At 72.6% G+C, this 55136-nt stretch carries 54 protein-coding genes and 1 pseudogene (2 of these 55 running past the window's edge); 19 read left to right on the forward strand and 36 right to left on the reverse strand.

What is annotated here, in order from left to right:
• From ABZX85_RS28900 to ABZX85_RS28915, 4 genes are all read right to left on the reverse strand, one after another.
• Positions 1-487, reverse strand: the 5' portion of a protein-coding gene (locus ABZX85_RS28900) for a serine/threonine-protein kinase (RefSeq protein ID WP_355874561.1). Its footprint begins 440 nt before the window's first position; only the first 487 of its 927 coding nucleotides appear in the window; the start codon lies at positions 485-487; the stop codon falls past the left edge of the window.
• Entirely contained in the window at positions 477-1010 is a 534-nt protein-coding gene (locus ABZX85_RS28905; RefSeq protein ID WP_355874744.1) for a hypothetical protein, read from the reverse strand. Before ABZX85_RS28905 ends, ABZX85_RS28900 begins: the two co-directional genes overlap by 11 nt.
• 88 nt (positions 1011-1098) lie before the next feature.
• Positions 1099-3375, reverse strand: coding sequence for an FHA domain-containing protein (locus ABZX85_RS28910; protein WP_355874564.1), 2277 nt, complete (start codon positions 3373-3375; stop codon positions 1099-1101).
• Between the two features lie 58 nt (positions 3376-3433).
• Positions 3434-3844, reverse strand: a complete 411-nt coding sequence (locus ABZX85_RS28915) for a hypothetical protein (RefSeq protein WP_355874566.1) — start codon at positions 3842-3844, stop codon at positions 3434-3436.
• Positions 3845-4144: 300 nt separating this feature from the next.
• Between ABZX85_RS28915 and ABZX85_RS28920 the strand changes: the two genes are divergently transcribed.
• A complete protein-coding gene (locus ABZX85_RS28920) occupies positions 4145-4531 on the forward strand; it encodes a nuclear transport factor 2 family protein (RefSeq protein WP_355874569.1) in 387 nt (128 codons plus the stop codon).
• Between the two features lie 57 nt (positions 4532-4588).
• Here ABZX85_RS28920 and mgrA read toward each other — a convergent pair whose 3' ends face one another.
• On the reverse strand, positions 4589-5584 hold the full coding sequence (mgrA, locus tag ABZX85_RS28925; protein WP_355874572.1) for an L-glyceraldehyde 3-phosphate reductase: 996 nt from the start codon (positions 5582-5584) through the stop codon (positions 4589-4591).
• Positions 5585-5700: 116 nt separating this feature from the next.
• Between mgrA and ABZX85_RS28930 the strand changes: the two genes are divergently transcribed.
• Both ABZX85_RS28930 and ABZX85_RS28935 read left to right on the forward strand, forming a co-directional pair.
• The gene (locus tag ABZX85_RS28930; protein WP_355874575.1) at positions 5701-6585 is read left to right on the forward strand and encodes a LysR substrate-binding domain-containing protein; all 885 of its coding nucleotides are present in this window, start codon (positions 5701-5703) and stop codon (positions 6583-6585) included.
• 25 nt (positions 6586-6610) lie between these two features.
• On the forward strand, positions 6611-7126 hold the full coding sequence (locus ABZX85_RS28935) for a DUF664 domain-containing protein (RefSeq protein WP_355874576.1): 516 nt from the start codon (positions 6611-6613) through the stop codon (positions 7124-7126).
• On the opposite strand, the gene ABZX85_RS28940 is transcribed toward ABZX85_RS28935, so the two are convergent.
• On the reverse strand, positions 7108-8187 hold the full coding sequence (locus ABZX85_RS28940) for an adenosine deaminase (protein WP_355874579.1): 1080 nt from the start codon (positions 8185-8187) through the stop codon (positions 7108-7110). The genes ABZX85_RS28935 and ABZX85_RS28940 overlap by 19 nt on opposite strands.
• A gap of 248 nt (positions 8188-8435) precedes the next feature.
• Positions 8436-8822: a VOC family protein gene (locus ABZX85_RS28945; RefSeq protein ID WP_355874582.1), complete on the reverse strand. Its 387-nt coding sequence runs from the start codon at positions 8820-8822 to the stop codon at positions 8436-8438.
• A 187-nt stretch (positions 8823-9009) separates the two neighbouring features.
• Between ABZX85_RS28945 and ABZX85_RS28950 the strand changes: the two genes are divergently transcribed.
• On the forward strand, positions 9010-9501 hold the full coding sequence (locus tag ABZX85_RS28950) for a pyridoxamine 5'-phosphate oxidase family protein (RefSeq protein WP_355874584.1): 492 nt from the start codon (positions 9010-9012) through the stop codon (positions 9499-9501).
• Here ABZX85_RS28950 and ABZX85_RS28955 read toward each other — a convergent pair.
• The 4 genes from ABZX85_RS28955 to ABZX85_RS28970 all read right to left on the reverse strand — a co-directional run bounded on the left by ABZX85_RS28955 (position 9468) and on the right by ABZX85_RS28970 (position 12821).
• Positions 9468-9974: a GNAT family protein gene (locus ABZX85_RS28955; protein WP_355874587.1), complete on the reverse strand. Its 507-nt coding sequence runs from the start codon at positions 9972-9974 to the stop codon at positions 9468-9470. The genes ABZX85_RS28950 and ABZX85_RS28955 overlap by 34 nt on opposite strands.
• 11 nt (positions 9975-9985) lie before the next feature.
• Complete coding sequence (locus ABZX85_RS28960) at positions 9986-10894, reverse strand: aldo/keto reductase (protein WP_355874590.1); 909 nt, start codon at positions 10892-10894, stop codon at positions 9986-9988.
• A gap of 34 nt (positions 10895-10928) precedes the next feature.
• On the reverse strand, positions 10929-12251 hold the full coding sequence (locus tag ABZX85_RS28965) for an aldehyde dehydrogenase family protein (RefSeq protein WP_355874593.1): 1323 nt from the start codon (positions 12249-12251) through the stop codon (positions 10929-10931).
• Between the two features lie 132 nt (positions 12252-12383).
• Complete coding sequence (locus ABZX85_RS28970) at positions 12384-12821, reverse strand: MarR family transcriptional regulator (RefSeq protein WP_355874595.1); 438 nt, start codon at positions 12819-12821, stop codon at positions 12384-12386.
• Positions 12822-12898: 77 nt separating this feature from the next.
• On the opposite strand from ABZX85_RS28970, the gene ABZX85_RS28975 reads away from it, so the two are divergent.
• Both ABZX85_RS28975 and ABZX85_RS28980 read left to right on the forward strand, forming a co-directional pair.
• Positions 12899-13966, forward strand: coding sequence for a substrate-binding domain-containing protein (locus tag ABZX85_RS28975; protein WP_355874598.1), 1068 nt, complete (start codon positions 12899-12901; stop codon positions 13964-13966).
• A 25-nt stretch (positions 13967-13991) separates the two neighbouring features.
• Positions 13992-14899, forward strand: a protein-coding gene (locus tag ABZX85_RS28980) for an IS5 family transposase (RefSeq protein ID WP_355874600.1) whose coding sequence is annotated in 2 segments (ribosomal slippage) — positions 13992-14343 and positions 14343-14899 — 909 coding nt in all. Because the reading frame shifts where the segments join, the coding sequence is not laid out codon by codon here.
• Here the strand turns inward: ABZX85_RS28980 and ABZX85_RS28985 are convergent.
• The 6 genes from ABZX85_RS28985 to ABZX85_RS29010 form a co-directional block, all read right to left on the reverse strand.
• Entirely contained in the window at positions 14896-16038 is a 1143-nt protein-coding gene (locus tag ABZX85_RS28985; RefSeq protein WP_355874603.1) for an LLM class flavin-dependent oxidoreductase, read from the reverse strand. The genes ABZX85_RS28980 and ABZX85_RS28985 overlap by 4 nt on opposite strands.
• 20 nt (positions 16039-16058) lie before the next feature.
• Positions 16059-17243, reverse strand: a complete 1185-nt coding sequence (locus ABZX85_RS28990; RefSeq protein ID WP_355874606.1) for an SfnB family sulfur acquisition oxidoreductase — start codon at positions 17241-17243, stop codon at positions 16059-16061.
• Positions 17243-17797, reverse strand: a complete 555-nt coding sequence (gene ssuE, locus ABZX85_RS28995; RefSeq protein WP_355874608.1) for an NADPH-dependent FMN reductase — start codon at positions 17795-17797, stop codon at positions 17243-17245. Before ssuE ends, ABZX85_RS28990 begins: the two co-directional genes overlap by 1 nt.
• 64 nt (positions 17798-17861) lie before the next feature.
• Positions 17862-19070, reverse strand: a complete 1209-nt coding sequence (locus ABZX85_RS29000) for an acyl-CoA dehydrogenase family protein (RefSeq protein WP_355874611.1) — start codon at positions 19068-19070, stop codon at positions 17862-17864.
• Between the two features lie 35 nt (positions 19071-19105).
• Entirely contained in the window at positions 19106-20194 is a 1089-nt protein-coding gene (sfnG, locus tag ABZX85_RS29005) for a dimethylsulfone monooxygenase SfnG (RefSeq protein WP_355874614.1), read from the reverse strand.
• Between the two features lie 114 nt (positions 20195-20308).
• Positions 20309-20392, reverse strand: coding sequence for a putative leader peptide (locus tag ABZX85_RS29010; protein WP_350284076.1), 84 nt, complete (start codon positions 20390-20392; stop codon positions 20309-20311).
• 138 nt (positions 20393-20530) lie between these two features.
• On the opposite strand from ABZX85_RS29010, the gene ABZX85_RS29015 reads away from it, so the two are divergent.
• Both ABZX85_RS29015 and ABZX85_RS29020 read left to right on the forward strand, forming a co-directional pair.
• Complete coding sequence (locus tag ABZX85_RS29015; RefSeq protein WP_355874617.1) at positions 20531-21445, forward strand: LysR family transcriptional regulator; 915 nt, start codon at positions 20531-20533, stop codon at positions 21443-21445.
• Between the two features lie 85 nt (positions 21446-21530).
• On the forward strand, positions 21531-21968 hold the full coding sequence (locus ABZX85_RS29020; RefSeq protein WP_355874620.1) for an SPW repeat protein: 438 nt from the start codon (positions 21531-21533) through the stop codon (positions 21966-21968).
• Between the two features lie 36 nt (positions 21969-22004).
• On the opposite strand, the gene ABZX85_RS29025 is transcribed toward ABZX85_RS29020, so the two are convergent.
• Together ABZX85_RS29025 and ABZX85_RS29030 are read right to left on the reverse strand one after the other, a co-directional pair.
• On the reverse strand, positions 22005-22445 hold the full coding sequence (locus ABZX85_RS29025; RefSeq protein WP_355874623.1) for an SRPBCC domain-containing protein: 441 nt from the start codon (positions 22443-22445) through the stop codon (positions 22005-22007).
• A gap of 100 nt (positions 22446-22545) precedes the next feature.
• Positions 22546-23487 (reverse strand): annotated as a pseudogene (locus tag ABZX85_RS29030) (hydrolase); the annotation flags it as partial.
• A 222-nt stretch (positions 23488-23709) separates the two neighbouring features.
• Between ABZX85_RS29030 and ABZX85_RS29035 the strand changes: the two are divergent.
• Complete coding sequence (locus ABZX85_RS29035; RefSeq protein ID WP_355874625.1) at positions 23710-23973, forward strand: GlsB/YeaQ/YmgE family stress response membrane protein; 264 nt, start codon at positions 23710-23712, stop codon at positions 23971-23973.
• A gap of 316 nt (positions 23974-24289) precedes the next feature.
• Here ABZX85_RS29035 and ABZX85_RS29040 read toward each other — a convergent pair whose 3' ends face one another.
• A complete protein-coding gene (locus ABZX85_RS29040; RefSeq protein ID WP_355874628.1) occupies positions 24290-25066 on the reverse strand; it encodes a GNAT family N-acetyltransferase in 777 nt (258 codons plus the stop codon).
• Positions 25067-25159: 93 nt separating this feature from the next.
• On the opposite strand from ABZX85_RS29040, the gene ABZX85_RS29045 reads away from it, so the two are divergent.
• Entirely contained in the window at positions 25160-25648 is a 489-nt protein-coding gene (locus ABZX85_RS29045) for a nucleoside deaminase (protein ID WP_355874631.1), read from the forward strand.
• Positions 25649-25694: 46 nt separating this feature from the next.
• On the opposite strand, the gene ABZX85_RS29050 is transcribed toward ABZX85_RS29045, so the two are convergent.
• Positions 25695-26384 carry a chaplin gene (locus ABZX85_RS29050; protein ID WP_355874634.1) on the reverse strand — a complete coding sequence of 230 codons (690 nt, stop codon included), beginning with the start codon at positions 26382-26384 and terminating at the stop codon, positions 25695-25697.
• A 275-nt stretch (positions 26385-26659) separates the two neighbouring features.
• Here ABZX85_RS29050 and ABZX85_RS29055 point away from each other — a divergent pair, with 275 nt between their 5' ends.
• The 3 genes from ABZX85_RS29055 (at position 26660) to ABZX85_RS29065 (ending at position 30893) form a co-directional block, all read left to right on the forward strand.
• Entirely contained in the window at positions 26660-28171 is a 1512-nt protein-coding gene (locus ABZX85_RS29055) for an alpha/beta hydrolase (RefSeq protein WP_355874636.1), read from the forward strand.
• Between the two features lie 76 nt (positions 28172-28247).
• The gene (locus tag ABZX85_RS29060; RefSeq protein ID WP_355874639.1) at positions 28248-29273 is read left to right on the forward strand and encodes a Gfo/Idh/MocA family oxidoreductase; all 1026 of its coding nucleotides are present in this window, start codon (positions 28248-28250) and stop codon (positions 29271-29273) included.
• Between the two features lie 267 nt (positions 29274-29540).
• Positions 29541-30893, forward strand: a complete 1353-nt coding sequence (locus tag ABZX85_RS29065; RefSeq protein ID WP_355874641.1) for a SpoIIE family protein phosphatase — start codon at positions 29541-29543, stop codon at positions 30891-30893.
• A 12-nt stretch (positions 30894-30905) separates the two neighbouring features.
• Here ABZX85_RS29065 and ABZX85_RS29070 read toward each other — a convergent pair whose 3' ends face one another.
• Entirely contained in the window at positions 30906-32399 is a 1494-nt protein-coding gene (locus ABZX85_RS29070) for a hypothetical protein (protein WP_355874644.1), read from the reverse strand.
• A gap of 234 nt (positions 32400-32633) precedes the next feature.
• Here ABZX85_RS29070 and ABZX85_RS29075 point away from each other — a divergent pair, with 234 nt between their 5' ends.
• Positions 32634-33758 (forward strand): aminoglycoside phosphotransferase family protein, encoded by a 1125-nt coding sequence (locus tag ABZX85_RS29075; protein WP_355874646.1) that lies wholly within the window; start codon positions 32634-32636, stop codon positions 33756-33758.
• Positions 33759-33963: 205 nt separating this feature from the next.
• Positions 33964-35895, forward strand: coding sequence for a peptidoglycan recognition family protein (locus tag ABZX85_RS29080; protein ID WP_355874648.1), 1932 nt, complete (start codon positions 33964-33966; stop codon positions 35893-35895).
• A gap of 17 nt (positions 35896-35912) precedes the next feature.
• Here the strand turns inward: ABZX85_RS29080 and ABZX85_RS29085 are convergent, their stop codons facing one another.
• The 6 genes from ABZX85_RS29085 to ABZX85_RS29110 form a co-directional block, all read right to left on the reverse strand.
• Complete coding sequence (locus ABZX85_RS29085; RefSeq protein ID WP_355874650.1) at positions 35913-36410, reverse strand: hypothetical protein; 498 nt, start codon at positions 36408-36410, stop codon at positions 35913-35915.
• 113 nt (positions 36411-36523) lie between these two features.
• A complete protein-coding gene (locus ABZX85_RS29090) occupies positions 36524-36766 on the reverse strand; it encodes a DUF397 domain-containing protein (RefSeq protein ID WP_355874652.1) in 243 nt (80 codons plus the stop codon).
• An 85-nt stretch (positions 36767-36851) separates the two neighbouring features.
• A complete protein-coding gene (locus ABZX85_RS29095) occupies positions 36852-38018 on the reverse strand; it encodes a thiolase domain-containing protein (protein WP_355874654.1) in 1167 nt (388 codons plus the stop codon).
• Entirely contained in the window at positions 38015-39064 is a 1050-nt protein-coding gene (locus ABZX85_RS29100) for a thiolase domain-containing protein (RefSeq protein WP_355874656.1), read from the reverse strand. Before ABZX85_RS29100 ends, ABZX85_RS29095 begins: the two co-directional genes overlap by 4 nt.
• Positions 39061-39993, reverse strand: a complete 933-nt coding sequence (locus ABZX85_RS29105; protein ID WP_355874658.1) for an OB-fold domain-containing protein — start codon at positions 39991-39993, stop codon at positions 39061-39063. Before ABZX85_RS29105 ends, ABZX85_RS29100 begins: the two co-directional genes overlap by 4 nt.
• 16 nt (positions 39994-40009) lie before the next feature.
• Complete coding sequence (locus tag ABZX85_RS29110) at positions 40010-40810, reverse strand: crotonase/enoyl-CoA hydratase family protein (protein ID WP_355874659.1); 801 nt, start codon at positions 40808-40810, stop codon at positions 40010-40012.
• Between the two features lie 170 nt (positions 40811-40980).
• On the opposite strand from ABZX85_RS29110, the gene ABZX85_RS29115 reads away from it, so the two are divergent.
• Positions 40981-42576 carry an acyl-CoA synthetase gene (locus tag ABZX85_RS29115; protein ID WP_355874661.1) on the forward strand — a complete coding sequence of 532 codons (1596 nt, stop codon included), beginning with the start codon at positions 40981-40983 and terminating at the stop codon, positions 42574-42576.
• Positions 42577-42597: 21 nt separating this feature from the next.
• On the opposite strand, the gene ABZX85_RS29120 is transcribed toward ABZX85_RS29115, so the two are convergent.
• Genes ABZX85_RS29120 through ABZX85_RS29130 form a run of 3 tightly spaced genes read right to left on the reverse strand, consistent with a single transcriptional unit; the run spans position 42598 to position 45687 of the window.
• Positions 42598-43278, reverse strand: a complete 681-nt coding sequence (locus ABZX85_RS29120; protein ID WP_355874663.1) for an alpha/beta hydrolase — start codon at positions 43276-43278, stop codon at positions 42598-42600.
• Positions 43279-43315: 37 nt separating this feature from the next.
• On the reverse strand, positions 43316-44146 hold the full coding sequence (locus tag ABZX85_RS29125; RefSeq protein ID WP_355874665.1) for an alpha/beta hydrolase: 831 nt from the start codon (positions 44144-44146) through the stop codon (positions 43316-43318).
• Positions 44147-44184: 38 nt separating this feature from the next.
• On the reverse strand, positions 44185-45687 hold the full coding sequence (locus ABZX85_RS29130) for an acyl-CoA synthetase (protein ID WP_355874667.1): 1503 nt from the start codon (positions 45685-45687) through the stop codon (positions 44185-44187).
• A 237-nt stretch (positions 45688-45924) separates the two neighbouring features.
• Here ABZX85_RS29130 and ABZX85_RS29135 point away from each other — a divergent pair, with 237 nt between their 5' ends.
• The gene (locus ABZX85_RS29135) at positions 45925-48309 is read left to right on the forward strand and encodes a penicillin acylase family protein (RefSeq protein WP_355874670.1); all 2385 of its coding nucleotides are present in this window, start codon (positions 45925-45927) and stop codon (positions 48307-48309) included.
• On the opposite strand, the gene ABZX85_RS29140 is transcribed toward ABZX85_RS29135, so the two are convergent.
• Genes ABZX85_RS29140 through ABZX85_RS29150 form a run of 3 tightly spaced genes read right to left on the reverse strand, consistent with a single transcriptional unit; the run spans position 48274 to position 52554 of the window.
• Positions 48274-49833 carry an acyl-CoA synthetase gene (locus ABZX85_RS29140; RefSeq protein WP_355874673.1) on the reverse strand — a complete coding sequence of 520 codons (1560 nt, stop codon included), beginning with the start codon at positions 49831-49833 and terminating at the stop codon, positions 48274-48276. The two genes, ABZX85_RS29135 and ABZX85_RS29140, sit on opposite strands and share 36 nt — an antisense overlap.
• Positions 49830-50939: a nitronate monooxygenase gene (locus ABZX85_RS29145; RefSeq protein WP_355874676.1), complete on the reverse strand. Its 1110-nt coding sequence runs from the start codon at positions 50937-50939 to the stop codon at positions 49830-49832. Before ABZX85_RS29145 ends, ABZX85_RS29140 begins: the two co-directional genes overlap by 4 nt.
• Positions 50940-50994: 55 nt before the next feature.
• Entirely contained in the window at positions 50995-52554 is a 1560-nt protein-coding gene (locus ABZX85_RS29150; RefSeq protein WP_355874679.1) for an NAD(P)/FAD-dependent oxidoreductase, read from the reverse strand.
• A 33-nt stretch (positions 52555-52587) separates the two neighbouring features.
• Here ABZX85_RS29150 and ABZX85_RS29155 point away from each other — a divergent pair, with 33 nt between their 5' ends.
• Both ABZX85_RS29155 and ABZX85_RS29160 read left to right on the forward strand, forming a co-directional pair.
• Complete coding sequence (locus ABZX85_RS29155) at positions 52588-52950, forward strand: hypothetical protein (RefSeq protein ID WP_355874681.1); 363 nt, start codon at positions 52588-52590, stop codon at positions 52948-52950.
• Between the two features lie 98 nt (positions 52951-53048).
• Complete coding sequence (locus tag ABZX85_RS29160) at positions 53049-53405, forward strand: DoxX family protein (protein WP_355874684.1); 357 nt, start codon at positions 53049-53051, stop codon at positions 53403-53405.
• Here the strand turns inward: ABZX85_RS29160 and ABZX85_RS29165 are convergent.
• Entirely contained in the window at positions 53382-54995 is a 1614-nt protein-coding gene (locus ABZX85_RS29165) for a class I adenylate-forming enzyme family protein (RefSeq protein ID WP_355874687.1), read from the reverse strand. The two genes, ABZX85_RS29160 and ABZX85_RS29165, sit on opposite strands and share 24 nt — an antisense overlap.
• 21 nt (positions 54996-55016) lie before the next feature.
• Positions 55017-55136 carry the final stretch of a 4-hydroxy-3-methylbut-2-enyl diphosphate reductase gene (ispH, locus tag ABZX85_RS29170; RefSeq protein ID WP_355874690.1) on the reverse strand. It continues 1854 nt past the right edge of the window, so only the last 120 of its 1974 coding nucleotides appear in the window; the start codon falls outside the window, past its right edge — the gene reads right to left on this strand; its stop codon occupies positions 55017-55019.

Consider the following 55136-nt stretch of genomic DNA (forward strand, 5'->3'; position numbering starts at 1 on the left):
TGAGCCCGAAGTCGGTGAGGTAGGCGTGTTCGGGGTGTTCGTCGTCGGGGCCCGGGGCGATCAGGACGTTGCCGGGTTTCACGTCCCGGTGGACGAGCCCGTGCGCGTGGGCCGCGTCGAGCGCGGAGGCGACCTGGGCGGCGATCCTGACGGCCGTCGCGAGCGGCAGCGGGCCCTCGCGGTCGAGGAGCCGGCGCAGGTCGCTGCCCTCGACGTAGCGCATGGCGATGTAGAGGACGCCGTCGGTCTCCCCCGCCGCGAAGACGGGCACGATGTGCGGGTGGTCCAGCGCCGCCGCGACCTTGGACTCGTGGGCGAAGCGCTGCCGGAAGGTGTCGTTGCGGGCGAGTTCGGGGGCGAGGATCTTGAGGGCGACCGTGCGGTCCAGGCGCAGGTCGCGGGCGCGGTAGACGACGGCCATCCCGCCGCGTCCGATCTCCCGCTCGATGCGGAACCCGCCGACGAGGCGCCCGGTGTCACCGCTCATCGGGTCTCACCACCCGGGTGGGCGCGTGTCCGGGCGGGGCCTGCTCGGGCGGGGTCTGTGGGGTCGAGGTCTGTGGGGTCGGGGTCTGCTGGGGCGGGCCCTCGGCGGTGTACGTGCTGAGCCGGGTGCCCCGCGCGTACACCCACCGGCCGCGCTCCGGGTCGTACAGCCACACCGACTCCCCGTCGACGACCACCCCGATCCGCAGGCCCCGGGTCCGGCGCCGGAACGACTCCCCGTCGAGTCCGCCGGCCAGTTCCCGGACGGCCGCCCGGTACTCGGCGAGGGCGTGTTCGGCGCGGGCCAGCAGCGGTCCGGCGTCGTCGGCGGGGGCCGGGTCCCCGGTGGGCAGGGGCGGGTCCTGGGGGACGGCGACGAGGTAGCGGGCGTCGACCCAGGCGCTCCAGCCGTTGGCGCACAGGACGTGTCCCCAGTCGCCGCGCGACTCGACGAGTTGGACCGGGAGGAGGGGGTCGAGCGGGAGGGTGGGGCGGGCGGGGTCGGGGGCCTGCCAGGCGGGCATGCCCTGGGGCGGGACCACGTGGGTGGGCCGGAAGACGCCCGGTTCGGGGCGGGAGGCGTTCACGGTCGGGCCGTCCACGGTCACCGCCCTACTTCCGCATGATCGCCGGCTCGTGCCGGCGCAGGAGGCGGGAGACGCCGAACAGGAAGAGCGCGGCGAGGACGACGAGCATGCCGACGTCGAGGAGCCAGACGCCCGCGCTGTGCTCGTAGAGCGGGTCGGCGGGGACGATCCGGCCGAGGTCGAGGGTCGAGGCCATCGCGGCGAGGGCCCAGCGAGAGGGCACGATCCAGGCGAGCTGCTCCAGCACGGGCACCCCGTTCAGCTCCAGGAGGGCGCCGCAGAACACGACTTGGACGATGGCGAGGAGCACCAGCAGCGGCATGGTCACCTCCTCCTTGCGGACCAGCGCGGAGACCAGCAGCCCGAGGGTCATCGCGGTGAACGAGAGGAGGGTGACGGCGAGGGTGATCTCGACCAGGGGATGCGTGAGGACGCCTTTCCCGCCGGGCGCCCCGAGGTCGACGCCGAGCAGCCCGACGAGCGTGAGGACGACGGCCTGGAGGACGGTGACCGTTCCCAGGACGACCACCTTGGACATCAGGTAGGCGCCCCTGGACAGTCCGACGGCCCGCTCGCGCCGGTAGATGCCGCGTTCCTTGACGAGTTCGCGGACGGCGTTGGCGGCGCCGGTGAGGACGCCTCCGACGCACAGGATGAGCAGCGCGTTCATCGCCGTCTTCTCGGTGAGCCGCCCGCCGGCGAGAGCGCGGGCCATGCCGCCCATGACGAACGGGAGGGCGATCATGACGGCGAGGAAGGTGCGGTCGGAGGAGAGGGCGGCGGTGTAACGGCGGCACAGGGTGGAGAGCTGGGCGGTCCGGCCGCGCGGCCGGGGCGGGGGCGGGACGCTGACGGGAGCCCCGCCGGGCAGCCGGGGCTGGGCGGAGGCGTCCTGGACGTAGCGGCGGTGCAGCGGGGAGAGCCGGTACTCCCCCGCCCAGTCCCGGTCCTGTTCGAGGTGTTCGAAGACCTCCGGCCACTGTTCGGCGCCGAAGTAGCCGAGGGCGTCCTCGGGCGGGCCGTAGTAGGCGGTCCGGCCGCCGGGGGCGAGGACGAGGAGGCGGTCGCAGACGTCGAGGCTGAGGACGGAGTGGGTGACGACGATGACGGTGCGGCCGTCGTCGGCGAGGCCGCGCAGCATGTGCATCACCGAGCGGTCCATGCCGGGGTCGAGGCCCGAGGTGGGTTCGTCGAGGAAGAGCAGGGAGGGTTTCGTGAGGAGTTCCAGGGCGACGCTGACGCGTTTGCGCTGGCCGCCGGAGAGGCTGTGCACGGGCTGGTCGGCGCGCTGGTCGAGGCCGAGTTCGTGGATCACCTCGGTGACGCGGGCCCGGCGTTCGGCCTTCGCGGTGTCCTCGGGGAAGCGGAGTTCGGCGGCGTAGGTGAGGGCGGCGCGGACGGTGAGCTGGGCGTGCAGGATGTCGTCCTGCGGGACGAGTCCGATGCGCTGGCGCAGTTCGGCGTAGTCCCGGTAGAGGTCGCGGCCGTCGTAGCCGACGGTGCCGTGGTCGGCGGGGCGCTGGCCGGTGAGGGCGCCCAGGAGCGTGGACTTCCCGGCGCCGCTCGGGCCGACGACCGCGAGGAGGCACCTCTCGCCGACGGGGAAGGAGACGTGGTCGAGGAGGACGCGGCCGTCGCCGAGGGTGACGGTGAGGTCCTGGACGTCGAGGGAGACCTCGCCGGTGTCGGTGTATTCCTGGAGCCTGCCGTCCGCCAGGCGGAACGCGGAGTGCCCGATGCCGACGACGTCGTCCGGTCCCACGGCGGCGCGGGCGACGGGGCCGCCGTTCAGGTACGTGCCGTTGTGGCTGCCCAGGTCGACGATCTCGTGCGTCCCGTCGGGCAGCGCCCGCAGCTCGGCGTGGTGCCGGGAGACGACGAGGTCGTCCAGCACCAGGTCGTTGTCGGCCGCGCGCCCGATCCGCACGGTCCGGGCGGGCAGCCGGTGCACGGCGGTGGGCCTGCGGAAGGCGGTGGTGCGGTGGACGGCGGTGAGGCGGGCGTGGGGGCCGTCGTCGGGGCCGCCGAAGCACAGGACGCTGCCGGGGCCGACGTCCTCGGCGTGGACCCGGTGGCCGTCGGTCCAGGTGCCGTTGGTGCTGTGCTCGTCCTCGACCCGCCAGTGGTCGCCGGCGGGGCGCAGGACCGCGTGGTGCCAGGAGACCCGGGAGTCGTCGAGGACGATGTCGCTGAGGGGGTCGCGGCCGACGTGGTAGGCGTGGGCCGGGGTCAGCACGGTGGAGCCCGTCTCGGTCTCCAGCACGAGGTCGGGTGCGGTCGGGACGACCGACGGCTCCGCCATGCCCGAATTCTAACGATTGACCCATCCGTGCGCCCGGCGAGGGCAGGCCGGGGAGCCGTCAGCCGACCGGCAGCACGAGCGCCGGGATCGTCCGCTGCATCCTCAGCGCGTCCACCGACTCCGCGAGGAGTTCGTACTCGGTGGTCTCGTCGCTCAGCGCGATCCGGACCAGCCGGCCGACCGCCAACTCGTCGGCCACCAGCTCCTGTTGGCCCATGTCGGCGCACCACGCGCGCAGCGCTCCGGGGACGTCGGGGACGGTGTGGGCCACGGGGACTAGGGCGCCCGGCGGGACCACTCCGCCCTCCGGCTGAGGATCTAAACGCTCGGCGATCCAGGAGGCCCGGTCGCGCAGCCACCACAGGGCCAGCGCGAGCGTGGGCGCGCGGTAGGTGCCGAGCGGTACGCCGATGCGCCGTCCGTCGCAGACTCCGTACGCGGTGACATGGCACAGGAATTCGTCGTGCACGTCCCTCTCCCCCGTCGCTAGGCTGCCGGGCGGGTCGCCTCGCTTCCTAAGCGGTACCTGAGAGTGAGCTACCCATGACGACGAGTATGTTCACTTCTAAAACACTGTCACCACGTCTTTCCAGCCAGTCTCCTGGCATATTCGGCGCCCGGCTTGGCCGGAATGCGCAGGGCGGCCGGGGCTCCCGTCATGACCTCGGAGGTAATCGACCCCGGGGAGCCGCGCGGGCACAGTAGGGCTCACCGGATCGCGATCCGGGTCCCGACCAGCCACGACGACCTCTCCGGGGGCTGATTTCCCATGTCCGCGCACACCGAGCGTCACGACATCGCCGTCACCCGTTACTTCGAGGCTTGGAACGCCCGTGACCCCGAGGCCCGTGCGAAGGCGGTCGCCGCGGCCTGGACGGAAGGGGGCGGCTACACGGACCCGCTCGCCGACGTCAGCGGCCACGCGGGCGTCACCGCGGTGATCGCCGCCGCGCACGAGCAGTTCCCGGGATTCGTCCTCCGGCCCACCGGAACGGCGGACGGACACCACCACACCGTCCGCTTCTCGTGGGAGCTGGTGAACGAAGCGGACGGTACGGCTCCCGTGGCCGGATCGGATGTCGTCACTCTCGCCGAGGACGGCCGAATCGTTGCCGTCCTCGGCTTCCTGGACCGGGTGCCGGACGGGGCGCTCTGACACCGTGCGTCAGCGCCGCCACCGCGCGAAGCGGCGGCGGCGCCACGGCCGTGCTCTTCAGCCGTTCACGATCTTGTCGATCCGGGCCAGCTCGGCGTCCTCGAACTCCAGGTTCGCGAGGGCGCCGACGCTGTCCTCGATCTGCTGGGCGCTGCTCGCGCCGACGAGGGCGGAGGTGACCCGGCCGCCGCGCAGCACCCAGGCCAGGGCGAGCTGGGCGAGGGTCTGGCCGCGCTCGGCGGCGACCTCGTCCAGCGCGCGGAGCTTGGCGACGAGGTCCTCGGTGAGGGCGTCGGAGTTCAGGAACGGGCTGTCGCTCGCCGCGCGGGAGCCCTCCGGGATGCCGTTCAGGTAGCGGGAGGACAGGACGCCCTGCTCCAGCGGGGAGAAGACGATCGAGCCGACCTGGAGCTCGTCGAGCGCGTCCAGCAGGCCGCCGGACTCCGGGCGCCGGTCCAGCATCGAGTAGCGGGGCTGGTGGATCAGCAGCGGGGTGCCCAGCTCGCCGAGGATGCGGGCGGCCTCGCGGGTCTGTTCGGCGGAGTAGTTGGAGACACCGACGTACAGCGCCTTGCCCTGCTGGACCGCGGAGTGCAGCGCGCCCATGGTCTCTTCGAGCGGGGTGTCGGGGTCGGGGCGGTGCGAGTAGAAGATGTCGACGTAGTCGAGGCCCATCCGCTTGAGGGACTGGTCCAGCGACGACAGCAGGTACTTCCGGGAGCCCCACTCGCCGTACGGGCCGGGCCACATCAGGTAGCCGGCCTTCGTCGAGATGATCATCTCGTCGCGGTAGGGGGCGAGGTCGCCCTTGAGGAACTCGCCGAACGCGGACTCGGCGGCGCCGGGCGGCGGGCCGTAGTTGTTGGCGAGGTCGAAGTGGGTGACGCCGAGGTCGAAGGCGCGGCGCAGGATCGCGCGCTGCGTCTCGACCGAGCGGTCCGGGCCGAAGTTGTGCCACAGGCCGAGCGACAGCGCCGGGAGCTTCAGGCCGCTGCGTCCGGAGCGGCGGTAGGGCATGTCCGCGTAGCGGTCGGGGTGTGCGGTGTAGGACAACGCGACTCCATCAGAGGGGTGAGGCACAGCTTTCGAGCGATGTCCACCTTCGTCGACCTGCGGACAGAGGTCCAACAGAAGAATCCGATGGAATTCAGCGACTACGCTTCTCAGTCATGGAACTGCGCCATCTCCAGCACTTCGTCGCGGTCGCCGAGGACCAGCACTTCACCCGGGCCGCCGAACGCCTCATGGTCTCCCAGTCCGGCCTGTCGGCGTCGATCAGGGCCCTGGAGCGGGAGCTGCGCGCCCCGCTGTTCGTGCGGACGACCCGCAGGGTGACGCTGACGGAGGCGGGCCGGGCGCTGCTGACGGAGGCGGAGCGCGTCCTCGCGCAGGTCCGCTCCGCGCACGAGGCGGTGGCCGCCGTCCAGGGCGTCCTGCGCGGCACCCTCGCGGTGGGCGCCGAACAGTGCATCGCGGGCGTCCACCCGCCGGGTCTGCTCGCCGCGTTCCGCCGTACGCATCCGGACGTCGAGGTGCGGTTGCGGCAGTTCGGGTCGACGGCGCTCGCGGAGGAGGTCGCGGCGGGGCGGCTGGACCTGGCGTTCGCCTACCGGACGCAGGACGACACGGATCAGCTGCGGTCGGTGTCGCTGGCGGTGGAGCCGATGTACGTGCTCTGTCATCCGGAGCACCGGCTCGCGGCGGCGGGGGCGGCGCTGAGCTGCGAGGACGTCGGCGAGGAGGTGTTCGTGGACTTCCATCCCGACTGGGGGCCGCGCCGGGCGACCGACGCCGCGTTCGCGCAGGCGGGGGTGCGGCGGACGGTCGCGCTGGAGGTCAACGACGTGCACAGCCTCCTCGACCTGATCGACGAGAACCTCGGGGTGGCCGTCGTCCCCCGGCACTTCCGGCACAAGCGGCCCGCGCTCGCCGCGCTGCCGCTGAAGGGGTCCGGGGAGCGGGGCTACGAGACGGTGGCACTGCTGCCGCCGGACGGGGCGGCGAGCCCGGCGGCGCGGGCCCTCATGGGGTTGCTCGAAACCGGGGGCGCCTGAGGCCCGGGCGGGGCATGGTGGTCGTATGCATGCGAAGGACATTCTCATCGACGGGTACGGCCGCATCCGGGAAGAGGTCCACGCGGCGGTCGCCGACCTCGACGCGGACGGCCTCAACCACCGGCCGACCCCCCAGGCCAACTCGGTGGCCTGGCTGATCTGGCATCTCACGCGCGTCCAGGACGACCATGTCGCCGACGCGTTCGGCCTGGAGCAGGTGTGGCACGCGCAGGGCTGGGAGAAGCTCTTCGGCCTCGACCTGCCCGTGCACGACACCGGCTACGGGCACGGCCCCGAGCAGGTCGGGAAGGTACGGGTGGCGGGGGCGAACCTGCTGACCGGCTACTACGACGCCGTCCACGAACAGACGCTGGAGGCGCTGGCCACGGTCGACGCGGAGGATCTGGAGCGGATCGTCGACATCCGCTGGGACCCGCCGGTCAGCCTCGGGGTGCGCCTGGTGAGCGTGCTCGCGGACGACCTGGAGCACGCCGGCCAGGCGGCCTATCTGCGCGGGATGATTCAGAGCGCGGAGGAGTAGCCCGGCAGGACGACGTCCTCGATCAGCCTGGTGCGCTCGTCGAACGGGACGAACGCGCTCTTGAGGGCGTTGACCGTCACGTCGCGCAGGTCGGCGGTGGTCCAGCCGGCCTGCTCGACGAGGAGGGACATCTCGCGCGTCATCGTCGTCCCCGACACGAGACGGTTGTCCGTGTTGAGGGTGACGCGGAAGCCGAGGCGCTTCAGCGCGGTGATCGGGTGTTCGGCGATGGAGGTCGCGGCGCCGGTCTGGAGGTTGGAGGTGGGGCACATCTCCAGGGCGATCCGCCGGTCGCGGACCCAGCCGGCGAGGCGGCCGAGCTTGCCCGCGCCGAGGTCGGGGATGTCGTCCGTGATCCGCACGCCGTGCCCGACGCGCTGCGCCCCGCAGGTCTGGAGGGCCTGGTGGATGCTGGTCAGGCCGTCCGCCTCGCCCGCGTGGATCGTGAACGGCACGTTCTCGCCGCGCAGGTGCGCGAACGCCTCGGCGTGGTCGGCGGCCGGGAAGCCCGCCTCGGCGCCGGCGATGTCGAAGCCGACGACCCCCGCGTCCCGGTAGGCGACGGCCAGGTCGGCGGCCTCGCGGACGCGGTCGAACATCCGCATGCCGCACAGCAGCGTGCCGACCCGCACGGGCGTCCCGGCGGCGGCGGCCTTCGCCATCCCGGCGGCCAGCCCCTCCTGGACGGTCTCGACGACCTCGCGCATGGTCAGCCCGCCGCGCGTGTTCAGCTCGGGCGCGTACCGCACCTCGGCGTAGACGACGCCGTCGGCGGCCAGGTCGAGGACGTACTCCTCGGCGACCCTCAGCAGGCCCTCGCGGGACTGCATGACGGCGAGGGTGTGGTCGAAGGTGGCGATGTAGCGGACCAGGTCACCGGAGTTCGCGGCCTCGAAAAACCAGGCGGCGAGGGCGTCGGGGTCGGTCGTGGGGAGGGTGTGGCCGACCTCCGCGGCCAGCTCCACGAGGGTCGCGGGGCGCAGGCCGCCGTCGAGGTGGTCGTGGAGGACGGCCTTGGGGAGGGTGCGGATCATGGCGGGGTCTACGCGCGTAGTGGTCATGGTGAGGGGTTCCCTTGGTCGGAGTCGGTGCGGGGGTGCCGTGGGCGGCGGCGATGCGGGCGGGCGCCGGGGGCCTTCGGCGGACGAGGGGTGGTGCGGGCGATCGGCGTCGGCGGCGCGCGCCGGGGCCGGTCGGTGGGTGGCGGTGTCGGCGGGTGGCCGTCTTGGCGGGTGAGCCTCGGTGGGTGAGCCTCGGCGGAAGGGCGAGGCCCTCCGTCACGGGCGCCCGCCGCGGCCCCCGTCCCCGCTCAGCCCTTCGGCTGGAGCAGGTCCCAGCGGTTTCCGTACAGGTCCTGGAAGACGGCCACCGATCCGTACGGTTCGTGGCGCGGGGCCTCCAGGAAGGTGACACCCGCCGCGCTCATCCGGGCGTGGTCGCGGGCGAAGTCGTCGGTGTGGAGGAAGAAGCCGACCCGGCCGCCGGTCTGGTCGCCCACCCGGGCGGACTGGGCGTCGTCCTTGGCGCGGGCCAGCAGCAGGGCCGTGCCGCCGTCGCCCGGTTCGACCACGACCCACCGCGAGCCGTCGGGGCGGGGCTCGTCCTCGGCGAGGCGGAAGCCGAGGGCGTCGGTGTAGAAGCGGATCGCCTCGTCGTAGTCGTCGACGACGAGGGTGACCAGGGCGATGCGGGACATCGGGGCCTTTCGGGAAGATCGACCGGGCTGGTTAGCGGATGAGGTTATACGTAAAACGCACCGGACGCCAATCCTCTTCCCGGGGTGCTCCGGAAGCCGTCGGTCCCGGGATCTAGGGCCCGGGACCGACCTGTGCCCCGCCCCGCGCCCGAGGCGGGCGCGCGCCCCGCCCGGATACGTTCCGGGCATGACGATCACCGAACCGGTCCGGGACTTCGAACGGCGCAGGCGGGACGTACTGGCCCGGCTGGAACGGGAGGCGGACATCTGGGTGGCGACGGCGGGGGCGGACGGGGTGCCGTGTCTCGTGGCCCTCTGGTTCGTGTGGCACGACGAGTGCCTGTGGCTGGCGACCCGCTTCACGAACCCGACCGGCCGCAACCTGCGCGACGGCGCCCGCGCCCGGCTGGCGCTCGGCGACACGCGGGACGTCGTGCTGCTGGACGGCGAGGTCGACTCGTACACCCGGGAGACCGTCCCGGAGGACGCCGCGCTGGCGTTCCTGGCGAAGACCGGGTGGGACCCGCGCGGGGACGCGGCGTCGTACGGGTACTTCCGGGTCCGGCCGCTGGAGGTGCAGGCGTGGTGCGAGCAGCGGGAGCTGCCGCGCCGGCATCTGATGCGGGACGGGGTGTGGCTGGCGGGTCAGGGGCGCGGGTCGTCGCGCAGCAGGCTGTAGCGGACGAGGTCGCGCCAGTGGCCGTCGCGGAAGGCGGCGCTGCGCAGGACGCCCTCGCGGGTGAACCCGAGCTTCTCCAGGGCGCGTTGTTCGGCGACGTTCTCGATGTCCGTGTCCGCTTCGACGCGTTGGGCGGTGCTGTGGGCGAACAGGTGGCGCACCAGGAGGCGTTGGGCCTCGGTGCCGATGCCGCGTCCGCAGGCGTCGGGGCGGAGCTGGATGCCGATGTTCCAGTGGTGGGCGGCGCGGGTGACGCCGGCCTTGTGCCAGGCGACGAAGCCGACGGGTTCCTCGTCGGCGGCCACGGTGAGGTGGCCGCCGTCGTCGGTGAGCATGCCGTTCTCGGCCCAGCGGCGCCGGAACCGCGCGGGGTCGGCCCAGCCGAACCACTGGAAGGGGCCGGTGAGTTCGGCGTCGACCAGGAACGCCTCCAGGACCGGGAGGTCGTCCTCGCGGACCGGTCGCAGCGTCACGGAGTCACCATTCACCCCGCCACTTTACGGTGGGCCTCCTGGAGTCGGGCCAGCTCGCCCTCGGTCAGCCGCAGGGCGCCCGCCGCGATGTTCTCGGCCAGGTGGGCGGGGTTGCCGGTGCCGGGGATGGCGAGGACGTGCTCGCCCTGGGCGAGGGTCCAGGCGAGCCGGATCTGCGCGGGGCTCACCTCGTGGGCGGCGGCGATGTCCCGTACGGCGTCGTCGTGGTCGGCGGTCGCGCCCTGGGGTCCGGCGTCGCCCGCGATGGCGAAGAACGGCACGAAGGCGATGCCGGACTCGCCGCACAGGCGCAGGACCTCGGCCGTGGCCTCGTCGCCGCCGCCGAGGCCGAAGCGGTTCTGGACGCTCACGACGGGGGCGATCTCGCGCGCCTCCGCCAGGTGCCGGGGTTCCACGTCCGAGACGCCGAGGTTGCGGATCAGGCCCGCGTCCCTCAACTCCGCGAGCGCGCCGAAGTGTTCGGCGATGGAATCCTGGCGCATCCGGCGCAGGTAGACGAGGTCGAGGTGGTCGCGGCCCAACTGCCGCAGGTTCTCCTCGACATGGGCGCGCAGGTCCTCGGGGCGGGCCGAAGTGCCCCATTCCCCCGCCCAGTCGCGGAACGGGCCGACCTTCACGGCGATGACCAGGTCGTCGGCGTACGGCGCGAGCGCGCTGTTGATGAGTTCGTTGGCCGAGCGCAGGGCGGAGAAGTAGAAGGCGGCCGTGTCGATGTGGTCGACGCCGAGGTCGACCGCCTCGCGCAGCACGGCGATCGAGCGGTCACGGTCGCTGGGGGTGCCGAGGTGGAAGGCGGCGCTGCCCGTCAGCCGCATCGCTCCGAAGCCGACGCGGTTGACGGTGAGGTCGCCGAGGGTCCAGGTGCCGGAGGCCGCCGCCGTGATCTTCGCTGTGGTCATCGGGGGAGTCTCGCACAGGGCCGGGCCGCGCGGTTCAGCCGAGCGGCTTGTCCAGGATCGCCTTGCGGTGGCTGAACGTCTCGATGGAGTAGCGGCCGTGGTAGCTGCCCATGCCGCTCTCGCCGACGCCGCCGAAGGGCAGGTCGGAGACGGTGAGGTGGGCGAGGGGGAGGCCGTAGCCGAGGCCGCCGGAGGAGGTCTCGGCGGCGATGCGGCCGCGGGTCTCGGCGGACTCGGAGAAGACGTACAGGGCGAGGGGCTTGTCGCGGTCGTTGATGAACGCGAGGGCCTCGTCGAGGCCGTCGACGGTGACGATCGGCAGGATCGGGCCGAAGATCTCCTCCCCCATGACGGGCGAGCCGGGGTCGACGTCGGCGAGGACGGTCGGCGCGATGTACTTGTCCGCCCGGTCGTGGGTGCCGCCGACGACCGTGCGGCCGGAGTCGAGGAGACCGGTGAGCCGGTCGAAGTGGCGTTCGTTGACGATCCGCCCGTACTCGCCGGACTGCTGGGGGTCGGCGCCGTACGTCTCCTCGACGGCGCTCGCGAGGAGGGGTTCCAGGGCGGCGGCGGTCGCCGGGTCGGTGAGGACGTAGTCGGGGGCGACGCAGGTCTGGCCGGCGTTGAGGAACTTGCCGCGCGCGAGGCGGCCGGCGACGGTCTTGAGGTCGGCGGTGGAGTCGACGAACGCCGGGGACTTGCCGCCGAGTTCGAGGGTGACCGGGGTGAGGTGCTCGGCGGCGGCGCGCAGGACGATCCGGCCGACGGCGCCGTTGCCGGTGTAGAAGATGTGGTCGAACTTCTCGGCGAGCAGCGCGGTGGTCTCGGGGATGCCGCCCTCGACGACGGCGACCGCGTCGGTGTCCAGGTACGCGGGCAGCAGGCGGGCCAGGGCCGCGGAGGTCGCGGGGGCGAGTTCGCTGGGCTTGACGACGACCGCGTTGCCGGCGGCGAGGGCGCCGACGAGCGGGGCCAGCAGGAGCTGGGCCGGGTAGTTCCAGGGGGCGATGACCAGGACGACGCCGAGCGGGTCGTACTGCGTGCGGGCGGTCGCGTCGGAGCCGAGGTGGGCGGGGACCGGGGCGGGTTCGGGGCGCAGCCAGTCGGCGAGGTGGTCGAGGGTGTGGTCGATCTCGCGGACGGTGAAGTCGATCTCGGTGCGGTAGGACTCGGTGCTGCTCTTGCCGAGGTCGGTGTGGAGGGCGGCGGCGAGGTCGTCGCCCTTCGCCGTGAGCATCTCGCGCAGGCGGCGCAGTTGCGTCGTACGCCACTCGACGGGCTTGGTGCGGCCGGTGCGGAAGGTGGCCCGGAGCCGGGTGACGACGTCGGCGGCCTGCTCGGGGGTGGCGGTGGTCACGGTGGTGCCTCGCTCGCGTAGAGGGACTGATGCTCGGGGAGCAGCTGATGCTCGTGGATCAGATGTATATAGCAACTATCGGTTCGCGTCCAGCATTCCCGGGCCGTACGACTACTTTGGGCCACGGCGCGATCACACGCGCGTGGTGCCGTCCACGGTCTCCGCGAGGCGTTCCAGGAGCGCCTTCAGCAGTTCCTCGTCGCCCTCGCCGAGGGCGGGCCAGTCCGCGCGGACGGCGCGGTCGACGCGGCGCGCGTACTCGCGCCCGCGCGGGGTGAGGTGGGCGAGGATGCGGCGCCGGTCGTGCGGGTCGACGCGGCGGTGGACGAGGTTCTGGTCGACGAGCTGGTCGACGAGTTTCGTGAGCGTCGGGGGCGGGAGGAAGGCGGCCTCGGCGATCGCCGACATGTGATGGCCCGAGTCGTCCGCGAGGAGGGACAGCACCCGCCAGGCGTCCAGCGAGCAGCCCTCCTCGTCCAGGGCGCTCTGGAGCCGGCGGGCGGCCAGCCGTTCGGCCCGGGTGAGCAGGCGTATCAGGTCGTTGGGGCGGCGGGCGGACGAGGTCGGCATCCTGCTCCTAGCTCCGAGGTGTGTACATCGTATGAGACGCACTGGAGTTCGCCGTACGGACCCGCGACCATGGCGCCATGTTCCCCGACGCCTCCGTATTCGGTGTGGCCCTCGTCTTCCCCTTGCAGGGGCCCGGCGGGATCTTCGGACCCGCCTGTGAGCTGTGCGCGGGGCTCGCCGCCGAGGAGGTCAACCGGGCGGGCGGGGTGCTCGGGCGGGAGCTGCGGCTGATCCCGGTCGACGGGGGCGCGGCGCCCCGCGAGGTCGCCGACCAGGTCGAGGCGCTGGTGGACTCCGGGGCCGTGCAGGGGGTCACCGGCTGGCACATCTCCTCCGTGCGCCAGGCCCTCGCGCCGCGCATCGCCCACCGGGTGCCGTACGTGTACACCGCGCTGTACGAGGGCGGCGAGGACCGCGCCGGGGTCTTCCTGACCAGCGAGACGCCGCGTGACCAGCTGTGTCCGGCGATGGTCCTGCTCGCCGGGGAGCGGCGGGTGCGGCGCTGGTTCGTCGTCGGCAACGACTACGTCTGGCCCCGGCGCACGGCCCGCGCGGCGCACACGTACGCCCGCGGGACCGGTTCACGGGTGATCGGCGAGGCGTATCTGCCCCTGGGCACCCACGACTTCGCGTCGGTCCTGCGCCGTATCGAGCGCTCCGACGCGGACGGCGTCCTGATGCTCCTCGTCGGCACCGACGCGGTCCGTTTCAACCGTGCCTTCGCCGCGTACGGCCTCGACGCGCGCTGTCTGCGCCTGAGCACCCTGATGGACGAGAACATGCTGCTGGCCAGCGGCCCCTCGGCCACCTCCGACCTGTACAGCACCGCCGGTTTCTTCACCTCCCTCGCCACCGCCGACACCCTCGACTTCCACGGCCGCTACGCCCACCGCTTCGGCCTGGACGCCCCCTCCCCCGGCAGTCTCGGCGAGTCCTGCTACGAGGGCGTCCTCCTCCTGGCCGCCCTGCTGCGCAACGCCGGCACCCACGACATGACCCGCATCGGCGCCACCGCCCCCACCGTCTCCTACGAAGGCGCCCGCGGCCTCCTCCGCCTCGAAGGCAGCCACGTCCGCCAGCGCATCTACCTCGCCCGCGCGGACGGCCTGGACTTCGACGTCCTCACGGAACTGGGGCCCCGCTAGGCCCTGTCTGATAATTGATCTTGTGGTGGGTCGTGGTGAGCTGACGGATGCGGCATGGGAGCGGATAGCGCCCCTGTTGCCTGGTGTTGACGGTCGTGGTCGGCCGTGGCGGGATCACCGGCAGGTGATCAACGGGGTGTTGTGGCGGTTGCGGACAGGCGCTCCGTGGCGTGACCTGCCGGAACGCTATGGGCCGTGGCAGACCGTTTATGAGCGGTTCGCCCGCTGGGAGGCGGACGGCACCTGGGCCCGCCTGCTCGGGCAGGTCCAGGTCCGCGACGACTGCGTCGGGGCGGTGGAGTGGACGGTGTCGGTCGACTCCACGATCAGCCGGGCTCATCAGCACGCCGCCGGTGCCCGCAAAAAGGGGCGGGACCGGGGGACGAACTGGAAGATCCGGCATGTGAGGCGGCTGGCCAGGCGCTGGGCCGGTCCCGCGGCGGGCTGACCACCAAGGTCCACCTTGTCTGCGACGGCCGGGGCCTGCCCCTGGCCGTCGTTGTCACGCCGGGCAACGTCAACGACTCCACCGTCTTCGACGCCGTTCTGGGAGCCGTCAGGGTGCCCCGGGCCGGTGCCGGACGCCCCCGCCGCAAGCCTGACGCGGTCATCGCGGACAAGGCGTACTCGTCCCGGGCGATCCGCCAGGCTCTGCGCAGGCGGGGCATCCAGGCGGTGATCCCGGAGCGGGCGGACAAGAAGGCCAACCGCTTGCGGCGAGGGAAGGCCGGCGGCAGACCACCGGCCTTCGATCGCGATCTCTACAAAGCCCGCAACGTGGTCGAGCGCTGCTTCGGCCGTCTGAAGCAGTTCCGCGCGATCGCCACTCGCTTCGACAAACTCGCCGCCCGTTACAAAGCCGGAATCCACCTCGCCGCACTCATCCTCTGGCTCCGCGAGCCCCTCCAAGATCCTTTGTCAGACACGGCCTAGCCGGCGAACGGCACCTGCGCCGAGGGGGCGGAGGTCTTGCCGGACGGGTGTTCCCAGACACCCTCCGCCGCCAGCAGCGGGAGGACGCCCTCCCCGAACCAGTACGCCTCCTCCAGGTGCGGGTAGCCGGAGAGGACGAACTCCTCGATGCCGATGGCCGCGTACTCCTTGATGAGGGCGGCCACCTCGGTGTGGGAACCGACCAGGGCGGTGCCGGCGCCGCCGCGGACCAGGCCGATGCCGGCCCAGAGGCCGGGGTGGATCTCCAGTCCGTCGCGGCTGCCGCCGTGCAGGGCGAGCATCCGCTGCTGGCCCTCGGACTCGCTGCGGGCCAGTCCCGACTGGACGGCGTCGACCGTCTCGGGGTCGAACCCTTCGAGCAGCCGGTCCGCCTCGGCCCAGGCCGCCTCGGAGGTGTCCCGGGTGATGACGTGCAGCCGGATGCCGAACCGCAGGGTCCGCCCGTGCTTCGCAGCGAGCCCCTTGATCCAGGCGATCTTCTCGGCGACCTGCGCCGGGGGCTCGCCCCAGGTCAGATACACGTCCACATACTTGGCGGCGATCTCCCCGGCGATCGGCGAGGAACCCCCGAAGTACACCTCCGGTACCGGGTCGGGCACCCGCGCGAGCTTCGCGTCCTCGACCCGCAGGTGCTCCCCCTTGAGGTCGACGGACTCCCCCGTCCACAGCGCCCGGACGACTTCGAGGAACTCGCCGGTGCGCCGGTAGCGGTCGTCCTTGTCGAGGAAGTCCCCGTACGCCCGCTGCTCGTGGCTCTCCCCGCCGGTGACGACGTTGAGCAGGAGCCGTCCGCCGGTCTGCCGCTGGAACGTGGACGCCATCTGCGCGGCGAGCGTCGGTGAGACGAAGCCGGGCCGGAAGGCGACGAGGAACTTCAGCCGCTCGGTGTGCTGGCTGACCATGGCGGTGGTGAGCCAGGCGTCCTCGCACCACGCGCCGGTGGGGGTGAGCGCGCCGACGAACCCCAGGTCCTCGGCGGCGCGGCCGATCTGGCTGAGGTAGGCGACCGTGGGCGGCCGGTCCCGGCCGGAGGCGGTCGCGGGGGTGCCGTGGCCGCCGCCGACGACATGGCGGCTGTCGCCGTTGGTGGGCAGGAACCAGTGGAAGGTGAGGGACATGCGGGGGTCTCCTAGGGCGTTCAGAGCAGGCCGTGGCGGGGCGGGCGGGTGCCGTTGAGCACGTGGCGGCCGATGTGCTGCACCTTCCACCGCGTCGGGTCGTGCAGCGTGTGGGTGCGGGCGTCGCGCCAGTGCCGGTGCAGGTTCAGGGAGTTGAGGGCCGAGCGGGTGCCGGAGACCTCGAAGAGGGCGCCGGCGACGTCGACGGCGGCCTGCGCGGCGGTGACCTTCGCGGCGGCGACGGCGATCGACGCCTCGGCGGCGGTGTCGTCGGTCAGCTCGGCGCGGGCCGCGTCGACCGCGCGGGCGGCCTCCTTCAACAGCGCCTCCGACGCCCGCACTTGGATGGCCAGCTCGCCGAACCGCTGGATGAGCAGCGGGTCTTCGGCGGCGGTCTCGAACCCGCTCTCGAACCAGGGCCGGCTCTTGGTCCGCACGAACGCGACGGCCTCGGCGAGCGCGCCGCCCGCGATCCCGACGTCGATGGCGGCGTGCAGCAACTGGGCGACGGCGCCGTGCAGTTGCGGGCCCTCGAAGGTGAGGTGATGCGCGAAGAGGCGGTCCGCCGGTACGGGGACGGCGTCGAGGTGGACGGTGCCGCTGGCGGTCGTGCGCTGGCCGAGGCCGTCCCAGTCGTCGTCGACGGTCAGGCCGGGGGCGTCGGCGGGGACGTAGGCGACGTGGAGCTTGTCGTCCTCGGTGCGGGCGAGGACCGGTATCCAGTGGGCGAAGAGGGCGCCGGTGGAGTAGTTCTTGGTGCCGGTGAGGAGGTAGGTGCCGTCGGGCTGCCGGTCGAGGCGGGTGCGGATGTCCTGGACGTGCCGGGTGCCGGCCTCGGACTGGGCGTTGCCGAGGCGGCGGCCGGCGAGGAGTTCGCCGTAGAAGAACTTCCGCTGCTGTTCGGTGCCCTGGCGGCGGATGACGTTGACGTAGACGAAGTGGCTCTGCGGGATCTGGGCGAGGCTGCCGTCGGCGGTGGCGAGGAGGCGGAAGATCTCGGCGAGGGTCGCCGCGTCGACGTCGGCGCCGCCGTGGTCGGCGGGGACGGTGACGGCGAGCAGGCCGGACGTCGAGAGGCGGTCCAGTTCGGCGCGGGGCAGGCGGCGTTCGCGGTCGCGGACCGAGGCGTCCGTGCGGAACTCGCCGACGAGGGCCCGCGCGACGGCGAGCGCCTCGGCGGCGTCGGCGATGACATGCGCGGTCATCAGCTCGCCGCCGCCAGGTAGGGGGTGCGGCCGAGGGCGGCCGAGAACTGGTCGACGACCTGGGCGAGGGCCTCGGCGGTACCGGGGGCGACGGTGACGGTGCCGTCGTCGTGGGCGGTGATGTCCTTGTCGAGGGTGAACCAGCCCTGCACGATGTGCGCGGCGCCCATCGAGTTGAGGACGGGGCGCAGCGCGTAGTCCAGGGCGAGGACGTGGGCGGTGGAGCCGCCGGTGGCGAGCGGCAGGACGGTCTTGCCGGTGAGCGCGTACTGAGGGAGCAGGTCGAGGAGGGCCTTGAGGACGCCGGAGTAGGACGCCTTGTAGACGGGGGTGCCGACGACGACGCCGTCCGCCTGCGCGAAGAGTTCGGTGGCCTCGACGATCGCCGGGTGCTTGAAGTCGGCGCCGAGCAACGCCTCGGCGGGGATGGTGCGGACGTCGAGGGGGACGACCCGGTGGCCCTGGGCGGTGAGGCGCTGGTCGAGGTGGCGCAGGAGGCGGCCGGTGCGGGAGGAGGGGGACGGGCTGCCGGAGACGGACAGGACGGTGGCCATGGGGTCCTCTTTCACGGGAGGGCCGGGGTGTCCGACGGCGGACCGGACACCCCGGGAGAAGGGGTCAGGAGTACCAGGTGGGCTGCGGCAGTTCGCCGTCGAGGACCCAGCGGCCGACCTCGCGGCGCTTGTAGGCGACGGGGTCGTGGAGGGTGTGGGTGCGGACGTTGCGCCAGAACCGGTCGAGGCCCTCGGAGGCGGCGGTGGCGCGGGCGCCGGTGACCTCGAAGATGCCGTTGGTGATCTCCAGGGCGACCTCGGTGGCGCGCGCCTTGACGGCCGCGACCCGCACCTCGAAGGCGCCGCGTGCCTCAGGGGTGACGGCGTCGGGGTCGTCGTGCAGTGTCTGGCCCTCCAGGGCGACCGCGTCGGCGAGGGCCTCGGCCGCCCAGAGCTTGGCGGTGAGGTCGCCGTAGACGTCGATGACGTACGGCTCGTCGGTGGCGCGGGGGTGGCCGCCGTGCAGCCAGGAGCGGGACTTGGTGCGGGTGTAGGTGGCGGCGGTCTCCAGGGCGCCGCCCGCGATGCCGAGGTAGAAGTTGACGAAGACGAGCTGGATGGTGGGGACGTTGAGGGTGTTGTAGACGCGGGGCCGGAACACCTTGTCGACGTATCCGGCGGCGTTCGTCCACGGGGTGCGCACGCCGTCGATGGTGACGCTGCCGGACTCGGTGAGGCGCTGGCCGATGTTGTCCCAGTCGTCGTGGAAGGTGAGGCCGGGGCTGTCGGAGGGGACGATCGCGAAGACGTGGTTCTCGGTGCCGGCGAGGACGCCTTCGAGGACGGTGACGTCGGAGACCTTGCTGCCGGTGGAGAAGGTCTTGGCGCCGGTGAAGACGAGGTCGTCGCCGTCCTCGGTGACGGTCACGTCGTGGTCGCGGGGGTTGACGGCGCCGCCGAAGAACCAGTTCTGCCGGGTGGCCTCGGCTTCGACGTGCTCCCACTGCTCGCGGGTGCCGACCAGGCGGGCGGCCCAGAACCACAGGTAGTGGTAGCCGAGGAGCTGGCCGATGGAGCCGTCGGCCTTGGCGATCCCGCGGACGGCGCGGTAGGCGGTGGGCCAGTCCTGTCCCCCGCCGCCGTGCTCCGTGGGGCCGAGCAGGGTGACGAGGCCGGCGTCCTTGAGGAGCTGGACCTCCGCGTACGGGGTGGCGCCGGCCTTGTCGCGGGCGGCGGCGTCGGTGGCGAGGACGGCGGCGGCCTCGGCGGCGCGGGCGATCCAGTCCTGGGCGGTGGTGGGGGCGGTGGTCCAGCGGGTGGTCGCGGTGCTCATGTGCGTGACGTCCTTTCGGCGGGGTGGGGGGAGGGTCAGGCGGTCTGCCGGTCTTCGAGTTCGCGGACCAGCGGGAGCACCTTCTTGCCGAAGTACTCGACCTCCTCGTGGTAGTGGAGGAAGCCGAGGAGGAAGAGGTCGACGCCGAGCTTCTTGTAGGCTACGATCCGCTCGGCGATCTGCTCGGGGGTGCCGATCAGGCCGGTGCGGAAGCCGTCGTTGTACTGGATGAGGTCCTCGAACGAGGAGTCCTGCCACATGCCCTTCTTGTCGGCGGTGGACTGTCCGGCCTGCTTGACGGCGGCGCCGAATCCCTCGACGGCCTCGCGGTCGGCCTTGGCGACGATCTCGCGGAGGGTGTCGCGGGCCTCGGCCTCGGTGTCGCGGGCGATGAGGAAGCCGTTGAGGCCGAACTTGGGCGCGGTGCGGCCGACTTCGGCGGCGGACTTGCGGATGTCGTCGATCTGTTCGGTGACGCCGTCGAAGTCCTTGCCGTTGGAGAAGTACCAGTCGGAGACCCGGCCGGCCATGGCGCGGGCGGCGGTGGAGTTGCCGCCCTGGAAGATCTCGGGGTGCGGGCGCTCGGGGGTGTTGAGGGGCTTCGGCTTCAGGGTGAAGTCCCGCAGGCGGTAGAAGTCCCCGGCGAGTTCGGTGTGGTCCTCCGTCCAGATGCTGCGCAGCGCCGTGATGAACTCCTCGGCGCGCCGGTAGCGTTCGTCGTGCTCCAGCCAGGGTTCGCCGAGGGCGGTGAACTCGCCCTTGAACCAGCCGGAGACGACGTTGACGGCGAAGCGGCCCTTGGAGAGGTGGTCGGCGGTGGCGCCGAGTTTGGCGAGGACGCCGGGGTGCCAGAGGCCGGGGTGGACGGCGGCGATGACCTTGAGGCGTTCGGTGGCGAGGAGGAGCGCGAGGGAGAAGCTGGTGGACTCGTGCTGGAACTCTGCGCCGTAGCTGGCCATGTAGCGGACCTGGCTGAGGGCGTACTCGAAGCCGTTGTTCTCGGCGAGGACGGCGAGTTCGCGGTTGTAGTCGTAGCCCCAGTCGGTGCGCTGTTCGATGGAGCTGGTGACGAGTCCCCCGCTGACGTTGGGGACCCAGTAGGCGAATTTCACGGGTGCGGGCATGCGGAACTCCTGTGGCGGGAATGCGTTTTCGGGCATGCCGAATTCAGGGGGCGCGAAAGGCGCGGGGAATTCAGGCTTCAGGAAAGGGAAACGCGGCGGATCTGCGGGAGTTGATCAGGCCGCGGCGCGACAGGAGGCGCTGGAGACGCGTGCGAGGTCGACATGGCGTCGCCGCGTGAGGTCCAGTCGCATCTTCATGCCGTCGATCGTGGCAGCCGCCCGCGCGGGCCGTCAAGGAAAACCCGACCGGTCTCGGATCGCGGACCATTGAATTTCACGAAGGTGTGACAGGGAAACCCTTGAACGCGGCGGGAATCGGGCCGCATTCTGCCGGTCATGCGCACCGAACAGCTCGAATACATCGCGGCCGTCACCCGGCTCGGCTCCCTGCGCCGGGCCGCCGAGGAACTGCGGCTCTCCCAGCCCGCGTTGAGCGAGACGGTGCGGAATCTGGAGCGGGAGCTGGGGGTCGATCTGCTGGAGCGCAAGCGGTCGGGGGCGACGATGAGCGCGTCCGGGCGGGAGCTGTTGCCGCACATCATCGGGGTGCTCGACGCGGTGGACCGGCTGCGGTCGGCGGCCGGGGAGCAGCACCGGATCAGCCGGATGGTGCGGGTGGGGACGGTGAACGCGGCGACCGTGCCGCTGCTGATCCCGGCCCTGCGGGAGTTCCGGCGGGCGCATCCGCTGACGCAGGTGGAGGTGGTGGGGGCGCAGCAGTCGGACATCCAGCGGGCCCTGCTGGAAGGGGGGTTCGATCTGGGGCTGGTCAACCATCTCGAAGGGGACGACATGCCGGCCGAGTTCGCGTCGACGGAGCTGCTGCGGGGGCGGCCGGTGGTGGTGATGCATCCGGACTGCCCGCTGGCGGCGCGGGAGGCGGTGGGGGTTCAGGAGCTGGCGGGGGTGCCGCTGATCGGGATGCGGTCGGGGTACGTGATGCACCGGTACGTGCACCGGCTGCTCGGGGGGAGCGGGCCGTCGTTCGCGTACTCCACGGACGGGGCGGAGATGGGGAAGCTGATGGTCGCGGAGGGGCTGGGGGTGACGGTGCTGCCGGACTTCAGTGTCGCGGGCGATCCGCTGGAGCGGCTCGGGGCGATCACGTACCGGCCGCTGGCGGGGCGTACCCCGCAGGTGCTGCTGGTGCTGCGCAGGCGGCGGGCGGAGGCGGTGCCGCAGGCGGCGCGGGATCTGCACGACGTGTTCGTCCGTACCGCGCGCCTCACGGCCGTACCGGACTCCGCCTGACCACACCCCTACACATAAAAGCAAAATAAGAGCAGAATGGAGCAAAGCGGCGTTATCACCGCTATGACGTCGAAGGAGACGAATCATGGCCAACGTTTCGCCCACCCGAGGTGACATAGCGACTCACCCGGATGTATCCGAGATGCGGGACCGGTATGCCCGCATGCTCGGCGGTCGTGATGTGGCGCTCGTGGACGGACCGGTGTTCCTGCTCGGTCTGTACTGCGCCGTATCCCCCTGGATCGTCCACTACACCACCAGCCAGCCCCCGCTCATGACGCACAACCTGATCGTGGGCATCGCGATCGCCCTCCTGGGCGTCGGCTTCACCGTGGCCCCCGCCCGTATGTACGGCCTCAGCTGGGCCATGTGCGCGCTGGGCGTGTGGATGATCATCGCCCCGTGGGTCGTCGGCAGCAGCCCGGACACCGGGGTGAAGCTGAACAACATCATCATCGGCGCGCTGGCCGTGATCCTGGGGGTGATGTGCGCCGGCACGGCGGCGCGGAGCACGAAGACCTGAACCGAACGATCAGCGATCCGACCCGACCGGGCCGCCTCAGCCCTCCGGAACCGTCCAGGGCTCCGTCGACAGAGGCCGCCCGGTCTCCAGCGTCGTCTTGAGGTTCGACAGCACGGCGGGCCAGCCGCTCGCGACGTCCCGCACCTCGGCGGCGTCGTACAGATCCTGGTGCACGAGCGTCAGCCGGGCGATCTCCCCGTGCCCCTTGACGTCGAACCAGACCCGCGAGACCCGCTCCGGATCACCGGGCGCGGCCCAGGTCGTCACCAGTCTGCCGGGCCGGCGGCTCTCCACGACGCTGCCCACCACGTCCGCGGTCTGCGACCCGTCGGTCCGCACGTGCGCCCAGCGCGAGCCCTCGCGCCAGTCGGACACGTTCCGGTGGCCCCAGTAGAGAGCGGTCAGCTCGGGGTCGGTGAGCGCGTCCCAGACCTGTTCGGCCGAGGCGCCGATGTAGAGGACGTACGTGTACTCCATCGCTCTCCCCGCTCGGGCCGGACGTGGGCTCCACGCTCCCATCGCCCGGCCGGGACCGCATCCCGGGGTGGGACGCGGTTCCGGCGGCGGGTCCCGGTCAGGACGCCTTGGAGAGCCAGTCCGTCGCGTTCAGGGCGAGGGCCGCGTTCGTGGCGCCGGAGTCGTTCCAGCCGTCGTAGAGGGTGTTGCCGGACTGGCCGGTGCCGTCGTCGATGGGGCTGCTGTCGCCCCAGAAGGCGATGCGGCCGGAGCCGAACGTGGAGGTGAGGAAGAAGGCGCCGGTGTTGCCGGAGTAGCCGGAGCGGTAGAGCAGGCCCTTGACTGCGGAGTTGTCGGCGGGCTTCAGGGTGGCCGTGGTGCCGCTGGCGATCAGGCTCTTGGTGACCGTGCCGAAGGAGCCGTGCAGGACGGCGTTGGTGGAGTCGTTGATCGCGGCCGGGTAGCCGGAGCTGATGTTGAGGGAGTCGATGGAGAAGCCGAACGGGTCGGTGGAGTCGACGGAGTTGTTCGTCATGAGGTCGTTGAGGATCTCGACCGCGTCCTCGCCGTCGTTGTTGCGGTCGGCGCCGGTGTGGTCGGAGATCATGAAGAGGCCGCCGCCGTTCTTCACGAAGTTCATGATCGCGGTCTTCTCCGCGGTCGTGAAGAGGGTGTTGGGCTCCGGCAGGACGAGCGTGTCGAACTTCGACAGGTCGGTCGCCGACGAGCCGCCATAGCTCAGGCTGGAACCCGACGGCAGCGTCTTGAGGCTGTAGTCGCCGGTCTGCTGGAGCGCCACGCCCCAGGAGGACAGGGCGCCGGTCCAGTCGGTCTCGTCGGACGGGGAGGAGTCCTCGCCCAGCGGGTCGGGCTGGCTGGTGGAGATGATCCAGTCGGCGTTGCCCGCCGTCTCGGCGTGCGCGTTGTCGAAGAGGACGCGGTGGGGGGTGGCCGCGTGCGAGGGCGTGGCGGCGGTGATCTGGAGCGTGACCCCGGCGGCGAGCAGACCGAGCGCGGCGAGCGTGCTGGTGGCCTGGGAGCGGGGGCGGGCGATACCGGGCATCCGGCGAACCTCCGTGAAGGATGGGGGGAAAGAGGCGGGTGCGGGTACGCGGACGGATGGGCGTAGGCCCAGGTCGGGAGGGCTCTACGCGCATCGACCGCTTGAAAGGTACATGGCGGCGAGAGCGGGAGACCATCAAGAGCGGGCAATAACCGGACCGGACTGTTCGACGTCCGGGAGGGCACCCGTAGGACGACGGACTTCCGACTCGAAGGGGCGAAGATGGAGATCTCAGGAGTCATCAGCGCGATCGTCATCGGCTGCGTCATCGGCGTCCTCGGCCGCCTGGTCGTTCCCGGCCGCCAGCGCATCGGCATCCTGTGGACGATCCTCGTCGGCATCGCCGCGGCCCTCGTCGGCTCGGCCGTCGCGAACGGGCTCGACGTCCAGGACACCAACGGCGTCGACTGGATCGAGTGGCTGATCCAGATCGGCCTCGCGGCCGTCGGCGTCACGGCACTGGACCGCGCGAAGTCCCGCCGCTGACCCCCGCACCGGGCAGGCACGCGGGACCACAGCCGGCCTGCCCGCACCCCCTACGCCACACCGCGCGACCGCCGTACGGCGAACTGCGCCGTGCGCCGGTACGACGACCCCGCGCGCCGTTCCCCCCTCGGGCGCCGGGGTCTACGCTGGGCGGACACACAGAGGTCCGACACCGGGCCCGCCGACCCGGCTCCCCTCAACGCACGGCGGGCCCACCCGGACGGCGGCCGACCCCGGCCGCGTCAGCGCCGCCCCGGCCCCGGAGCGGGCACGGACCGCGAGGGACACAGCCGCACCGCGTGCCCGCAGGCAGCCCTCACGGCGTGTACAGATACGGCGTCGTCGTGCTCAGCCTCGCGAACCCCAGCCCCTCCAGGATCGGCCGGCTGTCCTCGGAGGCGTCGACCTGGAGGAACCGGTACCCGCGCTCGGCGGCGATCCGCGCCCGGTAGGAGATCAGCGCCCGGTAGATCCCGCGCCCGCGCCACTCGGGCACCGTCCCGCCGCCCCAGAGCCCGGCGAACCGGGTGCCCGGGATCAGCTCCATGCGGGCGGAGCTGACGGGCTCGTCACCGGCGAGGGCGACGACCGCGACGAGGAGGCCGGAGTCCTGGGCGAGCCGCACGCGCATCAGGTCCCGCAGCCAGGAGCCGTCCCGGCCGAACGCCCGCTCGTTGGCCCGGACCATCAGCTCCACGCCGGCCAGGTCGGTGACGGCTTCGAGGCGGACCCCCTCGGGCGGCTCGGCACCGGGCAGCTGGCTCTCCGTCTCCGCGACCAGGAGCGTCTCCTCGTCGTCCGGCACGAACCCGGCGGCCTTCAGGCGCCGCCCCAGGTCGGCGGGGGTGTCGTGGGAGTACGTCTTCCACTCGAACTCGCGGCCGAGTGCCGTGTAGAGCGCGACCTGCTCGGCTATGACCGCGTCCGCGTCGCCCTCGTCGACCCCCGACCACAGGATGCCGCTCCACCCCTCCGCCGAGGCGATCTGCCGGACGACCTTCCCCGTCCGTTCGATCCGGGCGTCGGTACTGTCGGGGCGGGCGCCCTCACGCATCTCGCGGTCGTAGAGGGCGAGGATGTCGGCATTGTTCATACGGTCACTCCAACACCCCGCCCCGCCCGCCACAACACAATTACGCTGCCCGGAAGATCTTGTCCCGAGTGAACCGCGGAAGGGCGTGCGCCGATGGCGAAAGAGCTGGTGAGAGAGTCGGAGCTGCCGTACCTGCGGCGGGCGGTGGAGCTGGCGGCCGAGGCGCTGGACGCCGGGGACGAGCCGTTCGGATCGCTGCTGGTCAGCGCCGACGGGACGGTCCTCGCCGAGGACCACAACCGGGTGGCCTCCGGCGACCGCACCCGCCACCCCGAGTTCGCGCTGGCCCGCTGGTCGGCGGCGCACCTCTCCCCCGGGGAGCGCGCGGCGGCGACCGTCTACACGTCCGGCGAGCACTGCCCGATGTGCGCGGCGGCCCACGCGTGGGTGGGCCTCGGCCGCATCGTGTACGTCGCCTCGTCGGAGCAGCTCGGCGCCTGGCTGGCCGAGTTGGGCGTCCCGGCGCCACCGGTGCGCACCCTCCCGGTCCAGGAGGTCGCGCCCGGGGTGCGGGTGGCCGGGCCGGTGCCGGAACTGGCCGGTGAGGTACGGGAGTTGCACCGCCGGTTCCACACGCGCTGAGGGCCGTACCGGCTCGGTCGGTACGGCCCTCGCTCAGCTCACCGGTTCAGCGCGCCGACCGGGGCCGGAACCGCCGGTAGAGCGCGGCCCCGCCGAGGACCAGCGCGGCGCTGCCGGCGAGGAGGGCGTTCTGCCCGTCGGTGCCGGTGCTGGCGAGTGTCGCGTGCACGCCGGGCGAGGGCGCTTCCGGGCCCGGGAGGGGGACGGGCGGCCGGTGCGGTTCGGGGTGCTGCGGGGCCGGGTCGACGGGGCGGGCCGGCGGGTCCTCGTGGGAGGTGTTGACCGCCTCGTTGCCGAACGCGGGGTTGAGGGCGCCGACGACGTTCACGCTGTTCCCGCTGATGTTCAGGGGGAGGTGCACGGGCAGTTGGACGCCGTTGCCGGACAGGACGCCCGGCGAGCCGTGCGCACCCCCGTCGGCGTGGGCGCCGCCGCCGTTCGCCGCCCCGGAACCGGCCGGTTTGGCGCCCGCCGGCCTCGGACCCGTGGGCCGGGCCGAGGAGTTCACGCACTTGTTGCCCATCGCCGGGTTCAGCACCCCGACGACGTCCACGGTGTTCCCGCACAGGTTCACGGGGATGTGCACCGGGAGTTGGATCGTGTTCCCGGAGACCGCTCCGGGCGAGTCGGCGGTGGCACCGTCGGCCGCGGAGTCGGCGTGGGCGGGCATCGTCACGGCCATCGCACCGGACGCGGCGACGACGGCCAGCATGCCGTTTCGGGTCACCCGTCTCATGGGGTCCCTGCCTTCCAGTCAGGGGCGCGGGCGTTCCCCGCACCGGACACGGGCGGCTCGCCCGTACCGGTTAAAACGCGGGCGCACCATCGGAGTTATGGCTCATCGTCCTTTCACCCCATCGAGTGGCCCGCTTGTCGAACTGGCAGTAAAGCCGTCGAGCCGACCGGCGGAGGGCGCAGGGTAACCCCGCTCCGGACCCCGCGCACCCCGACGGGCGCACCTGCCCCACCCCGCCTATCGTGACCGTGGGCACTGCGCTCCGGGAGGCATCGATGCTGGTCACGTTGGTCGTCGCGGTCTCCCTGCTCGGCACGGGCACCGCCGCGCCCGCCCCGGATCTCAGCGGTTTCCTCCGCCAGAAGGTCGCCTGGTCGGCGTGTACCGGGCAGGACGTGCCGAGGGATCTGGAGTGCGGGAAGGTCAGCGTCCCCCTCGACTACGCGCACCCGTCCGCCGGCACCCTCGAACTCGCGCTCGCCCGTTACCGGGCCACCGGCGTGAAGCAGGGTTCGGTGGTCCTGGACTTCGGCGGGCCCGGCGCGGCGGGCGTCCCCGAACTGGCCTACGGGCGCAAGACGTTCGCGGATCTCACCAACCGGTACGACGTGGTCGCCTTCGATCCCCGGGGTGTCGGCCGTTCCTCGCCGGTGAGTTGCGGCGACGGGGACGTCGGGCCGGGCGACGGCGATCCGCGGGCCCTCCTCGACCGGCTCCGCGAGGTCGCCGGGCTCTGCGCGCGGCGTTCGGGGCCCGTACTGCCGTACATCGGGACGGTGTTCGCGGCGCGGGACCTCGACGTGATCCGCTCCGCGCTCGGCGAGCCGAAGCTCGACTACCTGGGTTTCTCGTACGGGACGCGGCTCGGGGCGGTGTACGCGGCGCAGTTCCCGGACCGGGTGGGCAGGTTGGCGCTGGACGGGGTGGACACGCTGACCGAGCCGGTCGCCGAGCAGGCGATCGCCGGGGCGCGGGGACAGCAGGTGGCGCTGGACGACTTCACGGCGTGGTGCGCGCGGGACTCGGTCTGTCCGCTGGGGGACGAGCCGCGCGCGGCCCGGGAGGGGATCGTCCGGCTGGTGCGCTCGCTGGACGAGAATCCCGTACAGACTTATATGAGCGGGGAGTTCACGGGTCAGGATCTCGTGGGGGCGCTGGCGCAGGCGCTGTATCTCCGCGACTGGTGGCCGTCGCTGGAGCAGGGGCTGGCGCGGCTGACGCAGGACGGCGATCCGAGCGGGGTGCAGGCGTTCGCGGCGGGCGGGGCGTCCGCGAGGGCCCTCGGACCGGCCGGGAGACAGGGCCAGCACCTCACCCTGACCGACCCCGCCGACGTTCCTGTCGACAACATGGCCGCCGCCCTCATGGCCGTGAACTGCGCGGACGACCCCGACCGGCCCGACGCCCGGCACATCGTCGACACCCTCCCCGCGCTGCGCGCCTCCTTCGAGCAGGCGTCCCCCGTCTTCGGCCGCTACCGCCTCGCCGAGACCCTCATGTGCTACGGCCGCCCCAAGGGCACGGAGTTCATCCGCGACCGGGTCAAGGATCTGCGCACACCGAAGATGCTCCTGGTCGGCACCCGGGGCGACCCCGCGACCCCGTACCGCTGGACGACGGAGACCGCGGCACGCCTCGGCCCCGCCGCCGTCGTCCTCGACAACCGCGGCGAGGGGCACACCGGGTACGCCTCCTCCCGCTGCGTGCACCGCAAGGTGAACGACTTCCTGCTGTACGGCTCGCTGCCGCCGAGCGGGAGTTCGTGCGGGGCGGACGAGGAACGCTGACGCTCCCCCGGCCCCCTGTACCCCCTCGCCACCCCGTGCCACTCTGGTGATCATCGGAGCGAGAGGAGCCGTGGACGTGACGGAGTTGCTGGGGGTCGCCGTGCTGGGGGCCGGGCACATGGGGGCGGACCACATCCGGCGGCTGGACCGGGTGGTGAGCGGTGCCCGGGTCGCGGCGGTCACCGATCCGGACACCGGGCGGGCGAAGGAGGCCGCGGCCGGGATCGAGGGCGTGGGGGTGTACGCCGAGGCGGAGGCCGCGCTGGACGCGCCCGGTGTCGGCGCGGTCCTGATCGCCTCGCCGGGTCCCGCGCACGAGGCCGCGCTGCTGGCGGCGCTGCGGCGGGGCCTGCCGGTGCTGTGCGAGAAGCCGATGGTGCCGGACCCGGCGGGCGCACTGCGGGTGGTCGAGGCGGAGGCGCGGCTCGGGCGCAGGCTCGCGCAGGTGGGGTTCATGCGGCGGTACGACGCGGGCTACCGGCGGCTGAAGGAGGTGCTGGACGGGGGCCGGCTGGGCCGGACGCTGATGCTGCACTGCGTGCACCGCAACGCGGCCTCCCCGTCGTTCTTCACCAGCGAGATGCTGGTCGAGGACTCCGTGGCGCACGAGATCGACGCGGCGCGCTGGCTGCTGGGCCAGGAGCTGACGTCGGTGACGGTGCTGCGCCCGAGCCCCTCGGGCGGGGCTCCCGAGAGGCTCGCGGACCCGCAGTTCGTGGTGTTCGAGACCTCCGGCGGGGCGCTCGTGGACGTCGAGGTGTTCGTCAACTGCCGCTCCGGCTACCAGGTGCGCTGCGAGGCGGTCGGCGAGCACGGCAGCGCCCGCATCGGCGACGACCAGGGCCCTCTGGTCACCTCGGCGGGCTCGGCGTCGACCGGGGTGCCGCAGGACTACGTGGTGCGGTTCGCGGACGCGTACGACCGTGAGGTGCAGGCGTGGGTGGACGCGACCCGGCAGGGTCGGGTGACCGGGCCGTCGGTGTGGGACGGGTACGCGGCGTCGGCGGTCGCGGAGGCGGGCGTGCGGTCGCTGCGCGGGGCCGGGCGGGTGGGTGTGGAGCTCGCCGGGCGGCCGGATCTGTACGGTGGCGCGACGGGATAGCGCGTACGGGGTTCGAACATGCGCGTGGGGCGGCTGTGGCACTCTGATGCAACCGGCAACTCCCGTGCGGCGTCCATGAATTGAGGCGCCCGGCAGTTACGCGCGGGTAGCCCGGAAAGCCGTCCGGGAGGCCGCTGGCATATGCCAGGCGCATCGCCTGAAGGTGTGTTGCCAAATCCCTTACACGACGTCGCGCGCTGTGCAACAGTCGTAACGGCCTTTCCGTTCGGCAGCCCCGGCCGAACCGTCCCCGCATCGGAGTGCGTCATGCCGTCCCCTCTCTCCGCGGACCGCCCCGCCGCCCAGCCCGGCCCGGTCGACGCGCTGATATCGCAGGCGCGAAGGCTGCGCGGGGACGTGGACGCGGTCCGCCGGGACGCGCGGCCCACCGGGTGCGACCCCGCGGATCTCTGGCAGCGCGCGCTGTACGACCTGGCTCTGCATCAACTCAGCGACCTGGACACGCACTTGGCCCAGTTGCGGGACGGGCCGCCCGGGGCGGCGGAGGCCGCGCCGGCCGCTCCCCGGCGCGGCTCCCTGCTCAGCCGGGTCGGCAGCGCGGAGTGGAACCTGATGTCGGACGAGGCGGTGTGGTCGGCGGAGTTCCACCGCATCCTCGGCCGCGACCCGGCGTCCCCGGCGCTCACGCTGGACGAACTCCCGTCGCTGGTGCTGGAGGAGGACCGGCCGACGCTGGCGGCGATGGTGACGGACTGCCTCATCGACTCCCGGCCCATCGACGGCGAGTTCCGCGTCGTCCGGCCGGGCGGCGAGGTGCGGACCGTGCACCTGATGGGCGAGCCGGTGCTCGGCGCCGACGGCTGCACCGCCTCGATGTGGGCGGTGCTGCGGGACGTCAGCGAACTGCGGCGCAGCCAGCGGGCGGTGACCGAGACCCGTGACTCGCTCCGCCGGGGCCGGCGGCGACCGCGCTCCGAGGCACGGCTCGCGGTCGAGCCGCGGGAAGCCGCCACGCCTCCCTGGTGCGGCTCCCTGCGGCTCCCGCGCCAGGCGCCCTGCGCCCTGGACGTCGCCGGGCTCCATCTGCCCGCCGCGAACGGCGCCCCGATCGGCACGGACTGGTTCGACACGATCCAACTGCCGGGCGGCGACACGTTCTTGACGGTGGGTTCGCTCACGGGGAGCGCCGGCTCCCTGGAGTCCACGACGACGATGCTGCTCGGCGCGCTGCGGGGCATGGCACTGGCCGGCACCGAGCCGGGCCGGCTGCTCGGCTTACTCGGGCAGCTCCTCGGCGCCACCGACCGGCCCGCGCTCGCCGGCGTCGTGTGCTGCCGGTTCCGGCCCGCGACCCGGACACTGACCTGGGCGCAGGCCGGGCCCTGCGCACCGCTGCTGGTGCGGGCGGGCGGTGCCCGCCGGCTCGCCGGGCCCGGCGGGGCACTGCTGGGCGCCCAGCCCGCCGGGCTGCACCGGCCGGCCGAGACGGTCCTCGAACCGGGCGATCTCCTCGTCCTGCACACCGACCCCGACGCCCGTGCCGCCCCCGCCTCCCGGCTCGTGGAGGCGAGAACGGCACGGGCGGGCGCCGAGTCGGCGGCCGAACCCCACACCGGCGAGGACTCGGCCTGCGTACTGGTCGCGAGAGTGCTGCCCTGACGCGCGGCGGCTCTACGCCTGCGCCACCACTCCCCGGCCCCCCTTCGACTTCGGCAGCGCCAGCTTGATCTCCTCGCGGAGCTGGGCGATCTTCGGGTCCTTCGCGTAGGGGCTGGTGAGCCGGTACATGTCGCCGAGCCGGTCCCAGGTGCGCAGCGAGGAGTTGGCGCCCATGGAGCTGAGGGCCTCGCGGGCGTAGTGGTGGCCGTGTTCGGCGTCGCCCGCGATGAACAGCGCCGAGGCCATCGACAGGTGGTCGAAGATCTTGGAGCGCTGCTGGGCGTCGTCCCTGAGGGCGAGGGCCTTGTCGGCGTAGTACTGCGCCTGGGCCGCCGCCGCCGGGTCGTGCTCGGCGAGCGTGCGGTAGGCGAGGCCCTGCATGCCGTACAGGTCGGCCTCGTTGAAGAGCTGCATCCAGGCCGGGGCCGGTCCGTCGTCCCTGGCCGAGGTGAACAGGTCCTCGGCCTTGCCGAGGGTGCGGCGCATGGCCTGCCCCTTGCCCTCGGCGGCCTGGGCCCACGCCTCGACGGTGTGGAACATGGCCCGGGTGCGCGGCAGGGTCTCGGGGCCCGCGCCGGACTGGGCGAGGCGCATCAGGTCGAGGGCCTCGTCGGGCTTGCCGAGGTGGACCATCTGGCGGGCCGCCCGGGAGAGGGCCTCGCTCGCGCGGGGCCGGTCCCCGCCCTCGCGGGCGGCGTGCGCGGCGATCAGGAAGTACTTCTGGGCGGTGGGTTCGAGGCCGACGTCGTGGGACATCCAGCCCGCGAGGACGGCGAGGTTGGCGGCGACGCCCCACAGGCGGCGCTGGAGGTGTGCCGGATGGCGGTAGGCGAGCATGCCGCCCACCTCGTTGAGCTGTCCGACCACCGCCTTGCGCTGGAGCCCCCCGCCCCGGGCGGCGTCCCAGGCGCGGAACACCTCCACGGAGCGCTCCAGGGCCTCGATCTCCTCGTGCCCGATGGGGGCGGCCTCGTACCGGTCGAAACCGGCGGGGTCGACGGTCAGGGGGTCGTCGAGGACGGGAGCGTCGGCGGACAGGATCGGGTCGGTGTGCAGCCAGTCGTACATGGCGCTGCTGAGTGCGGAGCCCGCGGCGAGCGCGGCGCCCGCGCCCACCAAGCCGCGTCGGTTGAGCATGAGGTCCATTCCCGTGAATTCGGTGAGGAACGCGACCGTCCGGCCGGGCGTCCACGGAATTCCGTCGGGGCGTTCAGCACTCCCGCCGCTCTGCCGTCTCCCCGGGCGCCCGTGCCGGACCAGACCGAGGTCCTCGATGGTCACGACACGGCCGAGACGCTCGGTGAACAGGGCTGCCAGCACCCGCGGTACGGGATCGCGCGGGATCTCTCCCGTGTCGATCCAGCGCCGCACGCGCGAGGTGTCGGTGGACAGCTGGGGGTGGCCCATGGCCGCCGCCTGCCGGTTCACCATCCTCGCGAGTTCCCCTTTGGACCAGCCGGCCAGGCCGAACAGGTCCGAAAGGCGGGTGTTGGGTTCTCCGCTCACGTCAAGCCCCCAGGTTCTCGGCTGGAGTTGACACTAGCCCCGCCGGAGTTGCCCGGCGACTATTCGCCAGGGTTCGCCAGGGTGCGCCACGTGGTGTGCCACGGCCGATCGGGTGTCAGGTAGGAAAGCGCCACCCCGACCCGGTCTCCCCGGGGACACTCCCCAGGGTGCACCCGGGACCCGGGTCGGGACGCGCACCTACTTCGCAGGCACACGAAGGGATCTGTCTCGCCCATGTACGCAGCATCGTCCTCCGTGTCCGCGCCGCCCCGGCCCTCCTACCCTCGCCAGGGTGGTGGCGCCCCGTATCTCGACCCCTCGCGGTCGGTGGCCCCCGCCCCCGGTGTGGTGCGCCAGCGCCGGCCCGCGGTCGTGGGCACGCAACCGCTCAGCGGCAGACTGGACCTGTCGGGCCCGCAGGGCGCCCAGTTGCGCACCGCGCTCGCCGCCGTGCACCGGATCTGCCCGGAGTTCGCCCCGGTGCAGGTGCTGCGCCGCAGCGGCCGTTCGGTCCTGCTCGTCGGGACGACCGGACGCCAGCCGGCCGTGGCGAAGTGCCTCCTGGACCACTCGCCCGCGTGGGCGGAGCGCGGCCGGCACGAGATAGCCGCGTACCGCACGTTCGTGCGGCAGCGTCCGCCGGTGCGGACCCCGAGGCTGATCGCGGCCGACCCGGAGAACTGCGTCCTCGTCATCGAGCGGATGCCCGGCCGGGTCGCGGCGCTGACGCGCCATCCGGTCGAGGCGCCGCCGCGCGCGGACATCCGGGCGGCGCTGGCCGCGATCCTGCGGCTGAACGCGTGGCGGCCCCCGGCGGGCGCGTTCGACGCGCCGCTGGACTACGCGGCGCGGATCAACCGCTACCACGAGCTGGGGCTGCTGACCGACCGTGACCTCGGTGACCTCCAGAAGCTGCTGCACGGCATCGCGCAGGCGGCGGGCCGAGGCGGGATGGGGCAGTTCTGTCACGGGGACGCGCTGCTGTCGAACCTGCTGGTGTCCCCGGCGGGCCCGGTGCTGGTCGACTGGGAGCACGCGGGCTGGTACCTGCCGGGCTACGATCTGGCGGTGCTGTGGTCGGTCCTGGCCGACGCGCCGGGTGCCCGGCGGCAGATCAGCCAGCTCGCGCAGGCGGCGGGCCCGGCCTCCCGGGACGCCTTCCTGGTGAACCTGATGCTGGTGCTGACGCGCGAGATCCGGACGTACGAGACGGCGGTCCAGCGCGCCCTGCACGACCCGGCGCCGGCGCACGGCGGCGGGCTGCCGTCGGGTGAGGAGCAGCGGCTGCTGCTGCGGCGGCTGCACGACGACAGCCAGATGGCGCGGCGGGCGGTCCGCGCGGCGGTCGGCACCCGCTGACCGATGAGACCGAGGGCCTGCGGTGCGCCAGAGCGGCGGTGCATCGCAGGTCCTCAGCATGTCGTGGCGGGATCGCGCCCACGAAACGCGCCGTGTGCCGCCGTGCCGAAGGGGAGCGCCTCCTTCCGGGCATGATTGACGGACCGTCAGCGGTCCGGTGGCACGGACGTGTCCGGCCCGCGCGTTCCCCCCACAGGAGGCCGCATTGCCCAGACGTATCCCGCAGGCCGTCGCCTCGGCGGTCCTGCTGCTGCCGCTGCTGGCCGCCGCCCCGCCCCCGGAGGCGGACTCCTCCCGGCTCGCCCTCCAGGGCACGTTCGCCGCGGCGGCGGCCGAGTACCAGGTGCCGGACAGTGTCCTGCTGGGCGTGGCCTACCTCCAGTCCCGCTGGGACGGCCACGCGGGCGCCCCCAGCGTGATCGGCGGCTACGGCCCGATGCACCTGACCGACGCCCGCACCGCCGTGCGGGGCGTCTCGCACCACAGCGAGGGCACCGAGGACCCGCGCGGCGACTCGGCCCGCCCGTCCCTCGCGCCCCGGGCCGAGCCCCGTGATCTCGCGCGGGCGCTGGACGCCCCCCGGCTGCGCACCCTGGACCGGGCCGCCGAGCTGACCGGCCTCGACCCCGAGGCGCTGCGCACGGACCCGGCCGCGAACATCGAGGGCGGCGCCGCCCTCCTCGCCGCCGCCCAGCGCTCCCTGGGCGAGCCCCTCACCGCCGACCCCGCCGACTGGTACGGCGCGGTGGCCCGCTTCTCCGGCGCCGACGACACGGCGACGGCCGCCGCGTACGCCGACGACGTGTACGGCGTGCTGCGCGCCGGCCAGGAGCGCACCACCGACACCGGTCAGCTCGTCCGGCTCGCCGCGCAGCCGCGGCTCGCCCCGGAGAAGGGGCAGTTGGCGCGCGCCGGGCTGCGGGCGCCGGTGACGGCCGGGACGGAGTGCCCGAAGGACGTGTCCTGCGAGTGGATTCCGGCGCCGTACCAGGAGTTCGGCGACCACGACTACGGCAACCACGACCTGGCGAACCGCCCCAAGTCGCAGCCGGTGCGGTACATCGTCGTCCACGACACCGAGGGCGCCTGGGAGGGCGTCCTGAACATGGTGCAGGACCCGACCTACGTGTCCTGGCACTACACCCTGCGCTCGTCCGACGGGCACATCGCGCAGCACGTGAGGACGAAGGACGTCGCCTGGCACGCGGGCAACTGGTACGTCAACGCGGGCTCGGTGGGCATCGAGCACGAGGGGTTCCTCGCCCGGCCGGACGCCTGGTACACGGAGGCCATGTACCGGGCCTCGGCCCGTCTGGTGCGCTATCTGGCGTTCAGGTACGGGGTTCCGCTGGACCGGCAGCACATCCTGGGCCACGACAACGTGCCGGGGCCGGTGACGGCGAACGTGGCGGGGATGCACACGGACCCGGGCCCCTACTGGGACTGGCGGCACTACTTCGAGCTGCTGAAGGCGCCGATCCGGGCCACGGGCGACGGGCACGGCGGGCTGGTGACGATCCGCCCCTCCTACGACACGAACCGGCCGGTGTACACGGACTGCGCGGCGAAGGGGCAGCCCTGCGCGGACCACGGCTCCAGCGAGGTGCGCCTGTACTCGGGGCCCGGCACGTCGTATCCGCTGATCAAGGACGTCGGTCGGGGCACGGACCCGACGACCGGGGTCAACGACATCTCGTCGCGGGTCTCGACCGGCCAGCAGTACGCGGTCGCCGGGCGGCAGGGCGACTGGACGGCGATCTGGTATCTCGGGCAGAAGGCGTGGTTCGAGAACCCGCGCAAGCACGCCACGGCGGTACACGCGGCGGGCCTGGTCGTCCGCGCCAAGGCGGGCCGGGCGTCGGTGCCGGTGTACGGGCGGGCCTACCCGGAGGCGTCCGCGTATCCGCGGGGCGTCCCGGTCCAGGCGGTGTCGCCGCTGTCGTACACCCTGCCCGCGGGGCAGTCGTACGTCGTCGGCGGCGAGGTGCCCGGGGAGTACTACTACTCGGTCACGTTCGCCACCGACGCGCACCGGGTGGTCGTCGGGAAGGACAGGTACTACGAGATCCAGTACGGGCACCGGGTCGCGTTCGTGCGCGCGGCGGACGTGGACGTGGTGCCGTCCGTACGGGGGTGAGGGTACGGGGGTGAGGTTCAGCCCTGCTGGAAAAGCTCCGCCGGGAGCGGCTTCAGCAGGGCGTACAGGTCGTCCGTGATGGGGCGGTCCCAGGCGGCGATGGTCACGAGGACGTTGTCGCTGCGGTCGAACTGGACGCAGGAGATCCGGCTCTCGGAGAGTTTGAGGCGCCGGACGATGAGGAGGTTGTCGCCCTGCATCACCGGCATGTCCTCGGTGCCGGTGACGGTGACCTCCTCGTCGTTCTCCAGGGCCAGGAGGAGCTGGGCGACCTCGAAGGGGATCTCGTCGTCGGCGGTGTCCCGGGCCGGGGAGCCCTCGGGGAGGTTGCCGATGATCATCGCGGGGCCGCGTCCGCCGAAGAGGTCGTAGCGCAGGAAGACGCCCTGGCAGCTGCCGTCGGGGGCGGGGAGGAGGCCGGCGCCGAGATTGCCGGGCCAGTCGCCCGGGTCCATGGCGAGGACGTCGAAATCGGGGCCGGCGGGGGTTGCGCTTCGGCGGCGGAGGAACGACATACGGCCATCGTACGGGGTGCCGGGGGCTCGTGGCCGAGCACGGGTCGGACGGTGGTCGAGCAGAGGTACGGGCCCCCGTCCGCGGTGTCGCGGACGGGGGCCCGTGGGCCGGCTCAGGTGAGGTCGAACTCGCCCTCGCGCGCGCCCGAGACGAACGCGCCCCACTCCGCGGGGGTGAAGATCAGGGACGGGCTCTCGGGACGGCCGCTGTTGCGCATCGCGATGAAGCCCTCGACGAACGCTATCTGGACATCTCCCAGTCCCCGGCTGCCCGGCTGCCACTCCGCCCTGCTGAGGTCAAGGTCCGGCTTCTCCCAGCCCGCCAGAGGCTGCTGCTGGATGGTGCTTTCGGCCACGTCCGTGCTCCTCCCGGTTCCGTCGTCCGCGGGTCAGCCTATCCATCGCCACCGGGGGCCCGACAGGGCACGTCGGACGTACCTTTCAGGAGCCGGGCGCCTCGGCGCCCACGAGCCACATCGAGAAGAACTGCGAGCCGCCGCCGTAGGCGTGCCCGAGGACCTTGCGGGCGCCGTCCACCTGGTGTTCCCCGGCGAGGCCCCGGACCTGGAGGGCGGCCTCGGCGAACCGGATCATGCCGGAGGCGCCGATGGGGTTGGTGGACAGGACGCCGCCGGACATGTCGACGGGGAGGTCGCCGCCCAGTTCGGTGACCCCGGACTCGGTGAGCTTCCAGCCCTCGCCCTCGTCGGCGAAGCCGAGGTTCTCCAGCCACATCGGCTCGTACCAGGAGAACGGCACGTACATCTCGACGGCGTCGATCTCCCGGCGCGGGTCGGTGATCCCTGCCTGCCGGTAGACGTCGGCGGCGCAGTCCTTGCCGGCCTGCGGGGACACCGCGTCCTTGCCCGCGAACAGGGTCGGTTCGCTGCGCATCGCGCCGCCGAGCATCCAGGCGGGCGGCCGGGGCGAACGGGCGGCTCCCGCCCGGTCGGTGAGGATCATCGCGCAGGCCCCGTCGGAGGAGGGGCAGGTCTCGGAGTAGCGGATCGGGTCCCACAGCATGGGCGAGGACTGCACCTTGTCGAGGGTGATGTCGTGCTCGTGGAGGTGCGCGTAGGGGTTCTTGAGGGCGTTGCGGCGGTCCTTGTAGGCGACGAGGGAGCCGATGGTGTCGGGGGCGCCGCTGCGCCGGATGTAGGCGCGGACGTGCGGGGCGAAGAAGCCGCCCGCGCCGGCGAGGAGGGGCTGCTGGAAGGGGATCGGCAGGGACAGGCCCCACATCGCGTTGGACTCGGACTGCTTCTCGAACGCCAGGGTGAGGACGGTCGTGTGGACCCGGGAGGCGACGAGGCTCGCCGCCACGAGGGCGGTCGACCCGCCGACGCTGCCGGCGGTGTGCACGCGCATCATGGGCTTCCCGACGGCGCCGAGCGCGTCCGCGAGGTACAGCTCGGGCATCATGACGCCCTCGAAGAAGTCGGGGGCCTTGCCGATGACGACGGCGTCGACGTCGGCCCACGTCAACTCGGCGTCCCCCAGGGCCTCCTGGGCTGCCTCGCGGACGAGTCCGGCGAGGGAGACGTCCCTGCGGGCGGCGACGTGCCGGGTCTGGCCGACGCCGACGACGGCCACGGGTTCCTTGCTCATCGCGGGTCCCCTTCCAGGACGGCGACCAGGTTCTGCTGGAGGCAGGGCCCGGAGGTGGCGTGGGCGAGCGCCCGGTCGGCCTCGCCCCGGTGCACGCGGGTCGCGGCCTCGCCGATCCGGACGAGCCCGGCGGCCATCACGGGGTTGGAGGCGAGCGCGCCGCCGGAGAGGTTGACGCGGACGCTGTCGTCGAGCTTGAGCGCCTTGCGCAGGACGACCTCCTGGGAGCTGAAGGGCGCATGCAGCTCGGCGGTGTCGACGGGCCGTTCGAAGGCGCCGGCCTTCTCGGCGGCCAGGCGGGTCGACGGGGAGTCGGTCAGGTCGCGCACGCCGAGGGAGTGGGCCTCGATGCGGTGGTCGATGCCGCGTATCCAGGCCGGCCGGTCGCACAGTTCCCGAGCCCGGTCCCCGGCGGCGAGGATCACGGCCGCCGCCCCGTCGCCGACCGGCGGACAGTCGCCGTGCCGCAGCGGCGCGACCACGTACTCGCCCTGCGGATGAGCGCCCCGTTGCTGTGCGTGGGGGTTCAGCGTGGCCGCGCGCCTGCTGCGGGCGGCGATCGCCGCGAGTTCACGTTCGTCGGTGTCGCCCGCGTCGATGAGGGCCTGCGCCTGGAGGGCGGCGAGGGCGACGGAGTCGGGCCACAGGGGGGCGACGTAGTACGGGTCGAGCTGGCGGGTCAGGACGTCGCGGAGGTGTCCGGGCGAGGACTTGCCGTACGAGTAGACGAGCGCCGTGTCCGCGTCCCCCGTACGGAGTTTGACCCACGCCTCGTACAGGGCCCAGGCGCCGTCCATCTCGACGTGGGACTCGGAGATCGGCGGCCAGGCGCCGACGCCGTCGAGGGCGAGGGTGAAGGAGAAGGCGCGGCCCGCGAGGTAGTCGGAGGAGCCGGAGCAGGTGAAGCCGATGTCGGCCGTCTGGAGGCCGGTGCGGTGCAGGACGTCGTGCAGGACCGGCATCAGCATCTCGACCTCGGACGACTCCTCGGTGGTGCGCCGGACGTCGCTCTGGGCGAAGGCGACGACCGCGATGTCCCGGGTCACAGCAGCTCCTTGTACGTGTCGTAGTCGGCGTCGGGTTCGCCGGTCGGCCGGTAGTGGTCGGGGTAGCGGGCGCCTTCCGTCCAGACGGGTTCGACGCGCAGGCCCATGCGGACCTGGTCGTAGGGGATGCCGGCGATGCGGCCGTGCAGGGCGAGGTCGGCGCCGTCGAGGGCGATGTGGCCGTAGATGTAGGGGACTTCGATGTCCAGGTTCTTCGCCTTGATGTTGACGACGCAGAAAGTGGTGACCGTGCCGGCGGGGCCGACCTCGACCTGTTCGGCGGTGGCGACGCCGCAGGTGGGGCAGGCGCCGCGCGGGGGGACGTACACCTTGCGGCAGCGGGGGCAGCGTTCGCCGACCGTGCGCTGTTCGGAGAGGGCGGCGATGTACGCGGTCTGGGCGCGGCCGGGCGAGTAGGTGTAGTCGAGGCGGGCGGGGGCGACGATGCCGGTGACCGGGTTCTCGGCCTCGCCCGCGTGGGCGGCGACCACGGACTCGTCGCTGTCGTCGGGCTCGAAGCAGGCGATGTCGGTGATGGCGCCGGTGCGTTCCGCGGCCCAGCGGATTCGGACGCGCATGCCGCTGTGCACGGCGTCGGGGCCGGGGGCGTCGAGGGCGTGCAGGAGGGTGGTGTCGGCCTGGTCCAGTTTCACCAGGACCCAGGCGAAGGGCGTGTCGAGCGGCTGGCCGCGGCGGGGGGCGGGGTTCCAGGCCCAGGTGGTGACGGTGCCGGTGAGGCCGACGTGGACGAGGTCGCGGATCTCCTCGGCGGTGACGGGGTCGTACTCGACCGGCGGGACGAGGGTGCGGCCGTCCCGGGTCCGCACCCCGAGGACGTAGCCGTCGCGCAGCCCCGTGAGGAAGGCGCTCTGGACGGGGCCGAGGGAGCGGGTGAAGGGGAACTCGACGACGAGCGGTGCCTTGAGCACGGTGTTGCTCCTTCGGTCAGGCCCGCTTGTAGACGGGGGCGCGTTTCTCGGCGAAGGCGCGGGTGCCTTCCTTGGCGTCTTCCGTCGCGAACACCGGCCAGCCGCGCTTGAGTTCGGCGGCGAGCCCCTCGGCCTCGGTGAGTTCGGCGCTCTCGTACACGGACGCCTTGACGGCCTCGACGGCGAGCGGGCCGCAGGCGTTGACCTGTTCGGCGATCTCCAGGGCCTTGTCGAGGGCGGTGCCGTCGGGGACGACGTGGCCGACGAGGCCGATCGCGGCGGCTTCGGGAGCGGTGTAGGCGCGGCCGGTGAGGAGCATCTCCAGGGCGTGGGTGCGGGGGATCTGCCGCTGGAGGCGGACCGTGGAGCCGCCGATGGGGAAGAGGCCGCGTCTCACCTCGTACAGGCCGAAGGTCGCGGACTCGCCGGCGACGCGGATGTCGGTGCCCTGGAGCATCTCCGTGCCGCCCGCGACGCAGTGGCCCTCGACGGCGGCGATGACCGGTTTGCGGGGGCGGTGGTGGCGGAGCATCGCCTTCCAGTGCAGGTCGGGGTCGGCGTCGAGGCGGTGGCGGTAGTGCTCGCCGTCGATGCCCTTGCCCGCGAGGGCCTTGAGGTCCATGCCGGCGCAGAAGGTGCCGCCGGCGCCGGTGAAGACGATCGAGCGGACGGTGTCGTCCTCGTCGGCCTCGATCCAGCCGTCGTAGAGGCCGACCAGCATGGGCAGCGAGAGGGCGTTCTTCGCTTCGGGCCGGTTGAGCGTGAGGACGAGGGTGGCACCCTCGCGCCGGACTGTGAGGTGTTCGGTACCGCTCATGGGCGCTCTCCCCTCCTGAGCCTTGGGGGGAACAGGTTGCAGGAGGCAGGTGGGCACTTCAAGGGGCGACCGGCGACTTTCTGACAGTCAGTCAGATTTCTCTGCCGTGAGCCTTCCCAGTTGCCGCCCCCTTTGCTCTGATGACCGGCGAGCCGAGGTGAGGAGGACCGGTGGAGTACAACCTTGCCGACCTGTTCGAGTCGGTCGTGGACGCCGTGCCCGACCGCGAGGCACTCGTGTACGTCGACCATCCGGGCACCGGCGCCGAACAGCGGCTCACCTACGCCGAGCTGGACGCCGCCGCGAACCGGATCGGCCATCACCTGCTGGCGCGGGGCGTCCGGCCCGGCGAGCATGTCGGGCTGCATCTGTACAACGGGGTGGAGTATCTCCAGACGGTGCTGGGGTGCCTGAAGGCGCGGCTGGTGCCGGTGAACGTCAACTACCGGTACGTCGAGGACGAGTTGGTGTACCTGTACCGGGACGCCGATCTCGTCGCTCTGGTCTTCGACGGGGAGTTCGAGGACCGGGTGCGGGCGGTGCTGCCCAGGGTGCCGGGGCTGCGGGAGCTGCTCCGCGTCGGGGAGGGCGGGCTGGGGACCGGGTTCGGCGAGGCCGAGGGGTCGGCGGAGCGCGGGTTCGCGGCACGGTCGGCGGACGACGTGTTCATCATCTACACCGGGGGCACGACCGGGATGCCCAAGGGGGTGATGTGGCGTCAGGAGGACCTGTTCTTCTCGGGGATGGGCGGGGGCGCGCCGACCGGGGAGCCGGTGAAGAAGCCGGAGGAGCTGGCCGAGCGGGTGGCCGCCGGGGGCGCGGGGATCACCTTCTTCCCCACTCCCCCGCTGATGCACGGCACCTCGACCCTCACCGCGTTCATCGGCTTCAACTTCGGCCAACGGGTCGTCCTGCACCGCAAGTTCGTGCCGGAGGAGGTGCTGCGGACGATCGCCGCGGAGCAGGTCAACGCGGTCTCCCTGGTCGGGGACGCGATGCTCCGCCCGCTGATCGACGCCCTCGAAGGCCCCCTCAGGGGCACCGACTGCTCGTCCCTGTTCAGCGTCTCGTCCTCCGGCGCGATCCTCTCCGACACGGTCGCCCGCCGGTTCCGCGAACTCCTCCCGAACACGGTGCTGCTGAACAACTTCGGCTCCTCCGAGTCCGGCTTCAACGGCACCGCCACCGCCGACTCGGGACCGGACCGGGGCTTCCGGGTGAAGGTCAACTCCCGGACCCGCGTGGTCGATCCGGCGACCCTCGAACCCACCGCCCCCGGCGAGGTGGGCCGGGTCGCACAGCGCGGCCACGTCCCCCTCGGCTACTACAACGACCCCGCGAAAACCGCCGAGACGTTCTTCGAGCTCGACGGCGACCGCTGGGTGCTGCTCGGCGACATGGCGACCGTCGACGAGGACGGCGTCGTCGTGGTCCTCGGCCGCGGCTCGCAGTGCATCAACACGGGCGGCGAGAAGGTGTACCCGGAGGAGGTCGAACAGGCCCTCAAGTCCCACCCCGACGTGTACGACGCCCTCGTCGCCGGGGTCCCCGATCCGACCTGGGGCAACCATGTCGCGGCGGTCGTCCAACTCCGTTCGGGCGCCGCCGAGTTGTCCTTGGACGACGTCCAGAGCCACTGCCGTGCGAGCCTCGCCGGGTACAAGGTGCCGCGCCAGCTGGTGATCGCGGAGACGATCCGGCGGTCACCGAGCGGGAAGGCGGACTACCGGTGGGCGCGGGAGGTGGCGGTGGAGGCGGACCGGTGACGGCCCCTCGGGGAACGCCCGTCAGCTCAGGAACCCCTCCACGTGGACGAGGAACTCCTGCGGCCGGTTCGCGTGCACCAAGTGTCCGGCGTCCACGGTGACATGGCGGACGTCGGGCAGCAGCCCGGCCAGCTCGGCGACCTGCTCCTGCGGGATGGGGCTGCCCGGTCCGCCCCCGATCAGCAGCGTCGGCGCGGTGATCCGTACGGCGCCCGCCCGCCACGCCGGGTCGGGGGCGTTGCGCTGGGCGTCGGTCGCGGTGATCATCGCCCAGTCGTACGGCAGCTCGCCCGGGGGCCGTTCGGCGGGTGGGCGGGGCGGGTCGAGGGGGATCGTCACGGGCACGTCCTCCAGCACGAGCCGCCTTACGTGGCCGGGGTGTTCCTGGGCGAGGAGGCAGGCGACGATGCCGCCCAGGGAGTGGCCGATGACGTCGGGGCGGGTGAGGCCGAGGGTGGTCAGGTAGGCGTGGACGTCGTCGCGCATCGCCTCGTACCCGTACTCCCCCGGCCAGTCGCTGTGCCCGTGTCCGCGCAGGTCCGGGGCGTACACGCGGCGTGGTCCGGCGGCCAGCCGTTCAGCCACCCGGGTCCAGTCCGCGCCGTCGAGGCCGCGGGCGTGCAGCAGGACGACGGGCGGCGCGGTCTCGGGGCCCCAGGTGCGGTGGGCGAGGGTGATGCCGCCCGCTTCGACAGTGTCCATGCCGGGAGGCTAGCGGCGGGCGGCGGGGGCGGTGGGGTCACTCTGCCGACCGCAGAAAGGTGTTGACGCGGTGGACGAACCAGTGGGGGTCGTCGAGCCAGGGGTAGTGTCCGGCGCCGGGCTGGACGGCGAGTTCCGCGTGCGGGAGGAGGGCCGCCGTGCGTTCGGCGAGGGCCGGGTCGAGTTCTCCGGCGAGGACGAGGACGGGTGCGGTGAGGCGGGCGAGTGCCCGCAGCGTGGCCGGCGGGTCGTAGGCGCCGTCCGCGTGGAACAGGTCGCAGGCTTCGTCGTTGATCCCGGCGTCCATGACCGCGAGGTGGGTGCGGGCCGCGTCGTCCCAGCGGCCGTAGAAGAAGCCGCCGAACTCCGACAGGGCGAGGTCGGCGCCGTCCAGCCACGCCTCGTACGCCGGGTGCGCCTCGCCGTACCAGCTCTCCCGCGCGCGCAGCAGGGCGGCGGCGCGGCGGTCGTCGTCGGTGACCGTGAGGCCGAGGGCGCGGGGTGTCGAGGTGATCAGGGCGAGGCGCCGGACGCGCTCCGGGTGCCGTGCCGCGTACAGCAGCGCGAGGCTGCCTGCCGCCGAGTGCGCCAGCAGGTCCGTGCGGTCCAGGCCCAGGTGGCCGCGGAGCGCCTCCACGTCGTCGACCTGCCGGTCGCAGCGGTACGTCGCCGGGTCGGCGGGTGTCGCGGAGGCGCCGGTGCCCCGTGGGTCGAGGAGGATCAGGGTGCGGTGGGCGGTGAGCCCGCCGAGGTCTCCGAGGTAGGCGGAGGAGGTCATGGGGCCGCCGGGGAGGGCGATCAGGGGTTCGCCCTCGCCCCTTGCGTGGTAGGCGAGTTCGGTCCCGTCGGGTGCGGTGAAGATCGGCATGGGGCCGATCCTCTCCTCTCGCCGCCGGGTCGTGGACCTCAGGCCCCGGTGAAGCGGTCCCGCAGCTCGCGTTTGAGGATCTTTCCGCTGGCGTTGCGCGGCAGGATGTCCACGAAGACGATCCGCTTGGGTGCCTTGAAGTGGTCGAGCTTCTCCCGGGCGTGGTCGAGGAGTTCGGCCTCGGTGACGTCTCCTCGCGGGACGACGACCGCGGTGATCGCCTCGATCCACTTCTCGTCGGGCAGGCCGATCACGGCGGCCTCGGCGACGCCCTCGTGGGTGTAGAGGGCGTCCTCGACCTGCCGTGAGGCGACGAGGACGCCACCGGTGTTGATGACGTCCTTCACCCGGTCGACGATCGTGTAGAAGCCGTGCGCGTCCCGGACGGCGAGGTCTCCGGAGCGGAACCAGCCGTCGCGGAACGCGTCGGCGGTCTCCTCGGGCTTCTCCCAGTATCCGTCGCAGAGTTGGGGCGAGCGGTAGACGATCTCGCCGGCCGTCCCGTCCTCGACCTCCTCGCCGCTCTCGTCGACGACCTTCGCGTCGACGAACAGCACGGTCCGCCCGCAGGAGTCCATCCGGCCCCGGTGCTCGTCCGGGGCGAGGACCATGGCGAGCGGGCCGATCTCGCTCTGCCCGAAGCAGTTGTAGAACTTGAGCTTCGGGAGCCGTTCCTTCAGCCGCTCCAGCACCGGGACCGGCATGACCGACGCCCCGTAGTACGCCTTCCGCAGCCCGCCGAGGTCCCGGTCCGGGAAGTCCGGGCGGTTGGCGAGGGCGATCCACACCGTGGGCGGCGCGAAGAGGCTGTCCGCGCGGCCCGCCTCGATCAGTTCGAACAGGCGGTCCCCGTCGGGCGCGTCCAGGACGAGGTTCGTCGCGCCGACCGCGAGGTAGGGGAGCAGGAACACGTGCATCTGCGCGGAGTGGTACAGCGGCAGGGAGTGCACGGGCCGGTCGCCCGCGCTCAGGTCGAGGGCGGCGATCGCGCTCAGGTATTCGTGGACCAGCGCGCGGTGGGACATCATCGCGCCCTTGGGGAGGGCGGTCGTCCCGGACGTGTAGAGCAGTTGGACGAGGTCCTCCGCCTGCCCCTCCTCCCCGTCGTACGGCGCCGTCGTCGCCAGCAGGTCGAGGAGCGAGCCGTCGGTGTCCCTGAGCGGCAGCGTCCTGGTGCCGGCCGGGAGCCGGTCGGCGAGGGCGGGGTCGGTGAGGACGAGGGTGCTGCCGGACTGGGTGACGAGGTAGGCGAGGTCGTCGCCCGTGAGGTTGTGGTTCAGCGGGACGTGGACCAGGCCGGCGCGGGCGCAGGCGAGGAAGGCGATCAGGTAGGCGTCGGAGTTGTGGCCGTACGCGCCGACCCGGTCCCCCTTCTCCACTCCCTGGGCGAGGAGGGCCGCCGCCCCACGGGAGACCGCGTCGTCGAGCTCCTCGTAGGTCCAGGTGCGGTCGCGGTACTCCACCGCGACACGGGCCGGGGTGCGACGGGCGCTGCGGCGCAGGACCCCGTCGACCGTGGTGCTGGTCTGTCCGGACGTCATGGGGGTGATCCTGGGCGGGTGCCGTGCACGGGTCAAGTCGGGCCGCCGCCAGGCCGCTCGCCCGCCCACTCCGGTCCGGGTGGTGGTGGGCGCCCTCACGCATGCTCAGCGTGACCTGAGGTGCCGCGCCGCCCCGGCGTACCCCCGACACGCCCGCCCCGCCCCCGTTCCCCTGACGCGGCATTTACCCGTTGATAGTCTCAACGTCCCTTTCCATCAACGACGTTGGGAGGCACGATGCGTACCCGCCTCAGACGGCTGACCGTCGCGGCCGTGGCCCTGCTCACCGGGGTGACGGTGCTTCCGGCAGCCGCGGCCGAATCGCAGGGCCGCCAGGAGACGCTCTCCTCGGGCCGCTTATCCGCGGTGATCCGCTACACCGAGTACGGCATCCCGCACATCACCGCCAAGAGCTACCAGGACCTCGGCTTCGGCACCGGCTGGGCGCAGGCCGCGGACCAGGTGTGTGTGCTGGCCGACGGTTTCGTGACCGTCAGGGGTGAGCGGTCCCGCTACTTCGGTCCGGACGCGAAGACGGACCTCTCGCTCTCCTCGGCGACCACGAACCTGTCGAGCGACCTGTACTTCAAGGGCGTACGCGACGCCCGCACGGTCGAGAAGCTGCTCGCCGAACCGGCCCCGCGCGGCCCGTCCCGCCGGGCGAAGGACCTGATGGCCGGGTTCACGGCCGGATACAACGCCTGGCTGAGGCAGAACCGGATCACCGACCCGGCGTGCCGGGCCGCGTCCTGGGTCGGCCCGATCACCACCGTCGACGTCGCCGCCCGCTTCTACGCCCTGTCGGTCCTCGGCGGCCACGGCGGCAACGTCGACAGCATCACGGCGGCCCAGCCGCCCACGGCGAACTCCCCACAGGCGAAGGCCGATCCGCGGGCCGTGATCCGCGCGGTCGAGCAGCACGCCGCCGACGCCTCGATGGGCTCGAACGCGGTCGCGTTCCGCGGCGACACCACGGCGAACGGCCGCGGCCTGCTGCTCGGCAACCCGCACTACCCCTGGCAGGGCGGACGCCGCTTCTGGCAGTCGCACCAGACGATCCCGGGGCAACTGGACGTCGCGGGCGGCTCGTTGCTCGGTCTGCCGACAATCTCCATCGGCTACAACGCGCAGGTCGCCTGGAGCCACACCGTCTCGACGGGCGTCCCCTTCAACCTGACCCAGCTCGCCCTGGACCCGTCCGACCCGACGGTCTACCTGGTCGACGGCAGGCCGGAGCGGATGCTCAAGCGCACGGTCACCGTCCCCGTCAAGGACGGCACGCCCGTCACCCGTACCCAGTGGTGGACCCGGTACGGCCCGGTCGTCGCCCCCACCGGTGCCGGGCTCCCGATGCCGTGGACCACGACGACGGCGTTCGCGCTGAACGACCCGAACGCGGCCAACCTGCGGTTCGCGGACACCTCGCTGGGCTTCAGCACGGCGCGTGACACGGCCGGGATCGCCGCGTCCCTCGCCCGCCACCAGGGCCTGCCGTGGGTCAACACGGTCGCCGCCGACTCCTCCGGGCACACCCTGTACACCCAGTCGCAGGTGCTCCCCCGGATCACGAACGACCTCGCCGCGACCTGCTCCACGCCGCTCGGCTCGGCGACGTACCCGGCGGCCGGGCTCGCCGTCCTCGACGGGTCGCGTGCCGCGTGCGCGCCGGGGGACGACCCCGACGCCGTGCAGCCCGGGATCTTCGGCCCGGCGAAGATGCCGACGCTGAAGGACGCGCCGTACGTGGAGAACTCCAACGACAGCCCGTGGCTCGCCAACGCCGATCAGCCGCTGACCGGTTACGAGCGGATCTTCGGGACGATCGGCACGCAGCGCGGGCTGCGGACCCGGGGCGCGCTCCAGGACGTGGCGGCGCTCGCGGAGCGCGGGCGGCTGACCGTGCGGGACCTCCAGGCGCAGCAGTTCGCGAATCGGGCCACGGCCGGTGACCTGGCGGCGGCCGACGCCGCGAAGGGCTGCGCGGCGCTGCCCGGCGGGACGGCCACGGGCAGCAACGGGACGGCCGTCGACGTGTCGGAGGCGTGCGGGGTGCTGGCGGCCTGGGACCGGACGATGAACACCGGCAGCGAGGGGGCGCTGCTCTTCGACCGGTTCTGGCGGAAGCTTCCGGCCCAGCGCTGGAAGGTGCCGTTCTCGGCGGCCGATCCGCTGCGCACGCCGAACACCCTCGACACCGGCAGTGCGGGTTTCACCGCGGCTCTCGCGGACGCGGTGAGCGAGCTGCGGGCGGCGGGGATTCCGCTCGGCGCGCCGCTCGGGGAGCACCAGTTCGTCGTACGGAACGGGAAGCGGATGCAGATCCCGGGCGGGACCGAGGCGCTGGGGGTGTGGAACAAGGTCGAGGGGGTGTGGAGTCCGGCTTCCGGCGGGTACTCCGAGGTGTCGATGGGGTCCAGTCACATCCAGGCGGTCGGCTGGGACGGGAGCGGGTGTCCGGTGGCGCGGACGCTGCTGTCGTACTCGCAGTCGTCGAACCCGAGTTCACCGCACTACGCGGACCAGACGCGCCTGTACTCGCAGGAGCGGTGGGTGACGGCGCGGTTCTGCGAGAAGGACGTGAAGGCGTCACCCGTCCTTCGGGTGGTCCGCGTCCACTCCTGAGTCCGCCCAGTACGGCTCCCTCAGCCGGCGTTTGTACAGCTTGCCGTTGGGGTCGCGGGGCATCTCGGTGATGAAGTCGATGCTCCTGGGCCGTTTGTAGCCGGCGAGCCGTTCGGCGCAGTGGGCGAGGAGGGAGGCGGTCAGCTCCGGTCCCGGGGTGAATCCCTGGGCCGGTTCGACGACCGCCTTGACCTCCTCGCCCCAGTCGTCGTGGGGTATCCCGAAGGCGGCGGCGTCGGCGACGGCGGGGTGGGCGAGGAGGGCGGCCTCGATCTCGGCGGGGTAGATGTTGACGCCGCCGGAGATGACGAGGTCGATCTTCCGGTCGCGCAGGAACAGGTAGCCGTCCTCGTCGAGGAGTCCGAGGTCGCCGACGGTGAAGAAGTCGCCGATGCGGTTCTTGCGGGTCTTCTGTTCGTCCTTGTGGTAGGCGAACCCGCCCGTGTTCATCTTCAGGTAGACCGTGCCGAGCTGTCCGGGCGGGAGCCGGTTGCCGTCGTCGTCGAAGATCGCCAGCTCGCTGATGGGCCAGGCTTTCCCGACCGTGCCGGGTTTCTTCAGCCAGTCCTCGGCGGTGGCGAACGCCCCGCCGCCCTCGCTGGCCGCGTAGTACTCCTCGACGCAGTTCCCCCACCAGTCGATCATCGCCCGTTTGACGTGGTCGGGGCAGGGGGCGGCGCCGTGGATGGCGTGCCGCATGGACGACACGTCGTAGCGGCGGCGGACGTCCTCGGGGAGGGCGAGGAGGCGGTGGAACTGGGTGGGCACCATGTGGGTGTGCGTGCACCTGTGACGGTCGATCAGCCGGAGCATCTCCTGCGGCGTCCACTTGTCCATCATGGCGAGCCGGTGCCCGATGTGCAGGGACGCGCCCGCGAACTGGAGGACGGCCGTGTGGTAGAGCGGCGAGCACACGAGGTGCACGTTGTCGTCGAAGGGGCGGATGCCGAAGATGCCCAGGAAGCCGCCGAGGTAGGTCTCCTCGGGGAGTTTCCCGGGGAGCGGGCGGCGGATGCCCCGGGGGCGTCCCGTCGTCCCGGACGTGTAGTTCATGACCCAGCCGAGCGTGCGGTCCTCGGGCGCCGACTCGGGCTGTCCGTCGAGGAGTTCGGCGTACGGGCGGAAGCCGTCGATGTCGCCGACGGCGTACCGGTGGTCCCCGGGGAGTCCGGCCTCGTCGGCGGCGCGGGCCGCGTCCGGGGCGAACCGTTCGTGGGCGATGAGCACCTTGGCGCCGGAGTCGGCGACGATCCACGCGATCTCGGGGGCGACGAAGTGGTGGTTGACCGGGACGAGATAGAAGCCCGCCTGTGTGGCGGCGAGGTAGGCGGCGAGGAACTCCGGGGAGTTGGGCAGGACGACGGCGAAGGCGTCGCCGCGCTCGAGTCCGGCGGCGCGCAGGCCGTGGACGAGCCGGTTGGTCTCGGCGTGGAGGCGTCCGGCGGTCCACTCCTCGCCGTCGGGGGCGACCAGGACGACCCGCTCGGGGTGTTCGGTGGCCTGGGCCCAGAATCCGCTGCTCATCGAAGGCTCCTTCCGGCGATGCGGTTCATCCGGTCCACGGCCTTCTCGAAACCGCGTGTGAGGTCGTCGACGACCGCCTGGACGCTGCGGACCTCGGTCATCCGGCCGACGATCTGCCCGACGGGGGTGCCGAGGAGGGGTTCGACCTCGTACTTCTGGATGCGGGAGAGGGCTTCGGCGACCAGGAGTCCCTGGAGGGGCATGGGGAGGGTGCCGGGGCCGTCCGGGTCGTCCCAGGCGTCGGTCCACTCGGTGCGCAGCTGGCGGGCCGGTTTCCCGGTGAGGGCGCGGGAGCGGACGGTGTCGCCGGACCCGGCGGCGAGGAGTTTGCGGGTGACGGCCGTGGAGTGCATGTCGGCCTCGGAGGTGGTGAGCCAGATCGAGCCGAGCCAGGCGCCCTGGGCGCCGAGGGCGAGCGCGGCGGCCACCTGGGCGCCGCTGCCGATGCCTCCGGCGGCCAGCACCGGCAGCGGGTCGACGGCCTCGACGACCTCCGGGGTCAGGACCATGGAGGCGATCTCGCCCGTGTGCCCGCCTGCCTCGTAGCCCTGGGCGACGACGATGTCGATGCCCGCGTCCTTGTGCTTGAGCGCGTGCCGGGCGCTTCCGGCGAGCGCGGCGACCTTGACGTCCTGGGCGTGCGCGCGGGCGACGACGTCGGCCGGGGGCGATCCGAGCGCGTTGGCGAGGAGTCTGATCGGGTAGTCGAAGGCGACGTCGAGCTGGGTGCGGGCGACCTGTTCCATCCAGCCGGTGATCCGCCAGCCGGACGCCTCCCCCTCGGCGAGTTCGGGCACGCCGTGTTTGGCGAGGGTCTCGCGCACGAACCGCCGGTGCCCGTCGGGGATCATCGCCTCGACGTCGGCCTCGGTCACCCCCTCGACCTTCTTCGCGGGCATGACGACGTCCAGTCCGTACGGCCGCCCGTCCACGTGCGCGTCGAGCCAGTCCAGGTCGCGTTTGAGGTCGTCGGGGGCGGTGTAGCGGACCGCGCCGAGCACGCCGAACCCGCCGGCCCGGCTGAGCGCCGCGGCGACGGCGGGGAACGGCGTGAAGCCGAAAAGGGCGTGCTCGACTCCCAGTTGGTTGCTCAGCTCCGTCTGCATGTCGCGCAGGATGCCGCAGACGGTCGTCCGAGGGAAGAGGTTTTCTGATGGATCGTCAGATCTGCTGTTCCAGTACGGCCATGGCGGCGTTGTGACCCGGTACGCCGCTCACCCCTCCGCCCCGGATCGCGCCCGCGCCGCACAGGAGGACGTTCTCCTGCGGGGTCTCGACGCCCCAACGGCCCCCGCCCTCCTCGGAGTAGGGCCAGGACAGGGCGCGGTGGAAGATGTTGCCGCCGGGCAGGCGGAGGTCGCGTTCCAGGTCGAGGGGGGTCTTCGCCTCGATGCAGGGGCGGCCGTCGGCGTCGGTGGCGAGGCAGTCGGCGAGGGGTTCGGCGAGGTGGGTGTCGAGTTCGGCCAGGGTGCGCTTCAACAGGGCTTGCCGCGCCGCGTCGTTGTCGTCGCGGAAGAGGCGGGCGGGGGTGTGCAGACCGAAGAGGGTGAGGGTGTGATGGCCCGTCAGTTCCGGGCCCAGGATGGTCGGGTCGGTGAGGGAGTGGCAGTAGATCTCCGAGGGCGGGGCGGTGGGGAGGTGTCCGGCCGCCGACTCGGCGTGGGCGGTGGCGAGTTGGCCGTACCCTTCCGCGATGTGGAAGGTGCCGGCGAACGCCTCGCGGGGGTCGACGGAGGTGTCCTTCAGCCGAGGGAGGCGCTTCAGGAGCATGTTCACCTTGAGCTGGGCGCCCTCGGCGGGCTCGGGCGGGGCGGCGCCCGTCAGTTCGGCGAGGGCCTGCGGGGAGGCGTTCACGAGGACGTGGCGGGCGGTGGCGACGCCCTCGCCGTCGGCGGTGCGGTAGGTGACCTCCGCCGTACGGCCGTCCGTGTCGATCCGGATCGCCTCGTGGCCGGTGGCGAGGACGGCGCCGGCCTCGCGGGCGGCGGTCGCGAGGGCGTCGGTGAGGGCGCCCATGCCGCCGACGGGGACGTCCCAGGCGCCGGTGCCGCCGCCGATGACGTGGTACAGGAAGCAGCGGTTCTGGGCGAGGGAGGGGTCGTGGGCGCCGGCGAACGTGCCGATGAGGGCGTCGGTGAGGACGACTCCGCGCACGAGGTCGTCGGCGAACCGCTCCTCGATCGCCGCCCCGACCGGCTCCTCGAACAGCGCCCGCCACGCCTCCTCGTCACCCACCCTGCGGCGCAGCTCCTCGCGCGTGGGGAGGGGTTCGGTGAGCGTCGGGAACACCCGCCGGGCGACCTGGCCCGTCATGCCGTAGAACCGCTGCCACGCCTCGAACTCCCGGTCCGAGCCGGTGAGCCGGGCGAACGCCTCCCGGGTGCGGCGCTCACCGCCGCCGACGAGGAGCCCGGTGGGTTTCCCGTGGCGTTCGACGGGGGTGTACGAGGAGATGTCCCGCGACCTGACCCGGAAGCTCAGCCCGAGGTCCCGGACGATCTTCTCGGGCAGCAGGCTCACCAGATACGAGTACCGCGACAGCCGCGCGTCCACCCCGGCGAACGGCCGCGTCGACACCGCCGCCCCGCCCGTCCGGTCCAGCCTCTCCAGCACGAGCACCGTCCGCCCGGCCCGGGCCAGGTAGGCGGCGGCGACCAGGCCGTTGTGACCGCCTCCGACGACGACGGCGTCGTACGCGTGTGATGCAGTGTGTGCAGACATGGTTCTTGGTAACACGGGCGGGGGTGCTGGGGCGTGAGCGCGGGGAACGTGCGGCTCGATCCGTATCGGCGGGGTGCGGCGCGGATGATGCTCGACGGGCGGGAGGTCGGGCTGCTGGTGACGCGGGTGGACGTCTGGCGGGAGTACACGGGGTGGCTGTGGCGCAGGCGCGTCACGAGCGAACAGGAGCTGCCGGAGTGGATGGTGTGGCCGGTGGGCACCTCCGGCGTGCTGACCGCCGACGACGGCGTGGTGCGGGGCGAGGACCTCGACGGTGAACTCACCGACTGGTCGGCCGGCGCGTTCCGGCTGCGCGACACCGTGTACGAGCTTCGGTGGCTGCCGGTGAGCCAGGCCGAGCCCGCGCATCGCGAGCACGGCTGGGACGCGGTGTAGTCCGGCGCCGCCCGTGCCGTCGCCTGTACGATCATCGACGCCGGGGGGCATCTCAGAACGGTGCTCAGCAAGATCGTCCTCAAAGATGCGGAGAGAACTTGTCCACCGCTTTCGTGACCATGACCATCGTCGGCGCGGTCTTCAACGGGGCCGCCGCCGTCACGTATCTGATCGGCCATGAGTACCCCAAGACCCAGGCGGACATGAAGGGCATCCCGCGCAAGTACGTCCCGGTCCTCGGGTCGTTGCTGGCGGCGGGCACCGTCGGGCTGCTGGCCGGGCTGGCGGTGCCCGCGCTGGGGACGCTGGCCGCCGTCGGGCTCATCCTGTACTTCGTGGGGGCGATCGTCGCCCACGTGCGGGTGGGTTCCCGGAACATCGTGGGCGGGATCGTCTTCCTCGCCACGGCGGTGGCGATCCTCGTCCTCGGGCTACTCGACCACGGCCCCTGGTAGGCCGGCCGCGAGCCGCCGAGAGAGTTCGACGCGGCGGGTCTTGAGCGTGGCGGTGCGCGGGAGTTCGGCCAGCGGGATCTGGACGGGCTCCGCGAGCTGCGGGTAGCGGGCGGTCGCGGCGTGCCAGCGGCCGAGGTCGAGCGGCTCGTCGTGGTGGGTGCACACGACGGGCACCGCCTTCGCGTCCGGCCCCTGCACGACGACCACCTCGGCGAGTTCCGCCAGTTCGTCGAGGAGGAGGTCCTCGATCTCCAGGTTGCTGCCGACCCCGGGGATCGTGTCGAACTCCCGGTCCAGCATGTGCAGGCAGCCCAGCCGGGTGCGGTAGCCGACGTCACCGGTGCGCCACCAGCCGTCGTTCAGGTTGGCGTCGTACCGCTCCTGCTCGCCGTGGTAGGTCTTCGCGATACCGTCCCAGCGGACCTCGATGAAGCCGGGGTTGTCCTGCGAGGGCCGCTTCCCGTCCCGGCTGACCAGCCGGACCTGGGCGCTGCCCGGCAGCGGGTAGCCGACGCAGCGGCCGTCCATGCGGTGTGCGAACCGGCGGAAGTAGGGGCGGCCGGCGGCGGGGCCGACCTCGCTCTGGCCGTAGATCTGGAAGAACTGCGCCCGCTGCGTGGAGGCGTGCAGCAGCCGGCGCACGGTGCGCGGGTGGATCGCGTCGAAGGTGCTGCTGAAGTACTTGACGGACGCGAAGGGCCGGCGCGCGTCGTCGGCCAGCTCCTCCCAGGCGAGGAACGTGTTGGGCAACGCCTCGATCAGCCAGGGGCGTTGGGCGGCGAAGAAGCGCGCGACGGCGTCCGGGGTGCCGTCGTTGACGAGGAGCGGCGGCATGCCCTGGAGGAGGCAGAGGGACATCGCCGCGAAGGTCCGGGAGTGGCCGAACGGGGTGTGGATCGCGACGGTGCCGCGCCTGCGCATCAGGCCGAGCAGGAAGATCTGCGGGCGCAGCCGGGAACGCATCGTGCGCGGCGTGTGGACGACCAGTTTGGGCAGGCCGGTGGTGCCGGAGGTGTGCGTGATCATCGCCGGTTCGTCGAGACCGCGCAGCACCGGGCGGACCGGCACCGAGCCGTCGAGGGTGGCGAGCGGGACGGCGCCGGGCCCCGCGTCGCCGACGCCGAGCACGCCCCTGGCCAGCTCGTCCAGGTCGACGCCGTCCCCGGTGAGGGAGCGGAGTTTGGGGCCGTCGGTGATCAGGTGGGGGCGGTCGAGGCGGGCGAGGAGGGCGGCGAGGGCCTCGGAGTCGAGGTGCTGGGAGAGCATGACCGGGACCGCGCCGAGGCGTTCGACGGCCGTCGCGAGGAGCCAGAGGTCGAAGTTGGGGGCCTTGCAGATCACGACGTGTCCGCCTCGGCGCACCCCGGCTGCGGCGAGGCGGTTGGCGAAGTCCGCGACATGGACGGCGAGCTGACCGACCGTCAGGTTCCGTCCGGCGTCGGGGAGGACGTCGAGGTCGTGGTCGAGGACGACCGGCATCGCGCCGCGCACGCGGGCCGCCGCCTGCGGGACGACGCCGAGGTAGAGGCCCTGCCGGTGGAGCGCGGCACGGTCCGGTCCGGGGCTCAGCTTGTACAGGAGAGTGCTCATGGCTTGGTCCTCCGGGAGTCGTCAGCGGTCGCGGTAGGCGACCATGTCGGCGAGTTCTTCGAGCCGCAGCCGCCAGGCGTCGGGCAGTCCGGCGTCCGTGAGGGCCGCGCGGGCGCCGACGACGAGGGCGTCGATGCGCTC

The sequence above is a fragment of the Streptomyces sp. NPDC004539 genome, from assembly GCF_040610055.1.
Lineage (GTDB): Bacteria > Actinomycetota > Actinomycetes > Streptomycetales > Streptomycetaceae > Streptomyces.

What these genes read in the sequence shown, in the direction of transcription:
- ABZX85_RS29050 (WP_355874634.1), bottom strand. Translation starts at nt 26,384, where the DNA reads ATGAGACGGGTGACCCGAAACGGCATGCTGGCCGTCGTCGCCGCGTCC.
- ABZX85_RS29110 (WP_355874659.1), bottom strand. Translation starts at nt 40,810, where the DNA reads ATGAGCGGTACCGAACACCTCACAGTCCGGCGCGAGGGTGCCACCCTC.
- ABZX85_RS29085 (WP_355874650.1), bottom strand. Translation starts at nt 36,410, where the DNA reads ATGTCGTTCCTCCGCCGCCGAAGCGCAACCCCCGCCGGCCCCGATTTC.
- ABZX85_RS28970 (WP_355874595.1), bottom strand. Translation starts at nt 12,821, where the DNA reads ATGCCGACCTCGTCCGCCCGCCGCCCCAACGACCTGATACGCCTGCTC.
- ABZX85_RS29135 (WP_355874670.1), top strand. Translation starts at nt 45,925, where the DNA reads ATGCGTACCCGCCTCAGACGGCTGACCGTCGCGGCCGTGGCCCTGCTC.
- ABZX85_RS28975 (WP_355874598.1), top strand. Translation starts at nt 12,899, where the DNA reads ATGTTCCCCGACGCCTCCGTATTCGGTGTGGCCCTCGTCTTCCCCTTG.
- ABZX85_RS28935 (WP_355874576.1), top strand. Translation starts at nt 6,611, where the DNA reads ATGCATGCGAAGGACATTCTCATCGACGGGTACGGCCGCATCCGGGAA.
- ABZX85_RS28960 (WP_355874590.1), bottom strand. Translation starts at nt 10,894, where the DNA reads ATGACCACAGCGAAGATCACGGCGGCGGCCTCCGGCACCTGGACCCTC.
- ABZX85_RS29040 (WP_355874628.1), bottom strand. Translation starts at nt 25,066, where the DNA reads ATGAACAATGCCGACATCCTCGCCCTCTACGACCGCGAGATGCGTGAG.
- ABZX85_RS28930 (WP_355874575.1), top strand. Translation starts at nt 5,701, where the DNA reads ATGGAACTGCGCCATCTCCAGCACTTCGTCGCGGTCGCCGAGGACCAG.
- ABZX85_RS29010 (WP_350284076.1), bottom strand. Translation starts at nt 20,392, where the DNA reads ATGAAGATGCGACTGGACCTCACGCGGCGACGCCATGTCGACCTCGCA.
- ABZX85_RS28940 (WP_355874579.1), bottom strand. Translation starts at nt 8,187, where the DNA reads ATGACCACTACGCGCGTAGACCCCGCCATGATCCGCACCCTCCCCAAG.
- ABZX85_RS28990 (WP_355874606.1), bottom strand. Translation starts at nt 17,243, where the DNA reads ATGACCGCGCATGTCATCGCCGACGCCGCCGAGGCGCTCGCCGTCGCG.
- sfnG (WP_355874614.1), bottom strand. Translation starts at nt 20,194, where the DNA reads ATGCCCGCACCCGTGAAATTCGCCTACTGGGTCCCCAACGTCAGCGGG.
- ABZX85_RS28910 (WP_355874564.1), bottom strand. Translation starts at nt 3,375, where the DNA reads ATGGCGGAGCCGTCGGTCGTCCCGACCGCACCCGACCTCGTGCTGGAG.
- ABZX85_RS28985 (WP_355874603.1), bottom strand. Translation starts at nt 16,038, where the DNA reads ATGTCCCTCACCTTCCACTGGTTCCTGCCCACCAACGGCGACAGCCGC.
- ABZX85_RS28945 (WP_355874582.1), bottom strand. Translation starts at nt 8,822, where the DNA reads ATGTCCCGCATCGCCCTGGTCACCCTCGTCGTCGACGACTACGACGAG.
- ABZX85_RS29020 (WP_355874620.1), top strand. Translation starts at nt 21,531, where the DNA reads ATGGCCAACGTTTCGCCCACCCGAGGTGACATAGCGACTCACCCGGAT.
- ABZX85_RS29045 (WP_355874631.1), top strand. Translation starts at nt 25,160, where the DNA reads ATGGCGAAAGAGCTGGTGAGAGAGTCGGAGCTGCCGTACCTGCGGCGG.
- ABZX85_RS29065 (WP_355874641.1), top strand. Translation starts at nt 29,541, where the DNA reads ATGCCGTCCCCTCTCTCCGCGGACCGCCCCGCCGCCCAGCCCGGCCCG.
- ABZX85_RS29165 (WP_355874687.1), bottom strand. Translation starts at nt 54,995, where the DNA reads ATGAGCACTCTCCTGTACAAGCTGAGCCCCGGACCGGACCGTGCCGCG.
- ABZX85_RS29125 (WP_355874665.1), bottom strand. Translation starts at nt 44,146, where the DNA reads ATGCCGATCTTCACCGCACCCGACGGGACCGAACTCGCCTACCACGCA.
- ABZX85_RS29000 (WP_355874611.1), bottom strand. Translation starts at nt 19,070, where the DNA reads ATGAGCACCGCGACCACCCGCTGGACCACCGCCCCCACCACCGCCCAG.
- ABZX85_RS29150 (WP_355874679.1), bottom strand. Translation starts at nt 52,554, where the DNA reads ATGTCTGCACACACTGCATCACACGCGTACGACGCCGTCGTCGTCGGA.
- ABZX85_RS29075 (WP_355874646.1), top strand. Translation starts at nt 32,634, where the DNA reads ATGTACGCAGCATCGTCCTCCGTGTCCGCGCCGCCCCGGCCCTCCTAC.
- ABZX85_RS29015 (WP_355874617.1), top strand. Translation starts at nt 20,531, where the DNA reads ATGCGCACCGAACAGCTCGAATACATCGCGGCCGTCACCCGGCTCGGC.
- ABZX85_RS29035 (WP_355874625.1), top strand. Translation starts at nt 23,710, where the DNA reads ATGGAGATCTCAGGAGTCATCAGCGCGATCGTCATCGGCTGCGTCATC.
- ABZX85_RS29145 (WP_355874676.1), bottom strand. Translation starts at nt 50,939, where the DNA reads ATGCAGACGGAGCTGAGCAACCAACTGGGAGTCGAGCACGCCCTTTTC.
- ABZX85_RS28920 (WP_355874569.1), top strand. Translation starts at nt 4,145, where the DNA reads ATGTCCGCGCACACCGAGCGTCACGACATCGCCGTCACCCGTTACTTC.
- ABZX85_RS29055 (WP_355874636.1), top strand. Translation starts at nt 26,660, where the DNA reads ATGCTGGTCACGTTGGTCGTCGCGGTCTCCCTGCTCGGCACGGGCACC.
- ABZX85_RS29130 (WP_355874667.1), bottom strand. Translation starts at nt 45,687, where the DNA reads ATGACGTCCGGACAGACCAGCACCACGGTCGACGGGGTCCTGCGCCGC.
- ABZX85_RS28905 (WP_355874744.1), bottom strand. Translation starts at nt 1,010, where the DNA reads ATGCCCGCCTGGCAGGCCCCCGACCCCGCCCGCCCCACCCTCCCGCTC.
- ABZX85_RS29025 (WP_355874623.1), bottom strand. Translation starts at nt 22,445, where the DNA reads ATGGAGTACACGTACGTCCTCTACATCGGCGCCTCGGCCGAACAGGTC.
- ABZX85_RS29095 (WP_355874654.1), bottom strand. Translation starts at nt 38,018, where the DNA reads ATGAGCAAGGAACCCGTGGCCGTCGTCGGCGTCGGCCAGACCCGGCAC.
- ABZX85_RS28950 (WP_355874584.1), top strand. Translation starts at nt 9,010, where the DNA reads ATGACGATCACCGAACCGGTCCGGGACTTCGAACGGCGCAGGCGGGAC.
- ssuE (WP_355874608.1), bottom strand. Translation starts at nt 17,797, where the DNA reads ATGGCCACCGTCCTGTCCGTCTCCGGCAGCCCGTCCCCCTCCTCCCGC.
- ABZX85_RS29140 (WP_355874673.1), bottom strand. Translation starts at nt 49,833, where the DNA reads ATGAGCAGCGGATTCTGGGCCCAGGCCACCGAACACCCCGAGCGGGTC.
- ABZX85_RS29120 (WP_355874663.1), bottom strand. Translation starts at nt 43,278, where the DNA reads ATGGACACTGTCGAAGCGGGCGGCATCACCCTCGCCCACCGCACCTGG.